Here is a 40,955-nt window from a genome sequence, read left to right as displayed (position 1 = left end):
CACGCCGCCGCCGCCGCCCGTGCCGCCGCCCGCGCCGCCGTCGCCGCCCGTGCCGCCCGTGCCGGCCGTCCCGCCGCCGCTCGACGAGCTCGACGTCGGGTTGTTGGAGCTGGATCCATCCCCACAGCCGACCGCGGACGCCGCAATCGTCGCGCCGAGGATACCAGCGATCATCCAAGCTCGTTCGATTCTCATGGCAAAGCTCTCCTCCCGGGCCGCGTCGCCCGCGGCTCTCTCGACGCCGAGGCCCGAGCCCCCGCGCACGCGCCTTCCGGAAAAGAACGCGCGCCCTCGCCGGCGGGGGGCCGCCTGCGAGGGCGTGAGGACTCGGGCCTTTTACGTCCGTGACAGGTGAACGCCTGCACGATAGCGCAAGAGGCCGGCGCGCGGGGTGGAGATTCGCGCGCGGCTCAGGGCTCGATGCAGGTCGCCGCGCAGCTTCCGCCGCAGTCGACGCCGGTCTCGCCGCCGTTCTGGGTGGCGTCGGCGCAGGTGGCCGCCGCGCACTTCGCGGCCTGGCAGACACCTTCGGCGCAGTCCTCGGGGACGTGGCACACGGATCCGACGACGTTGCTCGGCGGGCACATTGGGCCACCGAAGTCGGGGAAGGTCTCGGTGCCGTTCAAGGAGCCGTCGGTGCACGTGGGCGCGGCGCACGTCTTCGTGGCGGCGTCGCAGACCGCCTCGAGGCAGTCGAGCGGCCCGTTGCAAGCCTTGCCGACGTCACAGGGAGCGCAGGAGGTGCCCCCGCAGTCGATGTCGGTCTCGCTGCCGTTCTTCGTGCCGTCCTTGCACATCGTGGGCACGCACTTGTTGACGGCGATCTCGAGCGTCTCGATGTCCTTGTAGTTCTTCGACGCGACGCAGACGGTGCCGTTCTGGCATTCGTTGGCGGGGCCGCCGACGTTGCAGCGCACGCACTGGCCGGCGTCGTCGCACTTGACGTTCATGCCGCAGGAGAAGCCTGCCTCCTGGTTGATGTGCAGCGTGTCCCCGTTCATGCACGTGTCGAGCGTGCAGGGGTTGCCGTCGTCGAACCGGTCGTTCGTGTCCTCGACCTCCATGATGCCGCCATTCGCGTCGCACACGGAGCGCTTGCAGTCGCCGTACGTCTGGCTCTCGAGGACCGTGCCTTCCTGCAGAAGGACGATCATTCCACAGGCGCCCCCGTCGCAGGTGCGGACGCCACACGGGGAGTCGACGCCGGGGCACTCGCTGCGCTTGCAGGTGTCCGTGCTGCCGCCGCCCGTCCCTCCCCCGACGCCGCCCGCGCCGCCCGTGCCGCCGCCGACGCCGCCCTCACCGCCGCCGACGCCACCCGCGCCGCCCGCGCCCGTGCCCGTGCCCGTCGGGTTCCCCGGGTTCGGGCTGGTCCCGCAAGCCACCACGAAAGAAGAGAGCCCCGCGATCACGAGGGGCCAAATCCAAGCTCGTCCGATTTGCATGTTCGAAGCTCCTCCACGCCGAACACGGCGTCCTCAATCCTTCACCTGGGAGCGAGAAGCCCCACGCCTACGCCCTCCCGGACGGCGGGGCCTCCACGCAAGACGAGTTCACTATTCCTCGCACTTGCCGGATTTGCACGACAAACCGGCCTGACAATCCTCGGGGACGTGACAACCGATGCTCTTGCCGCACTTCTTCGGGTTCGACATGTCCGCGGCGCAGGTACCGCCGCAATCCGGGCCGGTCTCGTCGCCGTTCCGGACCGTATCGCCGCAGGTCGGCGCCTGGCATACCTGGCCTATGCATACGCCCTCCCCTTCGCAATCGTCGCGCATCTTGCAACCCATACCGACCGCGCAAGGCACGCAGGGACCACCACAATCCACCCCTGTCTCGCCGCTGACGGTATCCGGGTTTCCATTCGTGCAATGCGACGGAACGCACTTCCCGATCGATATCGCGCACGTCTTCCCGTTGCACTCGGAGTCCTTCGTGCATTCGATGCATTTGAAGCCGCTGCACAAACCGATCACCTTCCAGTCGGTCGTGCAGACCCCGGTGGGATCGGACTCCTCGTTCGCCCACGCCGAGCAAGCGTCCTTGAAGCAGGGATTTCCCCAATCGTATACGTCGGCAAGGTCCTCGACCAGCGTGACGGAGCCCGACGCATCGCACTGCTGCTGCTTGCAATCGCCATAGACCTGGGCGCCGACGGGCGTGCCGGCCGCAACCTCGGTCGCCCATTCGCACGTCCCGGCGTTGCACATGCCGCCGATCCGGCATTCATTGTTCGGGCAGTCGGTCTGCGTCGTGCACGCCATCACCCCGCCCGTGCCTCCCACACCGCCGGTGCCACCGCCCACCCCGCCGTCTCCCCCGGCGCCGCCAACGTTGAGCGATTCGTCGAAGAAATAAGTGTCGAACTCGACGCACCCCGCAGGTACGGAGAGAGCGGATACGAGAGCGAGCGGAACGACCAAGAGCCAAGACATTCGGTTCATCGATGGCTTCTCCCTGCCCCGCCCGGCGCCCGCAGGCGCTCGGCAGGCCGGCCCGGGCAGTTCGTTAGGAAGGTGCCCCGCCGAAGGCGTGAGGGCCGAAGGTCGGCCCTCACGCAGTAGGCTTGCCCGGGCAGTTCGTCGGGACACGTCGGTGACGATGGTAGCGAATCGGCTCCAGAAGAGCGAGCCTCCGGCGAAGTTCCAGCCGGGATCCGGCGCGGAGGCGGCGAGGGCCACGCGACCACCGGGTTTCACCGCGTCGCGGGCAGGACGCACGGACGGGCCGGATTGACGCGGAGAATGCGCGCAGGTAGCCCTTGCCAAGGCCGCACCGCGCCGGGCGGCGAGAAGCGATCCGCGTGCCCGAATCCGTCCTCCGTCCCGCCGCAGAGGTGCTCTTCCGCGAGGAGCTCGACGCCCTCGCCGCCGCCGACACGCACCCGAAGCCGCGCGGCTTCCGGCTGTCGCCCCGGATGATCCGCACGTTCATCCTGGGCTCGGGCGAGGCGAAGCTGCCCCGTCCTGGCGGCGAAGGCGAGCTCGCCGTGACCCAGAAGTTCTTCGGCGACGACGCGCTGGTCGAGCGCGCGATCGTGACGCTGGCCTCGCCCCGCGCGCTCCTGCTCGTCGGCGAGCCGGGGACCGCGAAGTCGATGCTGTCCGAGCTCCTCGCCGCGGCCGCGACCGGGACGAGCCTGCTCACGGTGCAAGGCAGCGCGGCCACGACCGAGGATCAGATCAAGTACACCTGGAACTACGCGTTGCTCCTGGCAAAGGGCCCGGTGCGAGAGGCGCTCGTGCCGTCGCCGCTGTTCGCCGCGATGCGCGAGGGCCGGATCGCGCGCTTCGAGGAGCTGACGCGTTGCCCCGTGGAGGTGCAGGACAGCCTCGTGGGCATCCTGTCCGACAAGGTGCTCCGGGTGCCGGAGCTCGAAGGCGAGGACGGGATCCTGTTCGCGCGGGAGGGTTTCAACTTGATCGCCACGGCGAACGCGCGGGATCGCGGGGTGAACGAGATGAGCGCGGCGCTCCGGCGGCGCTTCAACTTCGAGTCGGTGCGGCCGATCCGGGATCCGTTCGTGGAGATGGCGCTCGTCGAGCGCGAGGTGCAAAAGCAGCTCGCGGCGGCGGGGGCGAGCGTGCCCGTGCCGCGGGACGCGGTGGAGCTCGTGGTGACGACGTTCCAGGAGCTGCGCTCGGGCCGGAGCCGCGAGGGCGTGCACCTCGACCGACCGGAGGCGCCGCTCTCGACGGCCGAGGCGATCGCGACGCTGCACGCCGCCGCGCTGCACGCGCATTACTACGGCACGGGCAGGCTCGGCGCCGAGGAGGTGGCCTCGCACCTCGCAGGCGCGGCGACCCTCGACGCGGCCGAGGACACGTCGAAGCTCGAACGGTACGTGGAGACGGTGGTGCGGGATCGGGCCGCGCGGCACGGCGGGCCGTGGGGCGCGCTGCTCGAGGCGTGGCGCAAGATCGGCCGCGAGCGATGAACCTCGGAGACCTCGGAGCGCCGGAGGAGACGCGCGCCGAGGTCGCGAAGCGGCTCGGCCTGTCGAGCGCGCTCGCCTTCTTCCCCGTGCGGCACCAGAGCCCGACGTGCGCGGCGAAGCTCGAAGCGTTCCTGCCGGCCTTCGCGCCCGACGTGATCCTCGTCGAGCTGCCCGCGCGGTTCGAGGAGCACCTCGAAGCGCTCCTCGATCCGGAGAGCCGCACGCCGTTCGCGATCTGCGCGATCACCGAAGACAAGCGCCCGCGCTTCGTGGCGCGGCGGGACGGGAGCCGCGCCGCGGAGGCGCCACGATCCCGGGCGTATTACCCGTTCTGCGACTACTCGCCCGAGCTCGTGGCGCTGCGGTACGCGAAGGCGAGCGGCGCCGAGGTGCGCTTCATCGACCGGTTTTCGCCGCTGCCCGAGGACGAGGCGGATCTCGGCGAGGACGACCTCCCCTCGGCGGAGCACGCGCTCGGCGAGCGGCTCGGGCAGGACGCGGGCGGGCTCTTCGGGCGGAGCCGGTTCACGGCGGCGCTCTGCGCGCGGGCGGGCGCGCGAGATTTCGACGAGCTGTGGGAGGCGCTGTTCGAGCAAGGAGGCTGGGACGAGAGCCCCGAGGGCTGGGCGCTCGCGGTGGGCGCGTACGCGCTCGCGACGCGGCGGACGTTCGGGCAGGACGAGCTCGAAGCGGACGGGACGTTCTCGCGCGAGCGGTTCATGGCGGCGAAGATCGCGGAGGCCGCAGCGCAGAAGAGGAAACGCGCGCTCGTCGTCGCCGGGGCGCTGCACGTGGTCGCGCTCGGCGGCGCGCGGGAGATGCTGCCCGCGCTCCAGCGCGCGCCGAAGGACGACGCGGAAGCGGAGGTGCGGCTCGTGCCGTACACGTTCCCGAGGCTCGACGCGCTGCTCGGGTATGCGCCGGGGATGAGCGGGCCGGCGTTTTACCAGCACGTGTGGGAGGCGCGGGCCGAGGCGGATCCGTTCGCGCGCGCGGCGGAGCGGGTGCTGCTCGAGACGATCCGGCGTGCGCGGGCCGAGGGCGACGCGCTCGGGCCGGCGGACGCGATCGCGGCGCTCGCGTTCGCGCGGGAGCTCGCGTCGATCCGGGGGCGGCCGAAGCTCGGGCGGGCCGAGGTGATCGAGGCCGCGACGAGCTGCTTCGTGAAAGGCGAGCTGCGCGTCTCGGGGCGGCGGGTCGTCGCGGCGCTCGGCGAGGCGCTGCGCGGCAGCCGGGTGGGCAAGCTCGGGCCGACGGCGGGCCCGAGCCCGATCCTGCGAGATTTCCGGGAGACGGCCGAGGCGCTCGGGCTCGCGCCTTCCGGAGGGCCGCCGCGCGCGATCGAGCTCTCGCTCGCGGCGTCGAAGAAGGCGCGGCGGTGCTCGTCGTTCTTGCATCGCACGGCGTGGCTCGGGCTCGGGTTCGCGACGCAGGTCGGGGTGGGCGACGTGGAGGGGTTTGGGGCGAAGGGCGCCGAAGGCGACCCGAAGCCCCAAGCGGCGACGGAGTTCGGGGCGGCGACGGAGCGCTGGACCGTGGCGTACGCGCCGGAGGTGGACGCGCGGCTCCTGGAGCTCGCGGCGGAGGGGGCGAGCGTGGAGGAGGCGTCGGCGCGGCTGCTCGTGCGCGCGGCGCGGGAAGGCGAAGGCCGCGCGGGGGAGATCGCGGCGTGCGTGGGGCGAGGCGTGCGGATGGGGCTCGAGGACGTCTGCCTGCGGCTCGCGCCGGCCCTCGAGGCGGCGATCCGCGCGGACGAGGACCCGCGCTCGCTCCTCGGAGCGGCGCGAAAGCTCCGGCGGGTGCGGGCGCTCCGCGCGCGGCTCGGCCTTCCGAAGGCGGCGTGGCTCGACGCGCTCGGGCTCGCGGCGTACGAGGAGGGGACGCGCGGGCTCCCGCGGCTCGCGCAGACCTCGGGGGCGCGCGCCGCGGACGTTCCGGTGCTGCTCGCGGATCTCGGCGGAGCGACGCTCGCGGCCGACGGAATGGGCCCTTCGCGGGAGCTCTTGCTGGCGAAGGCGCGGGCGGCGCGGGAGATCGCGCGGGCGACCTCGCCGCTCGTGCTGGGTGCCCTCGACGGGCTGCTCGTGAGCCTCGGCGAGGGACGAGGCTCGGAGCTCGGTGCGCACTTCGAGGCGGCGCGGGGGCGTCCCGAGGCGAAGGGCGCGTACCTCGAAGGCCTGCTCGCGCTCTCGCCGCGCGCGCTGCTCGACGAGCCGTCGCTGCTCGAAGCGCTCGTCGCGCACGTCACCTCGGGCAGCTTCGACGGCTTCCTCGCCTCGCTCCCGTCCTTGCGCCGCGCCCTCGGTCGGCTCGGCCCTCGCGAGCTGGAAGAGATTTCTTCACGCGCCGCGGAACGGATCGGCCTCGGCGCCTCCGAGGCGCTGCTCGTATCGCCCTTGCATCCCGAGGAGGTCGCGCGTCTCTCGGCCTGGGAGCTTCGATGGCTCGAAGCCGAGGCCGCGTGGGCGGGCCCGTCTTCCGACGCGAATCGCTGACTTTCTGCGCCTCTCGACGCGCCGCGCTCGCTTTGCTACCCCTGTTTTCGATGAGCTCGCTCAAGGTCGGGGATCACGCGCCGGAGATCGACGCGCAGACGAGCGCCGGCGACCGGTTCGTCCTCTCCAAGCAAGAGGGGCTTTGCACCGTCGTGTACTTCTATCCGAAGGCGTTCACGCCGGTCTGCACGGGCGAGACGCGCCTGTTCCGGGACAACTACAACGAGCTCTTGCTGGCCGGCGCGAACCTCGTCGGGGTGAGCACGGACGACAGCGACACGCAGTGCAAGTTCGCCGGCGATCTCCACCTGCCGTTCTCCCTCATCGCGGACGCGGACAAGCGGATCGCGCGGGCCTACGACGTCCTCTGGCCGGTCGTGGGCGTGGCGCAGCGGTACACGTTCGTGGTGAGCCCCGAGATGCGCATCGAGGCGATCTTCCACCACGAGCTCAGCGCGGAGAAGCACCGCGACGACGTCCTGCGCTTCGTGCACGGGAAGTTCGAGGCGCAGCGGCCCCGAGTCAGCTAGCGACCTCACATCCACTGCGCCGAAGAGAGGTCCGGACATCCCGACCTTCTCTTGGGGCAGCGCCAAAGCTACCTCCGGCCGCGCCGACCTCGTCTTGGCGCGGCGCCAAAGCCATCTCCGGACGCGCCGACCTTCTCTTGGCACAGCGCCAAAGCCATCTCCGGACGCGCCGACCTCCTCTTGGCGCGGCGCCAAAGCCATCTCCGGACGCGCCGACCTCCTCTTGTCGCAGCGCCAAAGCCACCTCCGGACGCGCCGACCTTCTCTTGGCGCAGCGCCAAAGCCACCTCCGGAAGCGCCGACCTTCTCTTGGCGCAGCGCCAAAGCCACCTCCGGACGCGCCGATCTCCTCTTGGCGCGGCGCCAAGGGCGTCTCCGGGCGTGCGGAGCTCTGCTAGCTCGTTCGGGGCTTCTTGCGCTCGCGCTTCTCGCGCTTGGCGACCACGGCGGCGGCGCGCTTGGCCATGATCTCGGGCGTGGGCGGGCGGCCGGGCAGCGGGTCCTGCTCGTCGTGGTGCTCTTCGATCGCGCCGGGCTCGTAGCCGAGCTCGAAGATCGCGACCTCGCGCTGACCTCGTTCGCCGAGGCGAATCGGCATGACGGACGCGCCGATGCCCGCGCCGACGTACACCGCGCCGGGATGCGCGCCGCCGCTCCTGCGGCTGCCGTAGAGGCCGTGCACGTAGCGATGCCCCGCGAGCTTGCCGATCGCGAGCTCGTGCAGGCGGGCGAGCGTGACCTGGCCGGCGTGGGTGTGGCCGGACAAGACGAGCGGGATGTCGCCCTGGGCCCAGAGCCCGTCGGCCTCCTCGGCGATGTGGGACATGGCGATCGTCGGCAGATCACGGCGCAGACCCTTCAAGGCTTCGTCCCTGCGGGCGTGGCCGGTGTACGCGTCGTCCAGGCCGACGACCTGGAGCATCTGGTGGCGCAGGCCGATGATGGTGTGGCGATTGTCGAGGATCTCGACGCCGCCGCGGCGCAGGGCGTGACGGACCTCGTCCGCGCCGGACCAGTAATCGTGGTTGCCGAGCACCGCCATCACGGGCGCCTCGAAGCGCCGCACGAGGGCCTCGAGGCGGTCGAGGTATTGCTGGCTGTGGCACACGAAATCGCCCGTGAGCAGGACGAGGTCGGGCTTCTCCGCGTTGGTCAGCTCGACCGCCGCGAGCTGCACCGCCCACGGGGTCACGCGGCCGACGTGGAGGTCGGTCAGGTGCGCGATACGCAGGTGGGAGAGGTGCTCGGTGTAATGCGCGGGGCCGGCGAAGCGCCGGACCTGGATGCGCGTCTTCGCGCGTTCGATCGTCGTGGGCGATGTGACGGTCTCGTCGCCGGGGAGACGACCGCGGAACTGCTCGAGGAGCAAGCCTTCAGGAGGAGGGGTGCTCGGCACGAGGGATCAGTATAAGGCGCGGGGGCACACAAGCTATGGCTTTTGCCCGGGATTCGCCGCTCGCTCGCGCGAGGATCCCGAGGGCTCCAGGCCTTCCCGTGCTGTCCACTTTACCCGCGTGAACCCGTCGTCTAGCGTCCGAGCCGGCGGATGGCAGAGCGAGAATGGCGCGGTGCCCTCCGGAGGGCGAGGGCGATCGCGGTGAGCCCCTGGATCCGCGCGCTCCTCGCCGTGACGTCGCTCCTCGCGGCCTCGCTCTTGCTTTGGCCTGAAACGAAAGCGCCGAGGAAGGCGACGTGGGAGGATCTCGTCCTCCCGCTCGCTCCGGGAGCGGTCGTCGCGCGTGGCTATCACCTGTCTCCACCGCGGCGGGGCGAGGAGCAGGACGTGATCTTCACGGCGCGGCGCGAGGCCGGCCCGGACGGGCCCGCGGGTCGGATCGAATTGCACGTCGTGGATCGGGGGCGATGGCCCGGCGTGCGCGAGACGAAGCGTTTTGGTGTCGCCTACGAGACGCCGCGATCGCAGGCACCCATCGAGGATCTGGAAGCGGTGACGCAGGCGCTCCGCGACGCGATCGACCGGAACGACACGGGGCTCGATCCCGTCCCGTTGATCCCGCTCGCGGCCGAGCCGGAGCCGCCGCTCGTGGCGCGTGTGCTCGCGCGGCTCGTCGGGACGCGCGCGATCGTGGTGCCGGCGCTGCTCGCGGTCGCGATGGGGCTCCTCGGCTCGCTCCGGAGAGGGGATGCGATCGTTGCAGCCGCGCTCTTCGGGCTCGGGCTCGTGCTGCGGATGTTGCACCTCGATCTGCCGTTCGTGCACGACCAGGACGTGCAGCGGCTCTTCACGGGGACGCTGCCGCTCGGCGAGATCCTGACGGGCAAGGGGCTCGAGGATCGGCACCCACCGCTGTGGTTCGTCGTGCTGCACGCGGCCGGAACGTTCGGGGGTTCCGAGGCGGTGATGCGCGCGCCGGCGGCGATCGCGGGGGCGCTCTTGGCGCCGGCGATCGTGTGGGGCGCGCGGCTCGTGCGAGGACGCGCGGGTCCGCTCGGGGCGATCGCGGCGGTCGTGGTGGCCGTGAGCCCGGAGCTCGTGGCGCGCTCCCGCGAGGTGAGCGAAATCCCGCTGTTCGGGCTGCTCGTGGTGGTCACGTGCGCGTTCGCGGCGCGGCTCGCGAACGCGCCCTCACGCGCGGCGCGGATCGGCCTCGCCGCGTCGACGGCGCTGCTCGCGTGGACGTACTACCTCGCGCCGCTCGTGATCGCGGGCGTGCTTCTCGGGCTCGTCGCGGCGCGCACACCGCTGCGGAACGTGGCGCTTCCGATCGGCGTGGGGGCGGCGCTGGGGGCGCCGGCGTTCGTCTTGCTCGGGGTGACGGCCGTGCGGGATCACGGCGCGCGTGAGGTCGCGGAGCGATTTCCGGATCTCGCGTGGGGGAGCCACGCGCCGATTCCGATGCTGCTCGGGCTGCTCGGCGAGACGATGAAGTGCGTGGGCCCGGGGGTCGTGCTTCTCGCGGGCGCCGCCGCGATGCTCGGGCTCGGGGCGCCGCGATGCGCGGGGCCCGTGCTGGCCGTGGGCGCGGCGCTCGTGACCGCGATCGGCATCACGCTCGCCGCGAAGGTGGCGCGCGTGCAGACCTATTACTTCGCAGCCGTGGCGCCGGCGCTCGTGTTCGCGCTCGCGGTCGCGCCGCACCGACATGTCCCGGCGTGGGTCTGGTCGGCGCTCGGCGGCGCTGCGCTGTCGATGCTGATGGTCCTCGACGCGCCTCGCCCGCACCTCACCTACTTGCCCGACGTGGACGCGTTCATGCCGCGCTTCGCCGCGCTCGCCGCGAGCCGCTCGGAGAAGCGCATCGTCACGGTGGCGCATTACGACGCGACCCTGCTCGCGTATTACCTCCAGCGCGCCACGAACGCGCCCGCTGCCTGGCCCGGGACCGAGGTCTCGGGGGAGTTCGTCCTGGAAGACGCGGGACGCCGTATCCTGCCACTCGTGCAGGTGCATCGGATGGACGAGCGATCGGCCGAAGCAGCCAGGGACAACCTCCTCGCCGCGATCGCCGAAGGACCGACGCTCGTCATCGAGCGGGACGCGTTCATCCTCGCGCCGGTGCACGACGCGCTCGCGCGGTGCGAGGTGCTGATGGAAGCGCCCACGGCGCGGCTCGTCGCGTGCAGCGGAGAGGCGCGATGACGGCGGGCGCGGACGACAAGAAGCGCGAGGCGGCGCGGCGGCTGCGGCTCCTCTTCGGGCGCTTCGCCGACAGCTCGCTCGGCAGCCCCCTCGAAGGGGACGAGGTGCTCCTGCGGATCGACGAGGATCTCTCGTTCCTCTACGACCGCGCGTTCCGGCGCGGCCCGTCACACGAGGGCGCGCGCGGCGCCGGCCTCGGGCCGAGCGTGCTCCGGCCTTCGACGTGGCTCGCGAGCGTGGAAGAGCTCTTCCCGCCCGAGGCGCGCGTGGTGATGGAGGAGGACGCGGCGGCGCGGCACGGGCTCGCGGCGCTGCTCGAAGATCCGGCGGCCCTCGCCTCGGTGACGCCTTCACCCGCGATCCTCGCGCTCCTCGTGCGGCTGCGCGGGCAGATCCCCGAAGCCTCGCTCCCCGCGGCCAGGCGGCTCATCGAGGAGGCCGTGCGCGACCTTTCGCGCGCGCTCGCCAAGGAGCTCGCTCCTTCGCTCACGGGTCCGTCCGGGCCACGCGGCCGGACGAACCTGCGCGTGCTCGCGAACCTCGACGCGCGGCGCACCGTACGGGAAAACCTCCGGCACTACGACCGCGCGCGCGGCGTGCTCGGCGTCGAGCGGCTCGTGTTCCGGCGGCGGCTCGCCAGGCAGACGCGCCACAGGCTCATCGTCCTGCTCGATCAGAGCGGATCGATGGTGGACAGCGTCGTGCAGGCGGCGATCCTCGCGGCGATCTTCGCGTCGGTCCCGTCGCTCGATCTTCGCCTCGTCGTGTTCGACACGCACGTGGTGGACATGACGGAGATCGCCGGAGATCCGGTGGAAGTCTTGTTCTCGCTGCAGCTCGGGGGCGGGACGTTGCTCTCGCGGGCCGTGGGGTACGCCGCGAGCCTGGTCGCGGAGCCGCGGCGCACGCTCGTCGTCTTGATCTCGGATTTCCGCGAGGGAGGCGCGCTCGGCGCGCTCGTCACGCGGGTGAAGGATCTGCTCGACGCCGGGGTGACGGTGCTCGGGCTCGTGGCCCTCGGCGACAAGGGCGCGGGCGGCTTCGATCGCCGCGTCACCGGAGCGCTCGCGACGCTCGGCATGCCGATCGCCGCCATGACGCCGCGGGAGCTCGCGGCCTGGGTCGGGCGTCACGTGCGCGGGGGCGAGGCGTGACGAGCCGCCGGGATGCGCCGGCCGGGATGCGTCGCGCGGCGGCGCGGACCGAGCTCGTGGCGGTGCCGATGGGCGAAGGCCGCGCGCGGGTAGGGGACGCGACGGTCACGTGGCGCGACGGCCGCGTCGGGTGTGATTGCCCGATGGGGGACGCGCCGACGTGTCTGCATCGGCTGGTCGCGCGCGGCGACGAACGGGCGCGGGATCTCGGCGGACGCGCGGGCCCCACGGAACCGCCGCCGGCCCTCGTGTTCCCCGAGCCCTCGAAGGCGGAGCCGCTGCCCGCGGAGGACGCCGCGCGGTTCGCGCCGATCCTGGCCGAGGTGGACACGCTCGTGGCGGAGATCGTGACGCTCGGCCTAGGGCGGGCGGCGCGTGTCTCGGGGGATCGGGTGCGCGAGCTCGCCGCGCGCGCGGCTGCGATGCGTCCGCGAGCGCGTGGACCACGCGACGCGGGCCTCGGCAGGCTCGCGCGATCCCTCGATCGGCTCGCGGCGCTCTTGCCGGCCCAAGGCGGCCCGGACGCGGGCGCGGCCGAGGCGGACGCGCTCCGAGAGCTCGCCGTCACGCGAAACCTCGGGCGCGCGCTCCGCGCGAACACGGGCGCGCTGCCGCTCGAGGACATCGCGGGCGCGTCGCAACGCGCGTACGTCGAGGTCCCGCCGATCGAGGTGCAGGGGCTCGGGCTCGAAGCATGGGTCGCAGCGGGAGGCGTCGCGGGCGTCACGGCGTACGTGGCCGTGCTCGGCGAGGATCGCGTCCTCGCGCGGACGCTGCTCACGAAGGGAAAACCCGCGCGGCCCGCGGATCCGCGGACGTGGGCGGAGGGGCTCGCGGCCGGGCCCGCGTTCGCGCGGAGTGGCCTCACGATGCGGGACTTCGCGCGGGGTCGGTTCACGCTCTCCGGCGCGCGGATCGCGCCCTCGCACGGGCGCCTCTCGGGCAGCCGCGCGACGAGCGTGGCCCTGCGGCCGGCGCTCCCCTGGGGCGACGACCGCCTCGCGCTCCACGTCCTCGCGGGCCCCGAGGACGCGTCGCGGCTCGGCCGGAGCCTCGACTTCGACGCGCTCGGCCGCCCCCCGCGCTCGTCGCCGATCGTGCTCCTGCCGGTGCAGGGGTTGTCCCCGAGCGACTTCGATCACGCGACGCAGCAGCTCTCGGTACGCATGCGCATCGGCGCAGGCGTGGAGCTCCGCACCTCGCTCTCGTTCCGGGAGGAGCGCGCGCTCCTGTTCGACAACCTCGAAGTGCTGAGCCGCGCCGCGAGGCCGCCGCGCTTTCTCTGCGTCCGCCTCGCCCGCGAAGGAGGCTCGCTCGTGATCGAGCCGATCACGGCGATGCTCGCGGACGGCTCGACGATCGATCTCACGCTCGACGTCGTGGATCCTGCGCTCGAGGTGACGCGATGATCCCCGATCGCCTCGCGAGGCAAGCGCGCGCGGCGATCGAGGAGCTCGCCGCGGCCGGCGCGCTCGAACGCACCGAGCACCGCGCGATCTCGTTCCGGCGGCTCTCGGCGGACGCGCGCTCGATCGGCCTGTTCGACCTCGCGACGCGCCTCGAAGCCGTGGCCGCGGCGCTCGAAGCGCAAGCGGGGCGCGGTCCGCAGCCGAGCGTGACGCTCGCCGAGGCGCTGCTCGCGTCCTACGACCGCATCGAGGCGCTCTCCGCCCGGCTCGCGCGCGGTGCGCTGCTCTCCGCGTTCGGGGCCGAAGACGACGACCCGGAGGCGCCGTGAACGATCCTGCGCCTGCCCCCGATCACGAGGCCGTTTTCCTCGTGCGCCTCCGCTCGCTCGTCTCCGCCGTGCGCGTCCTCGAGGTCCGCGCGGATACCTGGCCTGCGCGCCGCGTCGTCGAGCAGCACGAGGGGTACTTCGCCGAGGACGCCCTTTTCCTGCGGTTCGAGCCACGCGAGGAAGTCCCCTTCCCGCTTCGCCTGCACGGCGAGCGCCCCGAGGACGCTACCCATCACGAACGCGTGCGCCGCGCGAGCCGCGTGTTCCTGCGCGCCACGGCGCTCGCGGAGGCGCGCCCTCGCCGCGCGGAGCAGGCGTTCCAGGCGCTCGAAGCCTTCTTCGAGGAGATCGGCCCCGACGCGGCGGCCTCGATGTGGCTCGAAGCTGCGCGCACCTTCCTCGCGCTCGGCGACGAGGAGCACGCGACGCGCTCGCTCCGCCGCCTCGCCCGGCTCGCGCGACGGGCGCCCGTCTCCGCGGCGCTCCTCGTCGCTGTGGTGTCCTCGCCCCGCCACGGGAAAATCCTGCCCGGAGAGCTCGTGGACGTCGCGGCCGAGCATGCAGGGCCCGACGCGGGTTTGTCGTTGCGCCTCGACGTGTTGCGACGTCTCCTCGAAGCCGGCAGCGACGTGCCGCCGGGGACGATCGCGGCCCTGACGAACGCGGCGCAGACCTCGGGCGATCTTGCTGCGGCCGCGTCCCGTATCGACGCGGCCCTCCTCGGTTGTTTCGGCCTTCCAGGCACGTGGGCGCCCGCGGGGGAAGCCTCGCTCGTGCGCGCGCGTCTCCAGGCGCTCTGGGCGCTCTCGCACGCGTCGGGCGACCATGGCTCTCACGTGCGCAGCGGCCTCGCTTCCGCGCTCCGTGCCACGTGGGGCGACCTCGACACCGCGCGCCTCGCCGCCGTGCTCGACACACTCCTCCCTGCGAGCCCGAGCGACGACACTTCGCTCCTGCTCGCCGTCACGGTTCGCCTGCTCGGCGCACTTGCACGTGCGACGAACCCACCTGCCGAGGACACCTGCATCCGGGCCCTCCTGCACCTCGCCGAGATCACCCCGACGAACCTCTTCTCGCACGCGGACGGTCTTGGCCCTGCCCTCGCGGACGCATTCGACAAACCCACCTCACGCCCGCTGCTCGCCGCGCTGCTCGCCGATCTCGATGCCTCGACGCGCCGCGCGCTCTCCGAGACGCTCGATCTAGCCGCAGACGCCCGGCTCGGTCCGGCCGAGACAACCCCGCCCCCACGCTCGGGCACACGCACGCGCCGCGTCCGTTCCCTCGCGCGATGGCTGCCCGCACCCCTCGTCACCGCGACGCTCGCCGCGCTCGCCGCATCGTCCGAGGCTGCCGCATCCGCAGCCGTGGCCGCATCCCCCGCGCTCGCCTTCGTCTGGGCCCTCCGCCTCGTCGGCCTCGCAGAGGACGAACGCACCTCCCTCGATCTCGCCGAAGACGCGCTCTCTCTCGCCGAGGTCCTCGCGCAGCACATCGACCCCCGCCTCGTCACGACAACCACGGTCGCCGCCGCCGATCCGAGCCTCCAGCTCGCGCACCCCGACCCCGCCGCGCTCCTCCGCGGCGTCGCGCTCTCGCGCGCTTCCCTCGCCGATCGCGGCGTCCTTCGCCCCGAGCGCTGGCCCGCGCCCGCCCTGCCTGGCCTCTCGGATCCACGCGACGCACGGTTCGTCTTCCTCGCGTGGGCGCTCTCCTCGCTCGACGCACACGAGGCCGGAACACACCACCTCGCCTTCGCGCGCGTCGCCGACGCGACGCCCCTCGTGCGCACGGGCGCCGGCCGCCTCTTGCCCTCGCCCCTCGCCTTGCGCGGTGTTTCTCCCTCACTCACGCGCCTCGCCGCGACGAACCTCCTCCGCATCCCCACCGCGGACGAACCCTCCCTCCGCGACGTCGTCCTCCTCTGCTCCCCGCGTGAACTCGCCGAAGCGTTCGCCCGCGACGTCGGCGTCTCCCCGCGCCTCCTCGCCGAACCACCGCCGGTCGTCCCGACGTACCTCGATCCACCCCTGCCCCTCGTCCCACGGGATCTCCCCCTCCCCGACGACGATCCCGCGCGCCCGCTCGCCGCCCTCGTCCCGCGACGAACCTCGCTCGCTCCCGCGCCCGTCCCCACGCGTGATCCCGCCCTGCCGCTCTCGCCCGTGATCGCCGGCCACGTCGTCTCGCTCGGACCTCGCGGCGAGATCATCGTCACCGCCGGGGGCGCATCCTCCCCGCTCCGCCGCGTCCCTTCGGCCGTGCGCAAAGACGAACGCTACCGCGCGCTCGTCCGCGGCCGCCGCGCCGAACGCGCTCGCAGACACGAGGCTGTACGGCTCCTCGAAGACCGCATGATCCGCGCCGCGCCCCTCACGGCCGACGAGCTCGCGTGGCTCCTCGACGATCCACTCCACGCCTCGCTCCTCCGGCACCTCGTCCTCGCGATACGCCCCCGAGATCCCGGGCCTCCCCGTGATCTCGCGCTCCTCTGGACCTGGGACCCCACGCGTGGCCTCGGCGTCGTCCCGCTCGACTACGACGCACGCTGGATCGGCTGGACCGACGTCGAGCTCGTCCATCCGGCCCGCTTGCCCGACGTCGCGGTGTGGCGCGCGCTCACGGGTGATCTCGGCGTCAAGCAAGAGCTCCCCCAGCTCTTCCGAGATCTCCGCGGCGTCCCCGACGACGAGCTCGACCGCACCGAGAGCCACGCCCTCGCGCGCCGCCTCGCCTCTGCGGCCGCCCTCCGGCGCGCGCTCGTGGACGAGGGATTTTCCACGGGATCCGGGCTCGCCACGCGAACGTTCGTCCACCAACCATGGAGCTCGACCTTCACGGCCTGGTTCGATCCGGGGAGCCCCCCCTGGCCGCGCGACGCCACGTTCTCCGGCGCGTTCGGGTTTTGCGATCCGAGGGGCGTTCCTCTGCCTTTTACCGCGATCCCCAGGCCGCTCGTTTGTGAGGCGCGGGCCAGCATCGACCGCGCCCTTGCGCGCGCCGCGCCACGCGCGAGATAGTCTCGGCCTTGCCGAGCCTTCTCCCCGCCTCGATCCTCGGACGCACCTCTGCCGTGCGCGCTTTGCTCGAAGCCGAGCTCCGCGCCGCCGGCTTCGACGTGCTCCCGGACGAGGATCCCGGCACGCTCGGCGACCCGTCCCTCGTCGTCGTCCTCGACCTCGAAGGCGACGCCCCCCAAGCCTCCCTCGACGCTTGCCGCGCGACCCGCGCGCGCCTCGACGCCGTTGCCCTCGCCGTCGCGACCGAGCACGACGACGACACGCACCTCCGCGCGCTCGTCGACGCCGGCGCCGACGAGCTCTTCGTCCTCCCGCACGACGCGCCGCGCCTCGGCCCGCGCCTCGTCGCGATCGGGCGCCGCGTCGAGACGACCCGACGCATCCTCGACGACAAGCGCGACATCGAGCGCCGCCACGAGCACCTCTACGAGCACGCGCCGATCATCCTGCACTCGATCGACGCCGAAGGCCGCCTCGTGAGCGTCAGCGACGGATGGCTCGACGCGCTCGGCTACGAGCGCGCCGAGGTCCTCGGCCGCCGCTCCGTCGACTTCATGACCGAGGCCTCCCGAGAGCTCGCCCTCGCGCGGATCCCCGATCTCTTCCGGCACGGCGTCGCCCGCGGCAGCCGGTACGAGTTCGTGCGCAAGGACGGCAGCCTCCTCGAGGTGGTGATGACCGTGCTCGTCGAGCGCGACGCCGCGGGCAAACTCCTCCGCACCTTCGCCGTCTCGACCGACTTGAGCGAGGTCCGCGAGGTCGAGCGGGCCCTCGCGCGGGCCAACGACGAGCTCCACACCCTGCTCGCCGCGTTCCCCGACAACCTCTTCCGCGTCGCCGAGGACGGCACCATGCTCGAAGCGCAGTTCGGCCAGCGACAGCGGCGCCGCAGCGTCGAGTCGCTCCCCGCGCTCGTCGGCAAGAACCTCGCCGAGATCCTCCAGCCGTTGCGGGCGCCGGAGATCCTCGACGCCATCAAGAAGGTCCAGGGGACGACCGACGTCGTCTCGCTCGAATACGAGACGCGGGGCACCGACGGAGACCCCATGTTTCGTGAAGTCCGCGTCGCCGCTCTGCCCCGCGGCGAGGCGCTGATCCTGAGCCGCGACGTGACGGAGCTCCGCCACTCGGAGGCCCTCCTCCGCGAGAACGAGACACGCCTCCGCGCTCTGCTCGACAACGCCCCCGTGGTCCTCTGGGCCGTCGATCGCGAGGGCATCATCACGTTCGCCGAAGGCAAGGGTCTCGCGCACCTGGGCTTCCGGCCGGGCGAGCTCATCGGCACATCGGCCTTCGACCTCCCCACGGTTCCCGGCAGTAGTTTGCCGCAGGTACACGAGCCCCTCGCGGGACGGGCCTACATGGGCGAGGTCGCGATCGGCCGTGTCTGGTTCGAGCACGTCTCCTGGCCCCTCCGCGACGCATCAGGCGAAGTGACGGGCGCGCTCGGCGTCTCCACCGACATCACCGAGCGTCGCCGCGTCGAGCTCGCGCTGCGCGAGAGCGAGCGGCTCGCGCAGGGCGTCTTCGAGAACGCCCCCGTCGGCATCCAGATCTTCGGCCCCGACGGCACCTCCGTGCGGATGAACGAGGCGCAACGCAAGCAGCTCGGCCTTCCCAGCAGGACCTACGGCGTCGGCTTCTTCAACGCGCTCACCGATCCTCTCCACGTGGACACCGGCATGGACCAGTGCTTCGCGCGCGCCTACGCGGGCGAGGTCGTCGAGATCCACGGCCAGGACGTGAACCTCGACATCATCGGCAACAGCTGGAGCAGCTCGCGCGCGCGCCTCGTCTTCGACACCATCCTCTTCCCCATCCGCGACGGCGCCGAGACCCGCGCCGTCGTCGCCTTCTGCCGCGACGTCACCGAGCGCAGGCACGCCGAGGCGCGCCTGCTCCTCACGGATCGGCTCACCTCCCTCGGCACCATGGCCGCCGGCGTGGCCCACGAGATCAACAACCCCCTCTCGTTCGTCCTCGCGAACCTGGAGTTCGTCGCGGAGGCCCTGCGCGCCGCGCCTCCCGACGCCGAGACCTACGAGGCCGCGACCCAGGCCCTCGACGAGGCCCTCGAAGGCGCGAAGCGCATGCGCGGCATCGTGCGCGACATGGGCACGTTCTCCCGCGCCGACGGCGATGCCGCCGAGAGCGGACCCATCGACGTGCATGCCGTCCTCGACAAGTCCATCCGCATGACCCACCACGCCCTGCGCCACCGCACCCGCGTCACGCGCGCGTTCGGCGACGTGCCCAGGATCATCGGCAACGAGCCGCGGCTCGGCCAGGTCTTCCTCAACCTCCTCGCCAACGCCGCGCAGGCCATGCCCGATCGCCCCGAGTCGGAGAACGAGATCCGCCTCGTCACGCGCTCGATCGACGACCGCGTCGCCGTCGAGGTCATCGACAACGGCGTCGGCATCCCGCCCGACCGCCTCACGCGCATCTTCGATCCGTTCTTCACGACGAAGCCCGTCGGCGAGGGCATGGGCCTCGGCCTCTCGGTTTGTCACAGCATCGTCTCGTCCTTCGGCGGCGAGCTCCTCGTCGAGAGCACGCCCGGCACGGGCTCGACCTTCCGCGTGATCCTCCGGGCCGCCGAGCCCACGCCGAGCTTGCGCGGGGGCCTCCGCCCCGCGGGGCGCGGCGACCGTCCCCGTGTCCTCTTCGTCGACGACGAACCCTACGTCTGCACCGCCGTGCGCCGCATGCTCGGCCGCGACATGGATCTCGTCTGCGCCTACGGCCCCGAGGAAGCGCTCGAGCTCGTCCGCGCGGGCGAACGCTTCGACGTCGTCCTCTGTGATCTCATGATGCCCGGCACGAGCGGCGCCGCGCTCTACGCCTCCCTGCTCGAGCTCGATCCGGCGCTCGAGCGCCGCGTGGGCTTCTTGACGGGCGGCGCGTGCACCGACGAGGTCCGATCGTTCGTGGGCGACGTCGGCGATCGGCTCCTCTTCAAACCGTTCGAGGCTGAAAGCTTTCGCGCGCTGGTCTCCGCGCTCGCCTCGGGCAGCATGCCTCCGAGGAGGGTGGGCTAGGAGCGCTGCGGGAAGAACGACGCTCGCTCCTGCGTCGCTCCTCGTCCGCAGGCTCCCGCCATGCCGGCCGAGGTTTTATGGAGCGGCACGGATGCCGTCTCGTGTCGACTTCCTCGCGGGAGCATGGAAAGGCCCGCGGCACTGGACGAACACACCCGCTGGCCTCGTCCTGGTGCTCGGCACGGTGGGTGGCACGGTCTTGCTGCGCGAGAGCCTCGCTCCGATCCTCGGCGCGTCCTCGCCCATGCTCGCGTTCGTCCTGCCGGTGACCATCTGCGCCGCGGTGGGTGGCTTCTGGCTCGGCATCTTCGCCACGATCTTCGCCCTCGGCGCCGGCTACTTCTTCTTCATCGAGCCCCTCCACGCGCTCACGCTGACGGGCCCCGCCGACCTCGTCCGGGTCGTCCTCTTCACCTGCATCGGCGTCGCCATCAGCGCCGTGAGCGGCCGCATGCACCGCGAGGTCGAGCGCAGCCGCGAGGCCGAGCGCATCCTCGCAGAGCGCGCCCAGGCGAGCGCGACGAACGCCCAGCATTTCCGCGCCCTCGTCGCCTCCCGCACCCTCGGCGTCGCCACCTTCCGCGGCGACGCGATCGTCGAGGCGAACCCCGCCTTCCTCGACCTCATTGGTTTGAGATCACACGAATTCGCCGCGCTCGACGGCAAGCTCACGTGGCGCGAGCTCACGCCCTCCGAGCACCGCGCCGCGGACGACCTCGCCGGCCGGCAACTCCGGATGGTGGGGTATTGCGCGCCTTACGAGAAGGAGTTCTTCCGGAAAGACGGAAGCCGCGTCCCGGCCTTGATCGGCGGCGCCGTCGTCCTCGGCCGCGACGGGCGCGAGCTCACCGGCATGTTTTACGTCATCGATCTCTCGCGCCTCCGCCGCGCCGAGCAGGCCCTGCGCGAGAGCGAGGCCCGCCTCCGGCTCGCGCTCGACGCGGCCCGCGCGGGCTCGTGGGCCTGGGACGTGCCGACGAACCACCTCATCTGGTCCGAGCGCAACTACGAGCTCTACAGCGTCGATCCGAGGTGCGTCGCGACCGTCGAACGATGGGTCGAAGCCATCCATCCGGACGACCGCGCGCGCATCCTTTCCGAGTCCGAGCGCATGCTCGCGAGCGGCGCCGAGCACTTCCGTCTCGAGCTCCGCGTCGCCAACGCCGCGCCCGGGGTCCGCTGGATCGCCGTCCTCGGCCAGGTCCACCGCGACCAACGCGGAAACGTCGTGCGCGCCGCGGGTTTGACCCTCGACATCACCGAACGCCGCAACATCGAGGAGAGCGAGCGCGCCGCGCGCGCGGAGGCCGAGCGCGTGAGCCACCTCAAGGACGAGTTCGTCGCGACGCTCTCGCACGAGCTCCGCACGCCGCTCACCTCCATCCTCGGCTGGGCCCAGGTCCTCGCGCGCTCACCCCACGGCGGCGAAAAACTCGACCGGGGCCTCGAGGTCATCGAGCGCAACGCCCGCGTCCTCTCGCAGATCGTCTCCGATCTCCTCGACGTCAGCCGCATCGTCACCGGCAAGATCCACCTCGACGTCGCGCCCTTCGATCTCGGCGCCGTCGTCGCCTCCGCCGCCGAGACCGTGCGCCCCTCCGCCGAGCAGAAGGGCGTCGCGCTCGACGTCAGCGTCACGCCGATCGGCGAGCCCCTCCTCGGCGACGATGCCCGCATCGAGCAGCTCCTCTGGAACCTCCTCTCGAACGCGATCAAGTTCTCGCCTCCGGGCGGCCGCGTCGAGGTCGTGGTGCGCCCGCAGCGGGGCCGCGCCGTCATCGTCGTCCGTGACTCCGGCCAGGGCATCGCGCCCGAGTTCTTGCCGCACCTCTTCGAGCGCTTCCGCCAGGAGGATGCCTCTTCGTCCCGGCGTTACGGCGGCCTCGGCCTCGGCCTCTCCATCGTCAAGCACATCGCCGACCTCCATGGCGGCCGCGTGGTCGCCGAGAGCGCGGGCCCAGGCCGCGGCGCGACCTTCACCGTGGAGCTCCCGCTCGCCACCGACGGCCGCGTGACGGCCGCTCGCCACGCCTCCCCCGAGCTCATGCGGCGCGCCGGCTGATCGACCTGCTCCCCTGCCGATATCTGGTAACGTCGCGTCGATGGCCGAAGCGCCTCCCCGCCCCGAAGGCGAGCGCCCTCGCTCTCTCGTCCGCGTCGTCTTGCCGTTCGTCGTCTCCATCGCCCTCGTCGCGTTCGTCCTCGCCCGCCTCGATCTCGAGGCCTTCCAGGCTCACCTCGCGCGCGTCTCGGCGCCCTCGTTCCTCGCGTTCGCGGCCGTCTTCGTGGTCTCGCTTTGCGCCGCCGACAGCCTGGCGACCGTGCTCGTCTATCGCCGGTCCGTCGCGCCCATTCGATTTCGTGATTTTTTCATCCTCCGCGGCGCCTCCTACCTGCCTTCCCTCCTGAACCACCACGTCGGCCAGGCCTTCCTCACCGTCGCCCTTTCCCGCATTCACGGCGTCCCCCTCGCCCGCGTCGCCGGCGCCACGCTGCTCGTGTACGCCTCCTGGATGGGCTCGATCCTGGGCCTCTCGTGTGTCGCCATCGTCCTCGGCGACAAGCCCCTCGTTTGGCTCGCCGTGCCCCTCGGCGCGGGCTCTCTTTACCTCGCGCTCCTCGCGATTCGCCCGGCGCGCCTTTCCTCCCATCGGGTCCTCGCGCCTCTCTTCGAGGCTGGCGTACGAGGTCACCTCTGGGCCCTCTTCGCGCGCCTCCCGCACCTCGTCGTGCTTTTCGCCGGAACGTGGATTCCGTTCTGGTTCTTCGACGTCCGCATTCCCCCGGCGCCCGCGTTTGCATTCATTCCCGTCCTGATGGTCGCGGTCACCTTGCCCATCACGCCCCAGGGGTTTGGCACGCGCGACGCCCTCGCGGCCACGCTGCTCGAACCCTTTGCACCATTTCCCACCCTGGAAGAGCGCCGCGCAGCCATCGCGGCCTCGACCACCGCGTGGGGCGTCGCCATCACGCTCATTGAAATCGTCTTCGCGCTTTTGCTGCTCCGCTTCGTGACGCCGGTCCCGACGACGACGAGCGCTCCGCTATCCGAGGCTGGGCCAGCTCCTGGGCGGCCGGAACTTCTTCCCGAAGGGCGGCCCGTCGCGCCGGACGATCCTCGCGGCTAGATCGGCCCGCGACACCATTCCCAAAGCCTCCCGGATCATCGCCATCCGCGCCGGCTCGAACCCCATTTCCTCCGCGGCCGTCGCGTCCACGAGCGCCGGATCGAATCCGCCCACGAGCGTCCCGGCGAACACCGGCGTCGCCCCGAGCGGCCCTTCCCCCTCCCCCGCCACGATCCCGTCCACGAGCGCGAGGTAACGCCGCACGGGTTCGTCCCGCAAAACTCCGTCGCGATCCGCGAAAAAGAGGATGCGGTTCAGATCCAGAATGGTTCGCCAGAGCGTATCGTTGCCCTCCCAGCCCCCGTCGATCACCTTCGGCGGCGCGCCGAGGCGAGCGAGGCGCGCGACCAGCGAATGGTCGCCGGGCAGCGGGAGACGCGAGAGTTTGTCCTCGATCCGCTCGGCCAAGCTCCGCGGCCGGTCGAGCTCGTCACCGCCCACGGAAGGGTCCCCGGCCGTGAAATGGGGGAGCCAGTATTTCTCGTTCGTGATTCCGATGACGCTCTTCAAGGCCAGCGTCACGCCGGTCTTCTTGTGCGTCTTCATCTTCGGCAGGTTGATCACCACGTCCGCGTCGAGCACCGTACGCGGCAGGCTGTATTCGTGTTTCCCGCCCGTGTGGTGCGGGACCGGCGTCTCGTAATGGCTGCGGTGGAACCGGAGCCGATCGCCGGGCGGTGCAGAGCGAAGCGCGAACGCGCTCCGATCCCCGAGATCCACGACCCGATACCCGCGCGGATCCCCCGGGAGCTTCGTGCGGACGAGCAGGCCGAGGTTGTACGAGACGCCCCCGCGCCGGACGTCGTCGAGCGCGAAATACGGCGCCACCCGGAAATACCGCAGGTCCATGAAATCGACGTCCGCGCCGCCCCGACGCAGATGATCGATCACCGCGAAGATCCCGAGCGGCCCCGCGACCTTCTCGATCTCGCAGCCCTCCACGGGCGAATCCACGACCCGCACAGTCCCCGTCGGCCCTGCGGCCCGGAGCGCATAATCGAGGACGGGCCGCAAAAGCGCGCCGTGCGTGCTCGAGGCCCACAGCTTTTCGCCCGTGATTTTTTCGTGCAGGTTTTTCGAAGAGACCAGGTTTGGCTTGACGATCACCCGATCGCCCGGCCGGATCAGATCGCCGAGCGGATTCCATTCGGGCGTCCCGGCCCTCGCCGCGTCGAGCGAGAGCTCCCGGAAGAGCGCCTCCACCATCGCATAGACCGGGTTCGGCGGATCGAACGGCGGCACGCCGCCCGCGGCGTACGTCGTCCCCGGGCGGGAGACGATCGCGACCGAGGACGCCTGCGTCATGCGCGATCCCCGCGGTCCACGCTCGGCCGCACCGAGGCCGAGCTACGCTGGAAATCGATCCCGAGCTTGGAGACGGCCGCGACGCGCTTGCCCGTGCGCACCATCGCCACCTCGTCCACGAATTCGACCGCGATCCGCAGGTCGTCGCCGAGCACTTCGCGGAACTTCGCCAGCACCTCGTCGAGCACGTCGTCCGAATAACGCCCGCCCTTCACGACGCGGAACGTGATCGCCCCGAGCTCCTCCTGCACCACCTGGAACTGCTTGATCGCGTGGTCGTAATCCTTGAGGTAATGCGAGAAGAACGCCCCCGGCACGAACCGCCCGTCCGTGCCCTGAATGATCGATTGCACGCGCCCCTCGATCGCCCCGATCCGCGGCGCGCCCCGGCCGCACGTGCACGGCGCGAGCGGATCCATGGCCTCCGCCAGATCCCCGATGCGATACCGGATGAACGGCATGCACATGTTCGTGAGATCGGTGATCACGACCTCGCCGACCTCCCCGGGCTTCGCCGGCTCGCCGCCCTTCAGGATCTCCACGATGTATCCCTCGGCGACCACGTGGTGCCCCGCGTGCGCCTCGCATTCGTAAGCGATCCCCGAGAACTCGCGGCTCCCGTATTTGTCGAACACCGCGCACCCGAACGCCTGCTCGATCACGCGCCGGCTCGGGAGCGGGAGCGTCTGCGCGCTCGACATCACGGCCCGCGGACGCACCGAGAGATTGCCGTGCGCCCGCACGTACCGCGCCAGGAAATCGAGCGCCTCGGCATAACCGTCGAGCAGGACGGGCTCCGCCTCCGCGATGGTACGGACCATCGCCGCGAGGTTCTTCTCGCTCATCTCGAAGATCGGCACGAACGTCCGATTCGAGAGAATCGCGTCCGCGCGCTCCTTCCGGATCTGGCTCTTCGACATGCCGATCGTCTGGTGCCAGAGCCGCACGCAAGGATCGCCGAACCGATACCCCGTCCATTCCTGGGCCCGGAGCGTCGCCGCCCAGCGCAATTCGAGCTGCACGCGGTCGGCGTAACAGATGAACGGCTCGCCCGTGGATCCGCTCGTCGCGACGCGCAAGACCTGCGATTTGTCGTGGTTCTCCGACATGATGTCGAAGTAGAGGTGCTTGCGGATGTCGGCCTTCGTGAGGAGCGGCAATTTGTGCAAATCCGCCTGCCCCCGCACATCCTCGGGCCGGAGCCCGTGCTCCTGCATCCGGGCGCGGTAATACGGCACGTTCCGATACGCGTGCCGGACGAGGCGCCGGAGCTTCTCGTCCTGCAGCTCGCGCGTCTCCGCGATCCCGAGCCATTGCGTCTTGCAGAGCGTCTCGTAGTAATGCTCGACGTCCCGCGTGATCATCCAGTGCGTGCTGTCGAACGCCGCGAGATACGCGCGCCAGCGCATCTCCTGCACGGGCGTGCGCGGCGGCGTGCGATCCGCCACCGGGTGGCGCCGCAAGAACTGGTGCGCGACGTCCTGCGGCGGGCGGCTCACGCGGTACTCCCACGCCGCCTTCCCGATATCGAGGAGCGAGAGCACGCTCGCCCGCACGGCCGTCTTTTGGAGGAAGCTCTCCCCCTGCCGCCGCTGCTCGAAGATCGTCTCGATCTCCTTGTACGAGTACCCCTTCGCGTGCGCGGCGACCATGATGAACGATTGCCAGTAAAAATAGGTGCCGCGGTACGTGAGCAGGTCGAGCATCACCTCGCGGGCGCAGATGACGAACCCGCTCTTGTTGTCCGCGAGGTCCATGCCGAACACGCCGTTCAGCAGGTGATTGAGCCCGCGGCTCAGGTGATATCGCTGGTCCTTGCGCCGCCCGACCGCGCTGCGGAAGCCCTGCACCACGTCGACGCTGTGGTCGTAGAGCGCGCGCCGGAGCCGCAAGAGATCCTCCGGCTGGTACTGCAAATCCGCGTCGATCGTCGCGACGAGCTTGCCCCGCGACGCGCCCACGCCGGTCCGCCACGCCGCCGCGATGCCCCGGTTCTCCGGGTGAAAGCTGCCCACGATCCGGCCCTCGGACGCGGCCGAGAGCTCGCGGATCACCGCCGCCGTGCCGTCCTTCGAGCCGTCGTCGACGAGCACGAGCTCCCCGACGAGCCCGCCAACCTCGAAGACGCCGAGCACGCGCGCCGCGAGCTCGCGCAGGTTGAGCTCCTCGTTCAGGCACGGGACGATGACGCTGAGCTCGATCGGCGATTCGGGAACGTGGTGCGCTTGTTCGGTCATCGGAGAGCGGATCCTCGGCCTTTGGCAACGCGAAACGCGCCGCGCAGTCTACTCCACAGCGCTGCCCGGGGAAGCCGCGCGGGAGGCTTGTTGATACGCGGGCGCCTTGCCCGCGAGCTCCGCGGCGTACCGCGAGATCCCTTCGAGCGCGCGCATGCGTGGCGTCCAGCCGAGCTCGCGCACCGCCTTCGACGCGTCGTACACGACGTCGCGCGAGAGGAGCTTCACCACGAAGGGCGTGAGCGGCGGCGTCTCTTTCCGTCCTGCCAGCGAGAAGACCGCCGCGAGCGACTTCGCCGCCGCCATCGCGGCCGGATACGGGAGCGAGAGGCGCGGCGCAGGCAGCTCGGCCGCGCGCGCGATCGCCTCGAACACCTCGCGCACGCTCGGCGGCCGCGCGTCGACCTCGTCCATCACGTTGAACGCCTCGCCTCCGAGATCCCGCCGCTCCGCGGCCCGCAGGACGACGTCGACCACGTGATCGACCCACACGACGTTCAGCGGCGTGCGCCCGCCGTCGACGAGGAGCATCATCCGCTTGCGTAACGTCGCGAGCGCGCGTGGCAGGAAGTTCCGATCGTGAGGGCCGTAGATCATGGGCGGGCGCACCGCGATCACCGAGAGCCCGAGCGCGCGCCCCCGCTCGTGCGCGAGCCGCTCGGCGTGCGTCTTCGTGTCCTCGTAGGGCAAACCGCTCGTGCGCGTCGGCCACGCCTCGGTCACGCGCCCGCGGTCGGGCCTGCCGTACACGGCCACCGACGAGACATGCACCACGTGCGGCACGCGCGCCTCCGCGGCGGCCTCGATCACCGCGCGTGTCCCGCCCACGTTCACGCGCTCCATCTCGGCCGCGTCCGTCGGCTCGCCGACCATGGCCGCCGCGTGCACGACCACGTCCGCGCCGCGCAGCACGTCCGCGAGCGCGGGGCGATCCGCGATGTCGCCGCCCACGATGCGCACGCCGATCCGCGACAGCGCGCGCGCGTCGAGCCGCTCCGGATCCCGCACGAGCCCCGTCACCTCGTGCCCTGCTTCCCGGGCGATCTCGCAGAGCCTTCGCCCCACGCCGCTCGTGACGCCCGTCGCCGCGATCTTCATGGCGCCGAGGGTGGCACGCGTCTCCGCGACCTTCCAGCCGCAGCGCGGCTAGTGCCGCGACGGACGCGTCGTCGGAGCGGGCACGTTCGACGACCGGTCGGTGCGCGGGGGCTCGCCCACTTCGGAAGGCCTACGCGGCGGATCACCGACCTCTGAAGGCCTGCGCGGCGGATCACCGACCTCCGAGGGCCTGCGCGGCGGATCACCGACCTCCGAGGGCCTGCGCGGCGGATCACCGACCTCCGAAGGCCTGCGCGGCGGATCACCGACCTCCGAGGGCCTGCGCGGAAGCTCCTGCGACGCCCGGACATGCGAGCCCGTCGGCAAGGACGAGATGCGATCGCTCCGGTGCGACTCGAGCGCCTGCGGCCTGCGCGGCGCGAGGCTCACGGGCGGCGCTTCGCCGCGCACGCTCTGGCCGCGCAGGTACTCGAGCGCCTCGGCTTCGTCGTGAAAAACCTCGGCGCCCGCGCCGTCCTCGCGCAGGTGGCGCTTGACCTGCAGCGCGCCGACCGCCGTCTTCACGACGATCGCGGCGCCGCGAAACCCTCGAAAGAGCCGGGGCCGAAAGCGCCGCATGGTCTCCTCGAACAGCGGATCGTTGCGCCGCGGCCCCTCGCGGAGATCGATGAGCAGCTTCTTCCGATCGCGCCCGACCTCGTCGAACGTAGCGATCACCGCCTCGAGGTCCTGCTCCATCATCCAGGTGTCGGGGTAATCCCGCGGCGTCCTGCGCATGATGAGGATGTGCCCCGAGCCATCCGTCTCCACGAGGTGATACGGCGTCTCGAGCTCGATCATCGCCCTCCAGCATAAACCGTTTTCGGACGGTGAGCTTGCCTTCCGTGGTAGGGTCCGCCTGCCGAAATGGCGCCTTCACGCCCTTCGCGAGGACTCATGCGACCCATCGAAAACGTGCTCGGCGTGGCCTTCGCGGCCGCCGCGACCCTGGCCTCGATCCTCGGCGTGACGCGCGACGCGCGGGCCTGAGGCGTCGCGCCGGCCGTCGGTCCGACGGGCATCCCCTCCTGCAGCGAAGACGAAGGCGCGCTCCTGCCCCCGAGCAAGCCGGGCGCGCCCGTCGTCAAGCCACGCCCGCGGCTCTACCGCGTCGGCGCGACGGTGGGTTACGCGTGGACAAACCTCGTCTTCGCGGGGAAGTACGACGTCTCCATCGATCGGCGCGCGGCCGTCGCCACGTTCGAGCGCAGGCTCGGCGCCAAGTGGACGCTGCAGCTCGGCGCGGGCGGCATCCTCTGGGGCAGCCTGCGCGAGGGCGCGCGACGTTACGACTTCGGCCCCGGCTGGTCCGCGTCCATCGCCACGTCCTACCGCCTGCTCGACGGCCGCGATCGCTGGCCTTTCGTGATCCTCGGCGCCTCGCTCGCCTTCGCGGGCGCGGAGACACGCGAGGCGCGCTCCGACGCGCCCGCCGTGCCGTACTACGCCGGCGACCTCCGCATCAGCGCGGTCGCGGGAAAGACCTTTTACGATGTGCTCAGCCCCTACGTCGTCGCGCGGGGCTTCGGCGGACCGATCTTCTGGCAGGTCGACGGCGAGGATCGACAGGGGACCGATCGCTACAAGTTCCAGCTCGGCCTCGGCCTCGTGGCCACGTTGCCGATCGGCCTCGACGTCTTCGCGGAAATCATCCCGCTCGGCGAGCGGAGCGTGACGAGCGGCGCGGGTTTTTCTTTCTAGAACCTCCCGCGCCGGTGCTCTAGCCGCACGTGCAGGTGAAGGGATCGATGCACTCGAGGTTCTGGAACGCGCAGTCGAAGACGCACGCGAACGGGTTGCACGCGACGCCGCCGTCGCCCGTGCTGCCGCCAGAGCACGTGCCGCCCATGCAAGTCTGACCGGCCGCGCAATCCGCGTCCGAGCAACACTGCGACTGGCAGACGCACGCGAAGCCGTTCTTCACGTACCCCGAGTTGCAGCTCACGTCGCAGAGCCCCGTCGAGTTGCAAGTCGCGGCGCCGTTCTGCACCGCCGGGCACGGCGTGCACGTGGTCGACGTGAAGCACCCCGTCGCGGGCGTGTTGCCTGCGCAAACGCCGGCGCAGGCATGCTCCATCGGCCCGCACATCTGCCCGCCCGTGCTGCTCGACGAGCTGCTGCTCGACGAGCTGCTGCTCGATGCGCTGCTGCTCGATGCGCTGCTGCTCGACGCGCTGCTGCTCGACGCGCCGCCCATGCCGCTGGGACCGCTCGAGCCGCCTTCGCCGCCTTCGCCGCCATCGCCGAACCCTGGCTGGGTCGCGGTCGCGCAGCCGCCGCCGAGCCACGCCCCGAACCCCAGCGCCATCACAACCAAGCCAAGCCGCTTCGTGCTCACGACGAACCTCCGCGTGCGATGTTCACCCGTTTTTCCCGCAAGTGGAAGCTTCCCCGACCATGACGTCGTGGTACGCCGTGGTAGGACGAATCCCGCCGCGCACGTCGATGCGACGGCGGTGGAGGACCCATGACGCCCATCATTTCGCCCGAGCTGGACGATTACATCGAATCGCATACCCGCCCCCGTCCGGCGCTCTTCGACGAGCTTCGCGAGGTCACGTACGCCTCGACGAAGTCGCCGCAGATGCAGGTCGGCCGCGTCGAGGGCACGTTCTTGAAGACGCTCTGCGCGCTCGTCTCGGCGCGTCGCGTCCTCGAGATCGGCACGTTCACCGGCTTCTCCGCGCTCTGCATGGCCGAGGCGCTGCCCGACGACGGCGAGCTGCTCACGCTCGACATCGACCCCGAGGCGACGCGGATCGCCCGCTCGTTCTTCGATCGCAGCCCGCACGGAAAAAAGATCCGCATCCTGCTCGGCAACGCCCTCGAGACCCTGCGCGCCTTGCCGCCGGGCGGCCCCTTCGATCTCGTCTTCATCGACGCCGACAAGGAGCGCTACGTCGATTACTACGAGGCCGTACTACCGCTCGTCCGAACCGGAGGCCTCATCGTCGGAGACAACACGCTCTGGAACGGCAACGTCCTTTCGCCAAAGGAGCCCTCCGACCACGGCATCTGCCGCTTCAACGACGTGGTCAACGCCGATCCCCGCGTCGAAAACGTCCTGCTCTCGATCCGCGACGGCATGATGCTCGCGCGGAAGCTCTGACCCACCCCGCGGAAGTGGTAAAGGTTCTCCCATGCTGCTCGTCGTCGATGTGGGCAACACGAACATCTCGTTTGGCGTGTTCGAAGGAACGAAGCTCCTTCACCACGTGCGCTCCGAGAGCGCGCGCAGCCGCACGGCCGACGAGTACGCGGTGCTCGTCCGACAGATGCTCGCGCTGCGCGGCGTCGATCCGGACCTCATCGATCACGCCATCATCGCGAGCGTCGTCCCGACCCTGACCGACACGATGATCGAGCTCGTGCGCCGCGCCTTCCGCCGCGAGCCGCTCGTCGTCGGCCCGGGCATCAAGACGGGCATGGCCATCCTGTACGAGAACCCGCGCGAGGTCGGCGCCGATCGCATCGTGAACGCCGTCGCCGCCTACGAGTGGGCGAAGGGCCCCGTCATCGTCGTCGACTTCGGTACGGCCACGACGTTCGACTGCGTGACGCCCAAGGGCGAGTACCTCGGCGGCGTGATCACGCCCGGCGTGCACATCAGCGCCGAGGCGCTCTTCTCCCGCGCCGCGCGCCTCTCCCGCGTGGAGATCACCTTGCCCCCCAAGGTCGTCGGGCGAAACCCGGTGCACAGCATGCAATCGGGCATCGTGTACGGCTACGCGGGCCTCGTGGACGGCCTGTGCAAGCGCCTCGTGGCCGAGCTCGGCTACGCGTGCCGCATCGTCGCCACGGGCGGCCTCGCGCGGCTCATCGCACCGCTCACCGAGTCCATCGAGGAGGTCGACGACAACCTCACGCTCACGGGCCTGCGCCTGCTCTACGAGCGCAACGCGCAGGAGCCACGCGCGTCCGCGAGGGCCGAAGGCGCTTGATCCGCCGTCCGATCCTGCCGGCCACAGCGCTCCTCGTCCTCGTCACCGCCCTCGCGCTCGCCTTCGGCACCGAGCCGATCTCCCTCTCGAACGCCCTCGCCGAGCCCGGCCTCGCGCGCACGATCTTGCTCGACGTACGCCTGCCGCGCGTCGCGCTCGCCGCCATGGCCGGCGCCGGCCTCGGCGTCGTCGGCGCCGCGTTCCAGGCGCTCCTGCGAAACCCGCTCGCCGAGCCGTACGTGCTCGGCGTCTCGGGTGGCGCCGCGCTCGGCGCGACGACGGCCATCGCGCTCGGCCTCGGCGCGACCACGCTCCTCGGCGCCGCGCTGATCCCCGCCGCCTCGCTCCTCGGCGGCCTCGTCGCCACGTCGCTCGTCTACGCCGTCGCGCGTGGCATGCGCGGCGGCGCCTCGGGCACGGCGATCCTGCTCGCCGGCGTGATGGTCAACTCCATGGCCGCCGCGCTCATCACGTTCCTGAAGGCCCTCGTCCCGCCGTCACGCGCGCAGCAGCTCTTGCGCTGGCTCGTCGGCTTCGTGGATCTGCCGCACGTCTCGTCGCTGCTCGCGGCCCTCGTGTACGTGGGCGTCGGATGCATGGTGCTCCTGCTCGACGCGGGGCGCCTCAACATCCTCGTGCTCGGCGACGAGACGGCCGGCACGCTCGGCGTCGACGTGCGCGCGCTCGAGCGACGCACGTTCATCGCGTCCTCGTGTGTCGTCGGCGCGATCGTCAGCTTGACAGGCCTCATCGGCTTCGTGGGCCTCGTCGTCCCGCACGCCGTGCGCCGGCTCATCGGCCCCGATCAGCGCCGCGTGCTGCCCGTCTCGTTCCTCTCGGGCGCGACGATGCTCATCGGCTGCGACCTCGTCGCGCGCCTCGCGTTCCGCTCGCTCGGCACCGAGCCGCCGGTCGGCGCGGTGACGGCGCTGATCGGCGGCCCAGCGTTCCTCGTGCTCCTGCGCCGCTCGGGCGGCTAACCCTGCATCACCCGCGCGAACGCTGGCCGCGCGATACACCGCGCGACCCACGCGTTCACGTTCGGGAACGGGCTCACGTCGATGCCGAAGCGCCCCAGGAAGGGGATCGCCGGCGCGATGGAGATGTCGACGAACGAGAACGTGTTGCCCACGAGGTACTCCTTGCCCTCGAGCGCCTCGTTCAGGATCGCGAGATGCGACGCGAGATCGTTCTTCGCGGCCTCGGCGGCCTTCGGGCTCCGCTCGTCCTCGGGGAAACGATCGAGGCTGTTGCGGAGGTATCGCTGCAGCGCCTCGCCGAACGTCACCGCGCCCCACGCCATCCACTTGAAGGCCTCGGCGCGATCGGGGTTCGGCGGCGGGAAGAGCCCCTTGTCCGTGCCGAAGCGCTCGCCGAGATAAAGCAGGATCGCGAGCCCTTCGAAGATCGGCCGGCCCTCGGCGACGAGCAGCGGCACCTTGCCGTTCGGGTTGAGCGCGAGGTACTCGGGCTTCTTCTGATCACCGGCCGCGAGGTCGAGCTTGACCTTCTCGTACGGAATGCCGAGCTCCTCGAGCGCCCAGTGCACCCGCGACGCGCTCGTCATGGGCGCGTAATAGAACTTGAGATCCATCGCGATCGACCTTCCTCCCTGGGCGCGCGTGGCGCCGCCGCGGCCGAGCGTGTCCGACGTGCCCGCGCGCGGCAAGGGGGTTCGGGAAGGCTCGTGGAGAGGCGTTTGCCGAGGGGTTATTGCTCTTCGGCGGGCTCGGCGATGGGCACCTCGAAGTCCTCGGCCATGTCGTGGGTGCTACTGCTCGCCGTGACGCCATCGTCGTCCTCGGCCCAGCCCACGGATACGCTGAGGAGTGGCTCACGGTCGCGCTTCGTGCGGCTCATGCTCACGCTCACCTGGACCGCGCGCATCACCATGTCGGGCGGGAGCGCCTGGCTCTGCGGCGTGACGACTTGCGGATGGAACGACGGCGCGGGCCTGCTCGGCGAGGGCGCGCGATTCGTCCGGATGCGCCCGGCGGCGACGATCATGGCGCCGTTCTTCGCGGCCCCGTCGAGCCCGATGCGAAGGTGCCCGCACTGCGTGAACCCGATCTGCCCGCGCGGATCCACGTACCCGATCCTCTCCTGCGAAGGCATCACGACCTGGAGCTCGCTGCCCTTGCGAAACCCGTACACCACGTACTTCGCCGGCCCCTTCGCGAGCGTGGTGAGCGGCACGCGTGTCGTCACCACCGGCCGGATGCTCGACGTTCGCGCGTCGAGCCAAGCATCGACGATCACGAGCTCCGCCTCGCCTGGCTTGCGCTCGACGAGGTGCTCGACACGCATCGGCAGCACGCCGCCCACGCGGATGCTCGTCTGCGCCACGCCCGAGGGCGCCACGCCCGGCGGGATCGCGCCCACCGCCACGCAACGGCCGCCTTCGGCGACCACGGTCGCGAACGACTGCTGCACCCTCATCGCGTTCTCGTCGACGCGCACGCCCTCGACGCGCTCGCCCGAGGGAATCGCGTCGGGTGCGTCCTTCGGATGCAACATCTCCGGCACGCGCGCCTCGGGCACCGACGAGAAGCTCGGCGCCCCCGCGGCCTCGGCCGGCGTGCCCGCCACGAGCGCGAGCGACGCCGCCGCGATCGCCACACACGAGCTCTTTGCGAGGCCGCGCATCACAGGCTCCTCATGTAGGCCTCGAGCGCGTCGAGCTCATCCTTCGAGAGGTGCTTCGTGTTGCCCATCTTGCCGTCCGCATCGATCAGGAGCGAACGCAAGGTCGCGTAGCGGCCGTCGTGGAAGTACGGCGCCGTGCCGCCGACGAAGCGCAGCGAGGGCGTGTCGAACGTGGCCGCGACGTCGGCATCGGCGCGGCTCGAAACGTCGTGCGCCGTGTGATCGGTCCACGCGCCGTCCTCGCGGTGGCACGTCCCGCAGCCCGTCTGCGCCGAGTGGAAGATCGCCTTGCCGCGCTGGACGAGCACGTCGTTCGAGTCGTTCCGCGTCTCGGCCTGCGGAGGCCGCAGGCTCGTGGCGAACGCGATCAGCGCGTCGATCTCGCGCCGCGCGAGACCCGCGCCGCCGAGCCGACCGAACGTCTCCGAGAGGTGCGCCTCGACGCTGTCGCCGCGGCCCGTCCATCCGTATGGCGCCGTCTTCGCGAGCCGTCCCGCGAGCATCGGCGTTTGTCGCGGGCCCTCCGGCGTCGCCCACGTCAGCGCGTCGTCGCGCCCATCGGGATGGCAGCTCGCGCAGGCGCGACCGTCGTTCGAGATGCGCGCGTCGCCGCTCACGTGAAAGAGCTTCCGGCCGAGCTCGAGATCGGCCGTCGCCGCCGTCTGCGCTTTGCGCGAGAGCCCGACGCGCACGATCGCAGGCGCGTCCGCCTCGCTTGCCGCATCCTTCGCGCCGAGCGGCGCGATCTGGAGCGTGCGATCGAACTGCGACCACACGACGAGCCGCCGACCCTCCGCATCCACCGCGAGCCCCGTCGGCCCGGCGGTGACCGCGAAGCGACGCCGCTCGGCCCGCTGCGGATCGGCCGCCGCCGCGTCGTACTCGATGACCGTGTCGATGCCGAGGCACGAGACGAAGAGCGAGCGCGACGCCGGATCGATCGCCGCGGCACGCGGGAGCAAGCACGCGGGACGCGGCCGCGCCACGCCCACCATCTGCCGCACGTCCGGCTTCACGTTCACCGACTCGCCGAGCGGCTGCTCGGTGTCCTCGTCGACGACCGCGACCGCCGCGACCTCCGGCGGGTTCATGCCGCCGCTGCCGTATCCCTCCGAGCGCTCCTCGGCGCGCCCCGGATCCACGAGCACCTGCGGCGCGAAGATGCGGCCCGAGAGATCCGTCGACTTCGCGAGCGCGAAGCCCTGACACGCGCGCCGCTCGATCTCCTCGCCGCCGCCGAAGAGGTTGACCTTCCGCCGGAACCCGCCGCTCTCCTCGATCCCGCCCACGTCCACCGGTCGCGCGCGCTTCGCCGCGAGATCGACCACGCTCATCCGCGAGCCCACGACATGCGCGACGAACGCCTTCTTGCCGTCGTCCGAGACGACCAGCGACCGAGGCTCGCGCGGCAGCGGCACCTCGTACGCTCGTCCCATGCTTGTCACGTCGTACGCCGTGAGCGCCGCGCCCCAGGCGCTCGTCACGAGCAGCGTGCCGTCGTCGGGCGTCGTCGCGAGCGCGACCGGCTCGACCGGCGTGGGCACCGTGCACAAGGACGCGAGCGGCTGCGACGGATCCGCCGCCGGCTCGAGCACCTCGATCGCCGCCTTGTCACGGAGCGCCACCACGACGCGACCATCGGCCGAAACGAGAACCTGCGACGGCGTCCCTCCGAGCTGCGTCGTCCCGAGCTCCTTGCCCGTCGCGACGTCGACCGTGTGGATGTTTCCGTCGTCCTCGTCCGCGACGTACGCGATCGTCTTGTCCCCGGCCTTCGCCAGCGCGACCACGCCGCCCTGCCGCGCCCCGGCGAGCGGCTTCGCGCCCACGCCCGGGTGCACGCGCCCGCAGCTCCTCTCCCCGACACCCGGCGCCTTTGCTTCGGCGCCTCCTCGTCCCGTGCTCCCACACCCCGCCGCGAGACCCGCCGTCGCCGCAGCAACCAGACCGATGACCGCAACGCTCTTTCGCATGGCGCCTTCCTCTACGTGTAGGGCTCCGGATCGCCTGCGGCGCCCTCTGCCCCACCCCCCAACCTCCGCGGGATACGTTTGCATTCCCAGCCGGACGCCGGCGCCCGCGGAAGGACCTATGGACGAGCGGCCCCGCCGATCGATTTATGCATCGCGAAAAAAAACTGCGCAGAGGGTGTTCCCCAGGCGTCGCGAGCGGCTCGAGGCTAGGAAGGCCGAGCGAGGCGTACACTGACGCATCGAGCCGCGCAGCAGCCTGGGGGACACCCTCAGCCCATGCCGAGCAGCTTGTTCATGCTCGCTTCGTCGGCGGGCGTGAACGGGTGCTGATCGAACTCCGCGCTCGTGACCCACTTGAACGCGTTCACCGCGAGCGGCGAGGGCTCGCCCGAGGTGATGCGGCACTCGTAGAGGTAGAGGTCCACGACGTACCGCTCGTACGGATGGCTCACGAAGGAGATGAGCTGCCCCGGCTCGACCCCGACCCCGAGCCGATGAAAGACCTCACGCTTGAGCGCCTCTGCATCCGTCTCCGAGTCCTCCACGCGCCCGCCGGGGAACTCCCACAGCAGGGGCAACAAGGCCGTCGGACGGCGCTGCGTGATGAGGTAACGCCCCTCGTGCTCGATGACGGCAGCAACGACGCGAATCGTGCGCGGCGGTTCCATGGCCGACATTCTCCCCCGCCGGGACGCGCGGCGCCAGAAGCCGCTCGCCCGGTGAACCGTCTCAGAACTGAATGTTGATCCGGAAGAGCTGCTGGCCCATCAGCAGGACGTCCCCGTCGACGAGATCCACCTCCGACGAGATCCGGCTGAACGTGCCGTTGGAGCTGCCGAGATCCGTGACGAAGAGCTGGCCCCGCTCGTAACTGATGCGGCAGTGCAGACCCGAGACGTAACCGTCCTCGGGGAAAAGCACGTCCCCACGCTCGCGGCCGAGGTGCAGGCCCGTCTCCGGAATCGGGAACGAGTTGCCCGTCGCGTCCCGGCCGATGATGAGCGCGATGCGACCCACGTAGCCCTTCGACGGGCTGCCGAGCCGCTCCACGCCGTCCGCCGTCGCCGCCATCGCCGAGAGCGCCTCGAAGCGGACGATCTCCTGGCCGATGCGGAACACGTCACCGATGACCACGGCGATCGGCTCGTCGCGGCGCAGCTTGCGGTAGACGCCGTTCAGCGAGCTCTCGTCGCGCACCGAGAGCTTGCCGTTCTTCGACACGAACGTGGCGTGCCGCGGCGAGAGGTAGTTGTCGCCCGCGAAGATCGCCCCGACATCACGGCCGATCGTGAACGTCGACGACGGGAGCGTGTACGAGCCCGCCTCCGAGCCGTCCGCGCGAAGCGCCGTCAAGACGACGGTCATCGCGCTCGAGTTCGGGGCCACGGGCGGCGCCGCGGGCGAGGCCATCGCCGGCACGCTGCCGGGCTTCGGCAGCGTCAGCTTCGCGCCGCACGACGCGCAGAACCGGTTCGTCTGCGCATTCGTGTGCCCGCAGTCCTTGCACACCACCGGCCCCACGGACGGCGTGGCCTGCGCTGCGATCGGCGGATGCACGGCCGCGGGCGTCGGCGGGAATTGCGCCACCGCGCCCTTGGCGCCCATGTCGTCCGTCACGGCTCCGGGGCGAACGGCGGGCATGCCCTGCGGAGGCGTCCCGCCCGACGCAAACTTCTTCGGAGACGCGTCCCGCGGCAGCTCGGAGCCGCAGCCGAGGCAGAACTTGTAGTGGTCCTGGTTCTCCTTGTTGCACTTGGGACAGGTAATCACGCCGCCTCCTCGGGCATTGACGACACCGGCCCAACCGGACCGCGGCGGCGAGCATATTCGGGCCGATTTTTTTTGTCGAGGCTTCTCACGCGGCGCCCCGGCGCGACGCTCGTACGTCGCGCCGGGGGATACGTCGTCGTTCGTCCCGGAGAACGATTTACTTGGAGGAAAGGAGCGCGAGCGCATCGCGCACGAGGTCGCCGAGCGGCTCGGTCTGCACGCGCGCTCCGAGCGCCGTCACCGCGCGCTCGGCCTCGGCCGGTCGGAAGCCCATCCGCGTGAGGGCGCCGTGCAGGAGCTCGGCTTTGCCCTCGGGCGCGATGGCCGCCTTCGCCTCGGCGCCCTTCGCGACGACCGGCGCCGCCGCGAGCTTGCCCTTGAGCTCCAGGATGAGCCGCTCCGCGGTCTTCTTGCCGACCCCGGGCACGGCCACGAGCCGCGACGCCTCGCCGCGCGCGATCGCCGCCGCGAGCTCACCCGCCGGCAGCGCTCCGAGGATCGACATCGCGATCTTCGGCCCGATGCTGGAGACGCCGATCAGCGAGCGGAACGCCGCGCGATCGTCACGCGTCGGGAAGCCGTAGAGGGCGAAGGTGTCTTCCCGGACGTGCGTGTGCACGTACAGGGTGACCACGTCGTCACCCTCCCGCGACGCACGTCCGAGCGCGCCGAGCGGCACCGTGACCTCGTAGCCGACGCCCGCGACGTCGATGACGACGACGCCCTCGGCCGAGTCCTCGACGATGCGGCCCGTAAGCCTGCCGATCAATCCTTCTTCGCTCCCTGCGCGATCCAGCGGCGAACCGTGTCGCGCGTCGCCTGCGGGAGGAGATCGCCCGTGAGCGGCATCGTGCCGCCGCACGCCGCGTCGCACACGACCGCGCTGCACGTGAGCGTGCCGTCCATCTTGTGCATGAGGAAGCTCGTCTCGGGGCTGTTCGGCTCGACGATCTTCATGCCCGTCGCCTTCGTGGCGGCGACGCCGACGTTCTGCGAGAAGATCGCGTCGATCTCCGCCTGCGTCGGTGCCGTCGGGCTGTTCGCCGGGCCGAGGTAAGGCTGACCGGGCTGGCCGGAGACGGCGCCGTGGCACGCCGCGCCGCCGATGCCGCAGGAGTTGCGGAAGATCGGGAGCACGTCACCGGAGAACGTCACCGCGGGGGCCGCCTTGTCGAACGACCCGTAGTCGTAACAAGTATCGTCCCCATTTCCTTCATCGGAACAACCCGCCACGCCGAACGCCAACGCAGCGAGAGAGGCAAGAGCAGCAATCGTCAAGGATACGAGTTTGTTCGAGCGCTTCGACATGGCCCCGACCCTACCAGAATTCCACGCGGGGACAGCCAGGGAGATGGGCCGCTCATCGCTTGGCCCACGCACGCCTTGGGCACTACCATCGCTGCGGCATGCGGTCCCTCTGCGCCCTCGCCTTCGTCCTCCTCGCATCCGGCTGCGCCGGCGGGGGGCAAGACGCCCTCCGCAAGGAGATCGAGGCGCTGCGCCAGGAGGTGGGGCGCGTCCGTGCAGACAACAACCTGCTGACGGCCCGGGTCGAGACGCTCGAGCTCACGAACGCCAAGCTTTCCACGCGAAATCAAGCACCCGCGAGCGCTCCGAAGAGCGCCGAGGACGATCGACCCGCGCTCGACGTCGTGCACCTCGCGCCGACGCCCGAAGGCGGGACGGCGGCGTCGCTCGCGCCGATCGCTGCAGCACAAAACGATGACGACCCGGGCGCATCGAGCGAGCCCGACGACGCACCTCGTCCGATCCTCCGCTCCACGGCCCGGGGCGAGGTGATCAGCCAACCCGCGGCAGCCGCGCCCGCGAGCCCCGCGAAGGTCAAGCGCCCCCTCCCGAGCACCCCGAGAACGGCACCATGAAGGACACACGCGCCCTCGCCCCCGCCATCGTCCTCCTCTCCTTCGCGGCCGCGGGCCACGCCGGCGCGCAGGAAGGCTCCGAAGGCGCCCCCGCGCCGGCGACCGGCGCGCAGGTCACGGTCGTGCAGGTGCCGCAAGCGGCGCCGCCGCAGACGCAGGTCATCGTGCCGGGCTACCCGCAGCCAGGCTTCAATCCCGACGCGCATCTGCCTTCGAGCTCGCGCTCGTCGTCCGACACGTCGCGCTCCGCGGACGGCTTCGATCTGCTCCCCGATCCGGCGTCGAGCGAGACCGTGCGCGGCACGGCGAACGGAGGTTTCGTGCTCGAAGGGCAGCACGTGCCGGAGATCCACAGCGTGCGCAACGGCGACACGCTCTGGGACATCTCGAGCCGCTACTACAAGAACCCGTACAGCTGGCCGCGTCTCTGGGCGCAGAACCCGCAGATCCAGAACCCGCACTGGATCTACCCCGGCGATCAGGTGCGCCTGCGCGACGCCAGCGACGTGGGCCTGCCGGCCATGCAGCGCATCGCCGCCGGTCGGCGCAAGGTCGCACCGCAGACGATCTTCCTGCGCGACACGGGCTGGCTCGACGACAAGAAGGACGATGTCTGGGGCGAGATCAACGGCAGCCCCGCAGACAAGATGCTGCTCAGCGCAGGCGACGACGTGTACGTCAAGCTCGACGAGAACCACGAGGTCGCCGTCGGTCAGCTTCTCACGATCTTCCGCCCCCTCGTGACGAGCGGCGACGCCGCGCAGAAGGGTCAGCTCGTCTCGATCCGCGGCACGCTGCGGGTCGACCGGGTCAACACGCAGACGCGCATGATCCGCGGTCGCGTGGTCGAGTCACTCGACACGGTGGAGCGAGGCGCAAAGGTCGGCCCCGTCGACCGAAGTTTCGTGGTTATCCCGCCCGTGACGAGCGTGGATGACATCGAGGCGAAGATCGTGGCAGCGCTCTACCCACACGCGTTCTACGGGCAGAACCAGATCGTGTTCCTCGACAAGGGCGAGAAGGAAGGCGTGAAGCCAGGCATGCGCTTCTTCGCGTTGCGCCGCGGCGATCGCTGGCGCCACACGCTGCGCGGCGCAGGTAAGTTCGCAACCGTGCGCCCCGTCATCGAGGACGATCGCCCCGCAAAAACAGAAGACTTCGCGCCGCCCGGCGACGAAAACCTCTTCCCGGACGAAACCTACGCCGAGCTGCGCGTGGTCAAGGTCCGCGAACACACGGCAACAGCGCTGGTGACAGCCTCGTCCCACGAGATCGAACGCGGCTCGTTCGTGACGGCACGCAAGGGGTACTAGGGCGCGCGCGGGGCTTTGCCCCGCACCCCAGCAGGGGGCTGTCCGCCCCCTGCACCCCGGACCAGCGCAAGCGCTGGACCCGGGGTCGATGAACTGCGCGATGCGCAGTTCATCGAACAGGCCGTGGCAAGACCACGAGCGG

At 71.2% G+C, this 40,955-nt stretch carries 33 protein-coding genes and 1 pseudogene; 18 read left to right on the top strand and 16 right to left on the bottom strand.

Annotated elements, in window-relative coordinates; translation table 11 throughout:
- The 3 genes and pseudogenes from QHF83_RS43995 to QHF83_RS43985 form a co-directional block, all read right to left on the bottom strand.
- A pseudogene (locus tag QHF83_RS43995) lies at positions 1–195 on the bottom strand (hypothetical protein); the annotation flags it as partial.
- 215 nt (positions 196–410) lie between these two features.
- Complete coding sequence (locus QHF83_RS43990) at positions 411–1,445, bottom strand: hypothetical protein (protein WP_282424097.1); 1,035 nt, start codon at positions 1,443–1,445, stop codon at positions 411–413.
- A 111-nt stretch (positions 1,446–1,556) separates the two neighbouring features.
- A complete protein-coding gene (locus QHF83_RS43985; RefSeq protein WP_282424096.1) occupies positions 1,557–2,447 on the bottom strand; it encodes a hypothetical protein in 891 nt (296 codons plus the stop codon).
- 359 nt (positions 2,448–2,806) lie between these two features.
- Here QHF83_RS43985 and QHF83_RS43980 point away from each other — a divergent pair, with 359 nt between their 5' ends.
- From QHF83_RS43980 to QHF83_RS43970, 3 genes are read left to right on the top strand one after another with little or no spacing between them, the layout of a single operon-like run.
- Complete coding sequence (locus tag QHF83_RS43980) at positions 2,807–3,940, top strand: AAA family ATPase (RefSeq protein ID WP_282424095.1); 1,134 nt, start codon at positions 2,807–2,809, stop codon at positions 3,938–3,940.
- The gene (locus QHF83_RS43975) at positions 3,937–6,435 is read left to right on the top strand and encodes a DUF5682 family protein (RefSeq protein ID WP_282424094.1); all 2,499 of its coding nucleotides are present in this window, start codon (positions 3,937–3,939) and stop codon (positions 6,433–6,435) included. Before QHF83_RS43980 ends, QHF83_RS43975 begins: the two co-directional genes overlap by 4 nt.
- Positions 6,436–6,485: 50 nt before the next feature.
- Positions 6,486–6,965, top strand: a complete 480-nt coding sequence (locus tag QHF83_RS43970; RefSeq protein WP_282424093.1) for a peroxiredoxin — start codon at positions 6,486–6,488, stop codon at positions 6,963–6,965.
- 394 nt (positions 6,966–7,359) lie between these two features.
- Here the strand turns inward: QHF83_RS43970 and QHF83_RS43965 are convergent, their stop codons facing one another.
- Positions 7,360–8,361, bottom strand: a complete 1,002-nt coding sequence (locus tag QHF83_RS43965; protein WP_282424092.1) for a metallophosphoesterase — start codon at positions 8,359–8,361, stop codon at positions 7,360–7,362.
- Positions 8,362–8,562: 201 nt separating this feature from the next.
- Here QHF83_RS43965 and QHF83_RS43960 point away from each other — a divergent pair, with 201 nt between their 5' ends.
- From QHF83_RS43960 to QHF83_RS43925, 8 genes are all read left to right on the top strand, one after another.
- Positions 8,563–10,566, top strand: a complete 2,004-nt coding sequence (locus QHF83_RS43960; RefSeq protein WP_282424091.1) for a hypothetical protein — start codon at positions 8,563–8,565, stop codon at positions 10,564–10,566.
- Positions 10,563–11,720, top strand: coding sequence for a VWA domain-containing protein (locus tag QHF83_RS43955; RefSeq protein ID WP_282424090.1), 1,158 nt, complete (start codon positions 10,563–10,565; stop codon positions 11,718–11,720). Before QHF83_RS43960 ends, QHF83_RS43955 begins: the two co-directional genes overlap by 4 nt.
- On the top strand, positions 11,717–13,129 hold the full coding sequence (locus tag QHF83_RS43950; RefSeq protein WP_282424089.1) for a hypothetical protein: 1,413 nt from the start codon (positions 11,717–11,719) through the stop codon (positions 13,127–13,129). Before QHF83_RS43955 ends, QHF83_RS43950 begins: the two co-directional genes overlap by 4 nt.
- Positions 13,126–13,458 carry a hypothetical protein gene (locus QHF83_RS43945; RefSeq protein WP_282424088.1) on the top strand — a complete coding sequence of 111 codons (333 nt, stop codon included), beginning with the start codon at positions 13,126–13,128 and terminating at the stop codon, positions 13,456–13,458. The genes QHF83_RS43950 and QHF83_RS43945 overlap by 4 nt, the downstream gene beginning before the upstream one ends.
- The gene (locus QHF83_RS43940; protein WP_282424087.1) at positions 13,455–16,478 is read left to right on the top strand and encodes a DUF4132 domain-containing protein; all 3,024 of its coding nucleotides are present in this window, start codon (positions 13,455–13,457) and stop codon (positions 16,476–16,478) included. The genes QHF83_RS43945 and QHF83_RS43940 overlap by 4 nt, the downstream gene beginning before the upstream one ends.
- Positions 16,479–16,486: 8 nt before the next feature.
- The gene (locus QHF83_RS43935) at positions 16,487–19,519 is read left to right on the top strand and encodes a PAS domain S-box protein (RefSeq protein ID WP_282424086.1); all 3,033 of its coding nucleotides are present in this window, start codon (positions 16,487–16,489) and stop codon (positions 19,517–19,519) included.
- Positions 19,520–19,610: 91 nt separating this feature from the next.
- Positions 19,611–21,581, top strand: a complete 1,971-nt coding sequence (locus QHF83_RS43930) for an ATP-binding protein (RefSeq protein ID WP_282424085.1) — start codon at positions 19,611–19,613, stop codon at positions 21,579–21,581.
- 40 nt (positions 21,582–21,621) lie between these two features.
- Positions 21,622–22,647: a lysylphosphatidylglycerol synthase domain-containing protein gene (locus tag QHF83_RS43925; RefSeq protein WP_282424084.1), complete on the top strand. Its 1,026-nt coding sequence runs from the start codon at positions 21,622–21,624 to the stop codon at positions 22,645–22,647.
- Here the strand turns inward: QHF83_RS43925 and QHF83_RS43920 are convergent.
- The 4 genes from QHF83_RS43920 to QHF83_RS43905 are packed head-to-tail and all read right to left on the bottom strand — an operon-like array spanning position 22,564 to position 28,088.
- Positions 22,564–23,952 carry a DUF362 domain-containing protein gene (locus QHF83_RS43920; RefSeq protein WP_282424083.1) on the bottom strand — a complete coding sequence of 463 codons (1,389 nt, stop codon included), beginning with the start codon at positions 23,950–23,952 and terminating at the stop codon, positions 22,564–22,566. The two genes, QHF83_RS43925 and QHF83_RS43920, sit on opposite strands and share 84 nt — an antisense overlap.
- Positions 23,949–26,189: a glycosyltransferase gene (locus tag QHF83_RS43915; RefSeq protein WP_282424082.1), complete on the bottom strand. Its 2,241-nt coding sequence runs from the start codon at positions 26,187–26,189 to the stop codon at positions 23,949–23,951. The genes QHF83_RS43920 and QHF83_RS43915 overlap by 4 nt, the downstream gene beginning before the upstream one ends.
- A gap of 48 nt (positions 26,190–26,237) precedes the next feature.
- Entirely contained in the window at positions 26,238–27,287 is a 1,050-nt protein-coding gene (locus QHF83_RS43910) for an NAD-dependent epimerase/dehydratase family protein (protein WP_282424081.1), read from the bottom strand.
- A 48-nt stretch (positions 27,288–27,335) separates the two neighbouring features.
- Positions 27,336–28,088: a hypothetical protein gene (locus QHF83_RS43905; RefSeq protein WP_282424080.1), complete on the bottom strand. Its 753-nt coding sequence runs from the start codon at positions 28,086–28,088 to the stop codon at positions 27,336–27,338.
- A gap of 321 nt (positions 28,089–28,409) precedes the next feature.
- Between QHF83_RS43905 and QHF83_RS43900 the strand changes: the two genes are divergently transcribed.
- Positions 28,410–28,988, top strand: a complete 579-nt coding sequence (locus QHF83_RS43900; RefSeq protein ID WP_282424079.1) for a hypothetical protein — start codon at positions 28,410–28,412, stop codon at positions 28,986–28,988.
- Positions 28,989–29,007: 19 nt separating this feature from the next.
- Here QHF83_RS43900 and QHF83_RS43895 read toward each other — a convergent pair whose 3' ends face one another.
- Positions 29,008–29,364 (bottom strand): hypothetical protein, encoded by a 357-nt coding sequence (locus QHF83_RS43895; protein ID WP_282424078.1) that lies wholly within the window; start codon positions 29,362–29,364, stop codon positions 29,008–29,010.
- A gap of 22 nt (positions 29,365–29,386) precedes the next feature.
- On the opposite strand from QHF83_RS43895, the gene QHF83_RS43890 reads away from it, so the two are divergent.
- From QHF83_RS43890 to QHF83_RS43875, 4 genes are read left to right on the top strand one after another with little or no spacing between them, the layout of a single operon-like run.
- Positions 29,387–29,758, top strand: coding sequence for a hypothetical protein (locus QHF83_RS43890; protein WP_282424077.1), 372 nt, complete (start codon positions 29,387–29,389; stop codon positions 29,756–29,758).
- On the top strand, positions 29,755–30,396 hold the full coding sequence (locus QHF83_RS43885; protein ID WP_282424076.1) for a class I SAM-dependent methyltransferase: 642 nt from the start codon (positions 29,755–29,757) through the stop codon (positions 30,394–30,396). The genes QHF83_RS43890 and QHF83_RS43885 overlap by 4 nt, the downstream gene beginning before the upstream one ends.
- A gap of 31 nt (positions 30,397–30,427) precedes the next feature.
- Positions 30,428–31,228: a type III pantothenate kinase gene (locus tag QHF83_RS43880; protein ID WP_282424075.1), complete on the top strand. Its 801-nt coding sequence runs from the start codon at positions 30,428–30,430 to the stop codon at positions 31,226–31,228.
- Positions 31,225–32,208 (top strand): iron ABC transporter permease, encoded by a 984-nt coding sequence (locus QHF83_RS43875; RefSeq protein ID WP_282424074.1) that lies wholly within the window; start codon positions 31,225–31,227, stop codon positions 32,206–32,208. The genes QHF83_RS43880 and QHF83_RS43875 overlap by 4 nt, the downstream gene beginning before the upstream one ends.
- Here QHF83_RS43875 and QHF83_RS43870 read toward each other — a convergent pair.
- The 7 genes from QHF83_RS43870 to QHF83_RS43840 all read right to left on the bottom strand — a co-directional run bounded on the left by QHF83_RS43870 (position 32,205) and on the right by QHF83_RS43840 (position 38,925).
- A complete protein-coding gene (locus QHF83_RS43870) occupies positions 32,205–32,897 on the bottom strand; it encodes a glutathione S-transferase family protein (RefSeq protein WP_282424073.1) in 693 nt (230 codons plus the stop codon). The two genes, QHF83_RS43875 and QHF83_RS43870, sit on opposite strands and share 4 nt — an antisense overlap.
- A 41-nt stretch (positions 32,898–32,938) precedes the next feature.
- Complete coding sequence (locus QHF83_RS43865; protein ID WP_282424072.1) at positions 32,939–33,874, bottom strand: hypothetical protein; 936 nt, start codon at positions 33,872–33,874, stop codon at positions 32,939–32,941.
- Entirely contained in the window at positions 33,874–35,847 is a 1,974-nt protein-coding gene (locus QHF83_RS43860) for a c-type cytochrome (RefSeq protein ID WP_282424071.1), read from the bottom strand. Before QHF83_RS43860 ends, QHF83_RS43865 begins: the two co-directional genes overlap by 1 nt.
- Positions 35,848–36,116: 269 nt before the next feature.
- A complete protein-coding gene (locus QHF83_RS43855) occupies positions 36,117–36,515 on the bottom strand; it encodes a (deoxy)nucleoside triphosphate pyrophosphohydrolase (RefSeq protein ID WP_282424070.1) in 399 nt (132 codons plus the stop codon).
- Between the two features lie 61 nt (positions 36,516–36,576).
- Complete coding sequence (locus tag QHF83_RS43850) at positions 36,577–37,617, bottom strand: FHA domain-containing protein (RefSeq protein WP_282424069.1); 1,041 nt, start codon at positions 37,615–37,617, stop codon at positions 36,577–36,579.
- A gap of 157 nt (positions 37,618–37,774) precedes the next feature.
- The gene (gene ruvA / locus QHF83_RS43845) at positions 37,775–38,386 is read right to left on the bottom strand and encodes a Holliday junction branch migration protein RuvA (RefSeq protein ID WP_282424068.1); all 612 of its coding nucleotides are present in this window, start codon (positions 38,384–38,386) and stop codon (positions 37,775–37,777) included.
- Positions 38,383–38,925, bottom strand: a complete 543-nt coding sequence (locus QHF83_RS43840; RefSeq protein ID WP_282424067.1) for a hypothetical protein — start codon at positions 38,923–38,925, stop codon at positions 38,383–38,385. The genes ruvA and QHF83_RS43840 overlap by 4 nt, the downstream gene beginning before the upstream one ends.
- Before the next feature lie 98 nt (positions 38,926–39,023).
- Here QHF83_RS43840 and QHF83_RS43835 point away from each other — a divergent pair, with 98 nt between their 5' ends.
- Together QHF83_RS43835 and QHF83_RS43830 are read left to right on the top strand one after the other, a co-directional pair.
- Positions 39,024–39,500: a hypothetical protein gene (locus QHF83_RS43835; protein WP_282424066.1), complete on the top strand. Its 477-nt coding sequence runs from the start codon at positions 39,024–39,026 to the stop codon at positions 39,498–39,500.
- Positions 39,497–40,813: a LysM peptidoglycan-binding domain-containing protein gene (locus QHF83_RS43830; RefSeq protein WP_282424065.1), complete on the top strand. Its 1,317-nt coding sequence runs from the start codon at positions 39,497–39,499 to the stop codon at positions 40,811–40,813. Before QHF83_RS43835 ends, QHF83_RS43830 begins: the two co-directional genes overlap by 4 nt.
- The last annotated feature ends 142 nt before the right edge of the window (positions 40,814–40,955 follow it).

The sequence above is a fragment of the Polyangium sp. 15x6 genome, assembly GCF_029960785.1.
Lineage (GTDB): Bacteria > Myxococcota_A > Polyangia > Polyangiales > Polyangiaceae > Polyangium.
This window is presented reverse-complemented; position numbering and strand designations above follow the sequence as displayed.

Excerpts from the sequence above, each read along its gene's own strand:
- QHF83_RS43990 (WP_282424097.1), bottom strand. The coding sequence starts at position 1,445 with ATGCAAATCGGACGAGCTTGGATTTGGCCCCTCGTGATCGCGGGGCTC.
- QHF83_RS43985 (WP_282424096.1), bottom strand. The coding sequence starts at position 2,447 with ATGAACCGAATGTCTTGGCTCTTGGTCGTTCCGCTCGCTCTCGTATCC.
- QHF83_RS43975 (WP_282424094.1), top strand. The coding sequence starts at position 3,937 with ATGAACCTCGGAGACCTCGGAGCGCCGGAGGAGACGCGCGCCGAGGTC.
- QHF83_RS43970 (WP_282424093.1), top strand. The coding sequence starts at position 6,486 with ATGAGCTCGCTCAAGGTCGGGGATCACGCGCCGGAGATCGACGCGCAG.
- QHF83_RS43955 (WP_282424090.1), top strand. The coding sequence starts at position 10,563 with ATGACGGCGGGCGCGGACGACAAGAAGCGCGAGGCGGCGCGGCGGCTG.
- QHF83_RS43945 (WP_282424088.1), top strand. The coding sequence starts at position 13,126 with ATGATCCCCGATCGCCTCGCGAGGCAAGCGCGCGCGGCGATCGAGGAG.
- QHF83_RS43930 (WP_282424085.1), top strand. The coding sequence starts at position 19,611 with ATGCCGTCTCGTGTCGACTTCCTCGCGGGAGCATGGAAAGGCCCGCGG.
- QHF83_RS43925 (WP_282424084.1), top strand. The coding sequence starts at position 21,622 with ATGGCCGAAGCGCCTCCCCGCCCCGAAGGCGAGCGCCCTCGCTCTCTC.
- QHF83_RS43920 (WP_282424083.1), bottom strand. The coding sequence starts at position 23,952 with ATGACGCAGGCGTCCTCGGTCGCGATCGTCTCCCGCCCGGGGACGACG.
- QHF83_RS43915 (WP_282424082.1), bottom strand. The coding sequence starts at position 26,189 with ATGACCGAACAAGCGCACCACGTTCCCGAATCGCCGATCGAGCTCAGC.
- QHF83_RS43910 (WP_282424081.1), bottom strand. The coding sequence starts at position 27,287 with ATGAAGATCGCGGCGACGGGCGTCACGAGCGGCGTGGGGCGAAGGCTC.
- QHF83_RS43905 (WP_282424080.1), bottom strand. The coding sequence starts at position 28,088 with ATGATCGAGCTCGAGACGCCGTATCACCTCGTGGAGACGGATGGCTCG.
- QHF83_RS43895 (WP_282424078.1), bottom strand. The coding sequence starts at position 29,364 with ATGGAGCATGCCTGCGCCGGCGTTTGCGCAGGCAACACGCCCGCGACG.
- QHF83_RS43885 (WP_282424076.1), top strand. The coding sequence starts at position 29,755 with ATGACGCCCATCATTTCGCCCGAGCTGGACGATTACATCGAATCGCAT.
- QHF83_RS43880 (WP_282424075.1), top strand. The coding sequence starts at position 30,428 with ATGCTGCTCGTCGTCGATGTGGGCAACACGAACATCTCGTTTGGCGTG.
- QHF83_RS43865 (WP_282424072.1), bottom strand. The coding sequence starts at position 33,874 with ATGCGCGGCCTCGCAAAGAGCTCGTGTGTGGCGATCGCGGCGGCGTCG.
- QHF83_RS43860 (WP_282424071.1), bottom strand. The coding sequence starts at position 35,847 with ATGCGAAAGAGCGTTGCGGTCATCGGTCTGGTTGCTGCGGCGACGGCG.
- QHF83_RS43855 (WP_282424070.1), bottom strand. The coding sequence starts at position 36,515 with ATGGAACCGCCGCGCACGATTCGCGTCGTTGCTGCCGTCATCGAGCAC.
- QHF83_RS43840 (WP_282424067.1), bottom strand. The coding sequence starts at position 38,925 with ATGTCGAAGCGCTCGAACAAACTCGTATCCTTGACGATTGCTGCTCTT.
- QHF83_RS43835 (WP_282424066.1), top strand. The coding sequence starts at position 39,024 with ATGCGGTCCCTCTGCGCCCTCGCCTTCGTCCTCCTCGCATCCGGCTGC.
- QHF83_RS43830 (WP_282424065.1), top strand. The coding sequence starts at position 39,497 with ATGAAGGACACACGCGCCCTCGCCCCCGCCATCGTCCTCCTCTCCTTC.